This window comes from Streptomyces sp. NPDC006393, assembly GCF_040628575.1.
Lineage (GTDB): Bacteria > Actinomycetota > Actinomycetes > Streptomycetales > Streptomycetaceae > Streptomyces.
The window spans coordinates 1-53,749 of the sequence record NZ_JBEXZD010000035.1; the positions used below are offsets into that span (position 1 = coordinate 1).

54 protein-coding genes and 9 pseudogenes (1 of these 63 cut by a window edge) are annotated in these 53,749 nt (G+C 68.7%); 30 read left to right on the forward strand and 33 right to left on the reverse strand.

The window, feature by feature from the left end; translation table 11 throughout:
• Positions 1-112 precede the first annotated feature (112 nt).
• Positions 113-970, reverse strand: a complete 858-nt coding sequence (locus ABZ484_RS16805; protein ID WP_358866634.1) for an oxidoreductase — start codon at positions 968-970, stop codon at positions 113-115.
• Between the two features lie 94 nt (positions 971-1,064).
• On the opposite strand from ABZ484_RS16805, the pseudogene ABZ484_RS16810 reads away from it, so the two are divergent.
• A pseudogene (locus ABZ484_RS16810) lies at positions 1,065-1,591 on the forward strand (helix-turn-helix domain-containing protein); the annotation flags it as partial.
• Between the two features lie 63 nt (positions 1,592-1,654).
• Positions 1,655-1,894, forward strand: coding sequence for a hypothetical protein (locus tag ABZ484_RS16815; protein ID WP_358866635.1), 240 nt, complete (start codon positions 1,655-1,657; stop codon positions 1,892-1,894).
• Here ABZ484_RS16815 and ABZ484_RS16820 read toward each other — a convergent pair.
• The 3 genes and pseudogenes from ABZ484_RS16820 to ABZ484_RS16830 form a co-directional block, all read right to left on the reverse strand.
• A protein-coding gene (locus tag ABZ484_RS16820) for an IS5 family transposase (protein WP_358866636.1) occupies positions 1,837-2,762 on the reverse strand; the annotation gives its coding sequence in 2 pieces (ribosomal slippage) (positions 1,837-2,408 and positions 2,408-2,762; 927 coding nt in all). The genes ABZ484_RS16815 and ABZ484_RS16820 overlap by 58 nt on opposite strands.
• A 37-nt stretch (positions 2,763-2,799) precedes the next feature.
• A pseudogene (locus ABZ484_RS16825) lies at positions 2,800-3,614 on the reverse strand (integrase core domain-containing protein).
• Positions 3,611-4,789: a Cmx/CmrA family chloramphenicol efflux MFS transporter gene (locus tag ABZ484_RS16830; protein ID WP_358866637.1), complete on the reverse strand. Its 1,179-nt coding sequence runs from the start codon at positions 4,787-4,789 to the stop codon at positions 3,611-3,613. Before ABZ484_RS16830 ends, ABZ484_RS16825 begins: the two are co-directional and overlap by 4 nt.
• 832 nt (positions 4,790-5,621) lie before the next feature.
• On the opposite strand from ABZ484_RS16830, the gene ABZ484_RS16835 reads away from it, so the two are divergent.
• Positions 5,622-6,686, forward strand: a complete 1,065-nt coding sequence (locus tag ABZ484_RS16835; protein ID WP_358866638.1) for a hypothetical protein — start codon at positions 5,622-5,624, stop codon at positions 6,684-6,686.
• 1,173 nt (positions 6,687-7,859) lie between these two features.
• Complete coding sequence (locus ABZ484_RS16840; protein ID WP_358866639.1) at positions 7,860-9,992, forward strand: GAF domain-containing SpoIIE family protein phosphatase; 2,133 nt, start codon at positions 7,860-7,862, stop codon at positions 9,990-9,992.
• Between the two features lie 120 nt (positions 9,993-10,112).
• On the opposite strand, the gene ABZ484_RS16845 is transcribed toward ABZ484_RS16840, so the two are convergent.
• On the reverse strand, positions 10,113-10,256 hold the full coding sequence (locus tag ABZ484_RS16845; protein WP_358866640.1) for a hypothetical protein: 144 nt from the start codon (positions 10,254-10,256) through the stop codon (positions 10,113-10,115).
• A 411-nt stretch (positions 10,257-10,667) separates the two neighbouring features.
• Between ABZ484_RS16845 and ABZ484_RS16850 the strand changes: the two are divergent.
• A pseudogene (locus ABZ484_RS16850) lies at positions 10,668-10,919 on the forward strand (hypothetical protein); the annotation flags it as partial.
• 62 nt (positions 10,920-10,981) lie between these two features.
• Here the strand turns inward: ABZ484_RS16850 and ABZ484_RS16855 are convergent.
• Positions 10,982-11,107 (reverse strand): hypothetical protein, encoded by a 126-nt coding sequence (locus ABZ484_RS16855; protein WP_358866641.1) that lies wholly within the window; start codon positions 11,105-11,107, stop codon positions 10,982-10,984.
• Between the two features lie 702 nt (positions 11,108-11,809).
• On the opposite strand from ABZ484_RS16855, the gene ABZ484_RS16860 reads away from it, so the two are divergent.
• The 4 genes from ABZ484_RS16860 (at position 11,810) to ABZ484_RS16875 (ending at position 14,814) form a co-directional block, all read left to right on the forward strand.
• On the forward strand, positions 11,810-12,787 hold the full coding sequence (locus ABZ484_RS16860) for a magnesium transporter CorA family protein (protein WP_358866642.1): 978 nt from the start codon (positions 11,810-11,812) through the stop codon (positions 12,785-12,787).
• 195 nt (positions 12,788-12,982) lie between these two features.
• Positions 12,983-13,417, forward strand: coding sequence for a DUF5994 family protein (locus tag ABZ484_RS16865; protein WP_358866643.1), 435 nt, complete (start codon positions 12,983-12,985; stop codon positions 13,415-13,417).
• 359 nt (positions 13,418-13,776) lie between these two features.
• The gene (locus ABZ484_RS16870) at positions 13,777-14,079 is read left to right on the forward strand and encodes a hypothetical protein (protein WP_358866704.1); all 303 of its coding nucleotides are present in this window, start codon (positions 13,777-13,779) and stop codon (positions 14,077-14,079) included.
• Positions 14,080-14,328: 249 nt separating this feature from the next.
• Complete coding sequence (locus ABZ484_RS16875) at positions 14,329-14,814, forward strand: DUF5994 family protein (protein WP_358866644.1); 486 nt, start codon at positions 14,329-14,331, stop codon at positions 14,812-14,814.
• Between the two features lie 38 nt (positions 14,815-14,852).
• Here ABZ484_RS16875 and ABZ484_RS16880 read toward each other — a convergent pair whose 3' ends face one another.
• The 9 genes from ABZ484_RS16880 to ABZ484_RS16920 all read right to left on the reverse strand — a co-directional run bounded on the left by ABZ484_RS16880 (position 14,853) and on the right by ABZ484_RS16920 (position 19,617).
• Positions 14,853-16,121, reverse strand: a complete 1,269-nt coding sequence (locus ABZ484_RS16880) for a bifunctional GNAT family N-acetyltransferase/ATP-binding protein (protein WP_358866645.1) — start codon at positions 16,119-16,121, stop codon at positions 14,853-14,855.
• Between the two features lie 105 nt (positions 16,122-16,226).
• The gene (locus ABZ484_RS16885; RefSeq protein ID WP_358866646.1) at positions 16,227-16,433 is read right to left on the reverse strand and encodes a hypothetical protein; all 207 of its coding nucleotides are present in this window, start codon (positions 16,431-16,433) and stop codon (positions 16,227-16,229) included.
• Positions 16,434-16,499: 66 nt separating this feature from the next.
• Positions 16,500-16,814: an SPFH domain-containing protein gene (locus tag ABZ484_RS16890; protein WP_358866647.1), complete on the reverse strand. Its 315-nt coding sequence runs from the start codon at positions 16,812-16,814 to the stop codon at positions 16,500-16,502.
• 51 nt (positions 16,815-16,865) lie between these two features.
• A complete protein-coding gene (locus ABZ484_RS16895; RefSeq protein WP_165951485.1) occupies positions 16,866-17,021 on the reverse strand; it encodes a DUF6131 family protein in 156 nt (51 codons plus the stop codon).
• A gap of 88 nt (positions 17,022-17,109) precedes the next feature.
• Positions 17,110-17,718: an alkaline shock response membrane anchor protein AmaP gene (locus ABZ484_RS16900; RefSeq protein ID WP_358866648.1), complete on the reverse strand. Its 609-nt coding sequence runs from the start codon at positions 17,716-17,718 to the stop codon at positions 17,110-17,112.
• Between the two features lie 30 nt (positions 17,719-17,748).
• On the reverse strand, positions 17,749-18,333 hold the full coding sequence (locus ABZ484_RS16905) for a DUF6286 domain-containing protein (RefSeq protein WP_358866649.1): 585 nt from the start codon (positions 18,331-18,333) through the stop codon (positions 17,749-17,751).
• Positions 18,334-18,485: 152 nt separating this feature from the next.
• Positions 18,486-18,893, reverse strand: coding sequence for an Asp23/Gls24 family envelope stress response protein (locus tag ABZ484_RS16910; protein ID WP_358866650.1), 408 nt, complete (start codon positions 18,891-18,893; stop codon positions 18,486-18,488).
• Entirely contained in the window at positions 18,890-19,090 is a 201-nt protein-coding gene (locus ABZ484_RS16915; RefSeq protein ID WP_358866651.1) for a hypothetical protein, read from the reverse strand. Before ABZ484_RS16915 ends, ABZ484_RS16910 begins: the two co-directional genes overlap by 4 nt.
• A 41-nt stretch (positions 19,091-19,131) precedes the next feature.
• On the reverse strand, positions 19,132-19,617 hold the full coding sequence (locus ABZ484_RS16920) for an Asp23/Gls24 family envelope stress response protein (protein WP_358866705.1): 486 nt from the start codon (positions 19,615-19,617) through the stop codon (positions 19,132-19,134).
• A gap of 155 nt (positions 19,618-19,772) precedes the next feature.
• Here ABZ484_RS16920 and ABZ484_RS16925 point away from each other — a divergent pair, with 155 nt between their 5' ends.
• From ABZ484_RS16925 to ABZ484_RS16945, 5 genes are all read left to right on the forward strand, one after another.
• Positions 19,773-20,363, forward strand: a complete 591-nt coding sequence (locus tag ABZ484_RS16925) for a sigma-70 family RNA polymerase sigma factor (protein WP_358866652.1) — start codon at positions 19,773-19,775, stop codon at positions 20,361-20,363.
• A complete protein-coding gene (locus ABZ484_RS16930) occupies positions 20,354-20,995 on the forward strand; it encodes a hypothetical protein (protein ID WP_358866653.1) in 642 nt (213 codons plus the stop codon). Before ABZ484_RS16925 ends, ABZ484_RS16930 begins: the two co-directional genes overlap by 10 nt.
• Positions 20,995-21,372, forward strand: a complete 378-nt coding sequence (locus ABZ484_RS16935; protein WP_358866654.1) for a hypothetical protein — start codon at positions 20,995-20,997, stop codon at positions 21,370-21,372. The genes ABZ484_RS16930 and ABZ484_RS16935 overlap by 1 nt, the downstream gene beginning before the upstream one ends.
• A gap of 380 nt (positions 21,373-21,752) precedes the next feature.
• On the forward strand, positions 21,753-22,103 hold the full coding sequence (locus ABZ484_RS16940) for a DUF5994 family protein (RefSeq protein ID WP_358866655.1): 351 nt from the start codon (positions 21,753-21,755) through the stop codon (positions 22,101-22,103).
• Positions 22,104-22,992: 889 nt separating this feature from the next.
• The gene (locus ABZ484_RS16945) at positions 22,993-23,493 is read left to right on the forward strand and encodes a transposase (protein WP_358866656.1); all 501 of its coding nucleotides are present in this window, start codon (positions 22,993-22,995) and stop codon (positions 23,491-23,493) included.
• Positions 23,494-23,873: 380 nt separating this feature from the next.
• On the opposite strand, the gene ABZ484_RS16950 is transcribed toward ABZ484_RS16945, so the two are convergent.
• Positions 23,874-24,281, reverse strand: a complete 408-nt coding sequence (locus ABZ484_RS16950; RefSeq protein ID WP_358866657.1) for an ATP-binding protein — start codon at positions 24,279-24,281, stop codon at positions 23,874-23,876.
• Between the two features lie 515 nt (positions 24,282-24,796).
• Positions 24,797-25,282: a MarR family transcriptional regulator gene (locus ABZ484_RS16955; RefSeq protein ID WP_358866658.1), complete on the reverse strand. Its 486-nt coding sequence runs from the start codon at positions 25,280-25,282 to the stop codon at positions 24,797-24,799.
• Between the two features lie 149 nt (positions 25,283-25,431).
• Between ABZ484_RS16955 and ABZ484_RS16960 the strand changes: the two are divergent.
• Positions 25,432-26,599 (forward strand): annotated as a pseudogene (locus tag ABZ484_RS16960) (PP2C family protein-serine/threonine phosphatase).
• 875 nt (positions 26,600-27,474) lie between these two features.
• On the opposite strand, the gene ABZ484_RS16965 reads toward ABZ484_RS16960, so the two are convergent.
• Positions 27,475-27,771 carry a hypothetical protein gene (locus tag ABZ484_RS16965; protein WP_358866659.1) on the reverse strand — a complete coding sequence of 99 codons (297 nt, stop codon included), beginning with the start codon at positions 27,769-27,771 and terminating at the stop codon, positions 27,475-27,477.
• A 183-nt stretch (positions 27,772-27,954) separates the two neighbouring features.
• A complete protein-coding gene (locus tag ABZ484_RS16970) occupies positions 27,955-28,458 on the reverse strand; it encodes a VanZ family protein (protein ID WP_358866660.1) in 504 nt (167 codons plus the stop codon).
• A 581-nt stretch (positions 28,459-29,039) separates the two neighbouring features.
• On the opposite strand from ABZ484_RS16970, the gene ABZ484_RS16975 reads away from it, so the two are divergent.
• Positions 29,040-29,837 (forward strand): YihY/virulence factor BrkB family protein, encoded by a 798-nt coding sequence (locus ABZ484_RS16975; protein WP_358866661.1) that lies wholly within the window; start codon positions 29,040-29,042, stop codon positions 29,835-29,837.
• Positions 29,838-29,865: 28 nt separating this feature from the next.
• On the opposite strand, the gene ABZ484_RS16980 is transcribed toward ABZ484_RS16975, so the two are convergent.
• On the reverse strand, positions 29,866-30,345 hold the full coding sequence (locus ABZ484_RS16980; RefSeq protein ID WP_358866662.1) for an FhaA domain-containing protein: 480 nt from the start codon (positions 30,343-30,345) through the stop codon (positions 29,866-29,868).
• A 35-nt stretch (positions 30,346-30,380) separates the two neighbouring features.
• Between ABZ484_RS16980 and ABZ484_RS16985 the strand changes: the two genes are divergently transcribed.
• From ABZ484_RS16985 to ABZ484_RS16995, 3 genes are all read left to right on the forward strand, one after another.
• Positions 30,381-30,692, forward strand: a complete 312-nt coding sequence (locus ABZ484_RS16985) for a hypothetical protein (protein WP_358866663.1) — start codon at positions 30,381-30,383, stop codon at positions 30,690-30,692.
• Between the two features lie 184 nt (positions 30,693-30,876).
• Entirely contained in the window at positions 30,877-31,302 is a 426-nt protein-coding gene (locus ABZ484_RS16990) for a DUF6003 family protein (RefSeq protein ID WP_358866664.1), read from the forward strand.
• Between the two features lie 106 nt (positions 31,303-31,408).
• Positions 31,409-32,932 (forward strand): diacylglycerol kinase family protein, encoded by a 1,524-nt coding sequence (locus ABZ484_RS16995; protein ID WP_358866665.1) that lies wholly within the window; start codon positions 31,409-31,411, stop codon positions 32,930-32,932.
• A gap of 101 nt (positions 32,933-33,033) precedes the next feature.
• Here the strand turns inward: ABZ484_RS16995 and ABZ484_RS17000 are convergent, their stop codons facing one another.
• Complete coding sequence (locus ABZ484_RS17000; protein WP_358866666.1) at positions 33,034-33,435, reverse strand: DUF2267 domain-containing protein; 402 nt, start codon at positions 33,433-33,435, stop codon at positions 33,034-33,036.
• A 60-nt stretch (positions 33,436-33,495) separates the two neighbouring features.
• Entirely contained in the window at positions 33,496-33,993 is a 498-nt protein-coding gene (locus tag ABZ484_RS17005; RefSeq protein ID WP_358866667.1) for a hemerythrin domain-containing protein, read from the reverse strand.
• A gap of 288 nt (positions 33,994-34,281) precedes the next feature.
• On the opposite strand from ABZ484_RS17005, the gene ABZ484_RS17010 reads away from it, so the two are divergent.
• Positions 34,282-35,094 (forward strand): SigB/SigF/SigG family RNA polymerase sigma factor, encoded by an 813-nt coding sequence (locus tag ABZ484_RS17010; RefSeq protein WP_358866668.1) that lies wholly within the window; start codon positions 34,282-34,284, stop codon positions 35,092-35,094.
• Between the two features lie 64 nt (positions 35,095-35,158).
• On the opposite strand, the gene ABZ484_RS17015 is transcribed toward ABZ484_RS17010, so the two are convergent.
• The 3 genes from ABZ484_RS17015 to ABZ484_RS17025 are packed head-to-tail and all read right to left on the reverse strand — an operon-like array spanning position 35,159 to position 38,441.
• Positions 35,159-35,599 (reverse strand): response regulator, encoded by a 441-nt coding sequence (locus tag ABZ484_RS17015; RefSeq protein ID WP_358866669.1) that lies wholly within the window; start codon positions 35,597-35,599, stop codon positions 35,159-35,161.
• The gene (locus tag ABZ484_RS17020; protein ID WP_358866670.1) at positions 35,596-37,191 is read right to left on the reverse strand and encodes a CHASE3 domain-containing protein; all 1,596 of its coding nucleotides are present in this window, start codon (positions 37,189-37,191) and stop codon (positions 35,596-35,598) included. Before ABZ484_RS17020 ends, ABZ484_RS17015 begins: the two co-directional genes overlap by 4 nt.
• 38 nt (positions 37,192-37,229) lie before the next feature.
• Positions 37,230-38,441: a SpoIIE family protein phosphatase gene (locus ABZ484_RS17025; RefSeq protein WP_358866706.1), complete on the reverse strand. Its 1,212-nt coding sequence runs from the start codon at positions 38,439-38,441 to the stop codon at positions 37,230-37,232.
• A gap of 808 nt (positions 38,442-39,249) precedes the next feature.
• On the opposite strand from ABZ484_RS17025, the pseudogene ABZ484_RS17030 reads away from it, so the two are divergent.
• Both ABZ484_RS17030 and ABZ484_RS17035 read left to right on the forward strand, forming a co-directional pair.
• Positions 39,250-40,209 (forward strand): annotated as a pseudogene (locus ABZ484_RS17030) (IS630 family transposase).
• A gap of 143 nt (positions 40,210-40,352) precedes the next feature.
• Positions 40,353-41,381, forward strand: a complete 1,029-nt coding sequence (locus ABZ484_RS17035) for a DUF11 domain-containing protein (RefSeq protein ID WP_358866671.1) — start codon at positions 40,353-40,355, stop codon at positions 41,379-41,381.
• Positions 41,382-41,569: 188 nt separating this feature from the next.
• Here the strand turns inward: ABZ484_RS17035 and ABZ484_RS17040 are convergent.
• The 3 genes and pseudogenes from ABZ484_RS17040 to ABZ484_RS17050 all read right to left on the reverse strand — a co-directional run.
• Positions 41,570-41,924, reverse strand: a pseudogene (locus tag ABZ484_RS17040) (transposase family protein); the annotation flags it as partial.
• Between the two features lie 61 nt (positions 41,925-41,985).
• Positions 41,986-42,246: pseudogene (locus ABZ484_RS17045) on the reverse strand (ATP-binding protein); the annotation flags it as partial.
• Positions 42,247-42,832: 586 nt separating this feature from the next.
• A complete protein-coding gene (locus ABZ484_RS17050) occupies positions 42,833-43,297 on the reverse strand; it encodes an STAS domain-containing protein (protein ID WP_358866707.1) in 465 nt (154 codons plus the stop codon).
• Positions 43,298-43,714: 417 nt separating this feature from the next.
• Here ABZ484_RS17050 and ABZ484_RS17055 point away from each other — a divergent pair, with 417 nt between their 5' ends.
• Together ABZ484_RS17055 and ABZ484_RS17060 are read left to right on the forward strand one after the other, a co-directional pair.
• A complete protein-coding gene (locus ABZ484_RS17055; RefSeq protein WP_358866672.1) occupies positions 43,715-44,230 on the forward strand; it encodes a DUF2267 domain-containing protein in 516 nt (171 codons plus the stop codon).
• Positions 44,231-44,313: 83 nt separating this feature from the next.
• Positions 44,314-44,660, forward strand: a pseudogene (locus ABZ484_RS17060) (ATP-binding protein).
• A 178-nt stretch (positions 44,661-44,838) separates the two neighbouring features.
• Here the strand turns inward: ABZ484_RS17060 and ABZ484_RS17065 are convergent.
• Positions 44,839-45,144, reverse strand: coding sequence for an STAS domain-containing protein (locus ABZ484_RS17065; RefSeq protein ID WP_358866673.1), 306 nt, complete (start codon positions 45,142-45,144; stop codon positions 44,839-44,841).
• Between ABZ484_RS17065 and ABZ484_RS17070 the strand changes: the two are divergent.
• From ABZ484_RS17070 to ABZ484_RS17080, 3 genes and pseudogenes are all read left to right on the forward strand, one after another.
• A pseudogene (locus tag ABZ484_RS17070) lies at positions 45,108-45,440 on the forward strand (serine/threonine-protein phosphatase); the annotation flags it as partial. The gene ABZ484_RS17065 and the pseudogene ABZ484_RS17070 overlap by 37 nt on opposite strands.
• A gap of 263 nt (positions 45,441-45,703) precedes the next feature.
• Positions 45,704-45,910, forward strand: coding sequence for a hypothetical protein (locus ABZ484_RS17075; RefSeq protein ID WP_358866674.1), 207 nt, complete (start codon positions 45,704-45,706; stop codon positions 45,908-45,910).
• Complete coding sequence (locus ABZ484_RS17080) at positions 45,891-46,313, forward strand: DUF6233 domain-containing protein (RefSeq protein WP_358866675.1); 423 nt, start codon at positions 45,891-45,893, stop codon at positions 46,311-46,313. The genes ABZ484_RS17075 and ABZ484_RS17080 overlap by 20 nt, the downstream gene beginning before the upstream one ends.
• A gap of 1,186 nt (positions 46,314-47,499) precedes the next feature.
• On the opposite strand, the gene ABZ484_RS17085 is transcribed toward ABZ484_RS17080, so the two are convergent.
• The 3 genes from ABZ484_RS17085 to ABZ484_RS17095 form a co-directional block, all read right to left on the reverse strand.
• Complete coding sequence (locus ABZ484_RS17085) at positions 47,500-48,690, reverse strand: GAF domain-containing SpoIIE family protein phosphatase (protein WP_358866676.1); 1,191 nt, start codon at positions 48,688-48,690, stop codon at positions 47,500-47,502.
• A 135-nt stretch (positions 48,691-48,825) separates the two neighbouring features.
• On the reverse strand, positions 48,826-49,338 hold the full coding sequence (locus ABZ484_RS17090; protein WP_358866677.1) for a DUF5994 family protein: 513 nt from the start codon (positions 49,336-49,338) through the stop codon (positions 48,826-48,828).
• A gap of 239 nt (positions 49,339-49,577) precedes the next feature.
• Positions 49,578-50,543 (reverse strand): STAS domain-containing protein, encoded by a 966-nt coding sequence (locus ABZ484_RS17095; protein WP_358866678.1) that lies wholly within the window; start codon positions 50,541-50,543, stop codon positions 49,578-49,580.
• A gap of 302 nt (positions 50,544-50,845) precedes the next feature.
• Between ABZ484_RS17095 and ABZ484_RS17100 the strand changes: the two genes are divergently transcribed.
• Positions 50,846-51,241 (forward strand): hypothetical protein, encoded by a 396-nt coding sequence (locus ABZ484_RS17100; protein ID WP_358866679.1) that lies wholly within the window; start codon positions 50,846-50,848, stop codon positions 51,239-51,241.
• Positions 51,238-51,654 (forward strand): DUF5994 family protein, encoded by a 417-nt coding sequence (locus tag ABZ484_RS17105; protein WP_358866680.1) that lies wholly within the window; start codon positions 51,238-51,240, stop codon positions 51,652-51,654. The genes ABZ484_RS17100 and ABZ484_RS17105 overlap by 4 nt, the downstream gene beginning before the upstream one ends.
• Before the next feature lie 29 nt (positions 51,655-51,683).
• Here ABZ484_RS17105 and ABZ484_RS17110 read toward each other — a convergent pair whose 3' ends face one another.
• A complete protein-coding gene (locus ABZ484_RS17110) occupies positions 51,684-52,586 on the reverse strand; it encodes a helix-turn-helix transcriptional regulator (protein WP_358866681.1) in 903 nt (300 codons plus the stop codon).
• A 219-nt stretch (positions 52,587-52,805) separates the two neighbouring features.
• On the opposite strand from ABZ484_RS17110, the gene ABZ484_RS17115 reads away from it, so the two are divergent.
• Positions 52,806-53,749, forward strand: partial view of an aldo/keto reductase gene (locus tag ABZ484_RS17115; RefSeq protein ID WP_358866682.1) — the 5' portion only. The gene runs 34 nt beyond the window's last position; 944 of the gene's 978 nt are visible here — the first part of the coding sequence; the start codon lies at positions 52,806-52,808; the stop codon falls past the right edge of the window.

Here is a 53,749-nt window from a genome sequence, read left to right on the forward strand (position 1 = left end):
TCGCGGTACTTGCCCTGGGTGGGGATCCACGCCTCGCAGTCGAACTTGCGCGCGGCCGAGGAGCCCAGATCACCCGAGGCCACGTCGATGACGCGCCGCGTGCCGCCTGTCGTCAGCCGAGGGCCGCCAGGTCCTCGGTGTTCAACTGCAGGCCGCCGGCTGCGATGTTCTCTTCGAGGTGGGTCAGTGAACCGGTGCCGGGGATGAGGAGAATGTTGGCTGAACGGGCCAGCAGCCAGGCGAGCGCCACTTGAGGGACGGTGACGCCATGGCGGGCTGCGACGACTTCGAGTCGGCTGGCGGTCAGGGGCTGGAAACCGCCCACGGGGAAGAAGGGGACGTAGGCGATGTCCGCTGCGGCGCAGGCATCGACGAGGGCGTCGTCGTCGCGTCGCGCGATGTTGTAGGCGTTCTGAACGCAGGAAATCGGGGCGAGGGTGCGAGCCTGGGTGAACTGCTCGAACGTGACGTTGGAGATGCCGATGTGGCGGATCAGGCCCTCTTCGCGCATCGTCAGCAGAGTCTTCAAGGGGGGCTCGAGCGGGGCGTCTGCATGGCCGCGGTCGCCCATGCGCAGATTCACCACGTCGAGCTGGTCCAGGCCGAGCGACTTCAGGTTCGCCTCGACTCCGCGTCGCAGGCCATCAGGTGTGAGACCACGTTGCTCGGTCGCTGGTAGCGCGAGGTCTGGCCCTTCGACCAGCGCCCCGACCTTGGTCACGATCACCAGATCGTCCGGGTAGGGGTGCAGCGCGGTCCGGATCAGTTCGTTGGCGGACACGCCGTCGCGCGCGTAGTAGTTCGAAGTGTCGATGTGATTGACACCCAGCTCTACTGCCCGCCGCAAGATGGCAACTGCCGCGTCCCGGTCGGGCCGCTCACCTCGAGGCCATCCCGTCAGTTTCATCGCGCCGTAGCCGACTCTGGCGACCCCCAGGTCCCCGCCCAATGCCCATCGTCTGGAGTTCATGGTCACCAACCTAGATCACCGGACCCCGGACGGCCTGTGGGTTTCGCCCGGACGATCGGCCTGTGCCCGCTCAAGCTCTCGCCATCTCAGGGAGGTTCTGACCTCGGAAGGCTGCGCCTACGCAATCGACCTGTGCCTGCACATGATCCGGCGCGACCATGGAATGACCGTTGCCAATGACGTTGCCCGCCGCTCTGTCGTGTCTCCGCATCGCGAGGGTGGCCAGGCCCAATACATCCGCCGCCCCACGCCGGAAGAGTCGGTGGCCGCCTCCTCGGCCGCGAGGGAATGGGCGCTGCGCCACTTGAACGAACCCATCTCCCGGGAGCAGCTGGCAGCCCAGGAAGGGATGAGCGTCAGGAACTTCCAGCGACGTTTCCGCGACGAGGTCGGTATGACTCCGTTCGACTGGCTGGTTCAGCAGCGTCTGGAGAGCGTCTGGAGCGCGCCAGGCAGCTTTTGGAGGAGACGGACCTGCCCATCGATCAGGTCGCGGCGCAGACGGGCCTTGGGACACCAGGCAATCTTCGTCTGCGTATACACACAGCTTTGGGCATCTCGCCCAATATCTATCGCACCCACTTCCGCGGTCCGGAAGAGCTCTGTGAGGAATTGGCCTAGTGGGGAAGGGCGGAGGCGCCGTATCTGGGCTAGGGGGTGTCTCTTAGATCCACTCTGGGCATCGTGACGAACGCCGAGCGCGCAATGGTGCTGCTTCTCGATGGGGAGGGCGATCCCGGGGAGCACGCGGCTGTGGACCCAGGAGCCCACGGATCGAGTGAGGGCTTCATTCTGGCCAACGGGCAGTATGACGAGTACCCGAACGAGGACGCCGTGGCGATCGGTGAAGCGTTCAGGATCGTGGATCACATCGTCAGCGAGGGATCCTGGCCCGCAGACGCCCGCTGGGTGTCCGACCGCTGACCAGGGGGGTATCGCCGAGCCCAGATGAGGATCGCGGCGAGTTGGAGTGCTGCCTGGTATGCGAGGGCGAGCTTGTCCGTTCGCATGGCAAGACCGCGCCACTGCTTGAGCCGGCTGATGCATCGTTCGACCGAGTTGCGCTGCTTGTATGCCTCGGCATTGAAAGCGGGCGGCCGACCGCCGGCGCGGCCTCCCCGCAAGCGGTGCCCAGCTTGGTCGGCGGGCTCTGGAATGACAGCCCGAATGCCGCGCCGGCGTAGATGCCCACGGATCGCGCGGGAGGAATACGCGCGATCCGCCAGGACGGCCTCAGGTCGAGTTCTTGGTCTTCCGAGTCCGCCTTGCGGGACCCGGATCCTTGCCATGACCGCTTCGAAGGCCGGTGCGTCACCGGCCTGGCCAGTTGTGACGTAGAGGGCCAAGGGCCGCGCATGGCTGTCGCTGACGAGATGGACCTTCGTACTCAGGCCACCGCGGGATCGTCCAAGCGCGTGGTCACCTGGTTCGGACCTGCCAGGCGCCCCCTTTTACTGGCCCCAGTGGCATGCTGGTGGGCCCGGCAGACGGTGGAGTCCACCGATACGGTCCAGCCGATGTCGTCACCGGCATCAGCCGCTGCCAGGACTGCGGCGAGAATCCGTTCCCAGGTGCCGTCCACGGCCCACCTGATCAGCCGTTTGTGAGAGGTCGTGAACGAGCCGAGTTCCGCGGGAGGGTCCCGCCACGGCGAACAAGTGCGGTACTTCCATGCGATGGCCTCGAGAGTACGGCGGTGGCCGGCCCACCGCCTCCCGCGGACCGGATCAGCCGGCATCAGCGGCTCGATCCGGTCCCACATCGCATCAGTGATCACTAACCGGACACACACATCCGATCAACTGACCAAACCACCAAGGAGACACGCTCTAGTTGTTGCTGGCCATGACGTTGGTGACGCTCGCGTGGAGGCGTGAGGCTCGAGGACGGTCACGGCGGCGGTGTGAGGCCGGTGGTTGTAGCGGACGTTCCAGACCGCGATCGCCCGAGCTCGTTCTGCTTCCGAGGTCCACGGCCTGGCGTAGAGAAGTTCTTCGGCGAGGATGCGCTGGTAGCGCTCGACCTTGCCGTTGTGCCGGGGCGTGTAGGGCTTGATCCGCTGGTGGCGGGAGGCCCAGTGCAGGTAGACGCACCCACCCTTGGCGCCGCGGTTCTTCGCGCGCTGTGCGGCCCTGGCCTGCTCGGAGCCGCGTCCGTGGACCCGCCACCCGCCGCCGTCGGGGATCCGTCCGACCTTCTTGACGTCCAGGTGGACCATGTGGCCCGAGTAGCGGGCCACGATCCGTTTCGACGGGCGCCTGTTGGCCGAGCCGTCGGGGTCGAGGAACCGGCGGTGGTTGATGCCCACGCGCGCCAGCCACCGGCTTACGGTGCGCTCGCTGATCCGCACTCCCAGGCCTACGAGTTCGAGGGTGATCCGGCGGGCGGACCACTTGTTGTCCCGCCGCAACCGCTCGATCCGTTCGACGACATCGGGCGGGGTCTGGATCGGTGAGGATCGCGGGACGTTTGGGCGGTCCTGCAGTTCGAATTCGCCGTGCGTGTCGTACCCGTTCTTCTACTTGGACAGGCAGGCGCGGGAGACACCGGCCTCGGTGGCGACGTGCGCGATCGGACGGGTGCGGCAGCGCTCCACGAGTCTTCGGCGTCCCTCGACGCTCAAGGGGGCGTTCGCACGTGTCACCGGAGCACCTCGGGGCTCCGGCCGGCCGTGATGGCGGTAAGGAGGGGGAACGCGATGAGCAGCGCTACCGCGACGAGGAGTCCGCTTGCCCAGAGCGGCCCGAGGTCTCCGGCTTCGGTGCTGAGGGTGGCCGCAGCGATGACGGGGCCAACGGCGGCGCCCACGTTGAGCGCCGCGGTCGCATACGAGCCGGCCATGGTGGGGGCTTCCGCGGCCTCGTAGAGGACCCGCGTGATCAGCGTGCTGCCCAGCGCGAACGACAATGCGCCCTGCACGAACACGAGGATGAACAGGGCGACCGGCTCGTTGGCCAGCATCGCCAGGGCCGGCCAGCCGATGAGCAGCAACGGACCGCCGACTGCGATGACCGGACCGGGACGCCGGTCGGACAGTTGGCCGGCGACGGTGACGCCCACGAAGGAACCGGCACCGAAGAGCACCAGAGCGACAGAGATCCACAACTCGCCCAACCCGGCGCTGTCGATTACCACGGGGGCGAGGAAGGTGAGGCTTCCGAAGGTTGCCGCGTTCACCAGCGCGCCGAGCAGCATCACCAGGATCAACCGCGGCCGTGTGAGCTGAGCGAGCTCCGCTCGCAACGCTGGCCTGCCCGTCGCCTCATCCTCATCACGTCCTGCGGGGATTCCCTTCAGGATGCCGAGAGCTGCTGGCAGGCATAGAGCGGCGACAGCCCAGAATGTGGCCCGCCAGCCGAGCACCGTGCCGAGCACCGACCCACCAGGGACACCGGCGATCGTGGCCACCGTCGTGCCTGACAGCAGCACGGCCAGCGCGCGTCCCTTCCTGTCGGGCGAGACCAGCGTGGCGGCAGCCGTCAGAGCAATGGCAAGGAACCCTGCGTTCGCGAGCGCGGCGACAACTCGGGTAGCGAACAGGACGGGGAAGCTCGTGGTGATGGCGCCCACGGCGTGAGCTGCCGCGAAAGCGAGGATGAACCCGAGAAGGCTGGAGCGCCTGGGCCAGTTACGGGCAAGCGCTGCCACAAGGGGGGCACCGACCATCATGCCGATCGCGAAGGCCGAGGTGAGGACGCCTGCTGTCCCGACTGTGACGTCAAGATCTGAGGCGATGTCCGGCAAGAGGCCGGCAAGCATGAACTCTGAGGTGCCCATGGCGAAGACCGCCACGGCAAGCAGGTACAGCGGGAGAGGCATCGAGTGGCTCCGAGGTGAGGAGAGGTACGAGAAGGTCATCTCGTCACCGCGGCCAGCCCCAAGCGCCCACTCGTCCCACCGCAGAAACCGGCGCGACGACAGGGCTACGAGCTCAGTGGTTCAGGGGGCTGACGGCGTGACCGAAAGCCCCCACCTTGTCTGACTCAGGACTCGACATGGCCCGCACGCTACCCGACCGTTGCCCGTCGAAGCATCTTGGTTTCACTGGCATTGGCCTGCGTCACCAACGTCATGTCCTGCAACACGTAGCGGGTAGGCCGACGAGCCCGACAGCAATGCCGCCTTGGAGTTGCCTTCCCGATCCGCCATCGTGTGGCCGGAGCCTCCGTACTGCATGGCGGTTCTCGCCGCGCGCGTGTCGGGTGAGGATCCGGAAGGCTACGCCGAGACAGAAAGATGCATGCCCGAACTTACCGAAGCGGCAGCCCGGCTACCTCGGTCGGGAATCGGCCCGGACCCACGACGGCCGCGACCTGACCCTCGTCTTCTACGCGGACGAGGCGTCCATGATGGCCTGGCGGGACCACCCGGACCACCAGCGGGCGAGGCGCCTTTTCCCCGGCTTCGAAGCGGACGACAGCTCGCAACCGGATCCGCTCCCGCGCGGCCCTCGCGGTGTCGGTCAGGTCAGCCCAGCACCCTGCGCATCTCTCACTCCCCAGGACGTACCGGCGCCAGCAGCCGCTGTCAGGAGAACCCTCCCGACATCACTCGATCAAGTTCAGTGGCAAGGCGCCGGCTCATCCTCGCGCACGCCGATCCATAGTGTGACAGGGTCGCGCCGCAGCCGTTCCGGCTGTAAAAATGCCTCATGCTCTTCCGCTCGCAGGTGACGCAGAACAAGGTTGTCGCGCGGCGTATGCGCCGCTTCTTTCAGCAGCTGGAACCTGATCTCGACGCTCCGAGCGTGGTCGCGGCAGAGTACGGGCGGCACCTGTGGGATTCGGGGACGCACACTCTTGTCGATGAAAAGAAGCTCTCTCGGTCCCGATTCTATGTCGGGCTGTCCATCGAAAACGCGGGATTAGCGGAATTCACGAAACGTGCTGCGCTCATTTCCGACACGTTACTTCTGTCGCATGACCGAAACTCGACGTTTCATGTACTGGGCAGCTATGCTTCCACCCCCGTTGTCGGAGACCTGACTGACGCCTTCTCCTCCACCGTGACCGATCCATTCACGTTACGTTACGGAATGCGTTGCCCTAGCCTCCATGCGCTGGGTCGATGGATACTGGATGCCGAGCCACTCCTCAAAGCGGGTCTTGCCTGGTACCTGCCAAGCTACTCGACCATTGTGCGAGACGAACCCGGGCCGCCCCGGCCAGTTGGGGTGATCGATTACCTGATCCGTGACGGAAGGGCGATAGAGGCTTCCGGAGGCGAGCCGATAAAGAGCCAGATAGTGCGGCCGATCTGTCAAATGGACTTGCCATTCATTGATGGAGTTGACCTCGCAGATTTCAGTCGGATAACCATCGAGGAATTTAATTCTTATTCGGCATTTCGTGACTTTCTGCGCCTCAGTTTCTTGAATATTGACGATGCTCTGAACGATACTCAATCGGACCGCGAACTGACAAAGCTTGGCCTGGAGATAAAGGACCAACTGCGATCTGTTCGGTCCGAAATGAGAATTGTCAAGGGGCGGAGGGCTGTTGCCGCCAGTGGGGCTGTTGTCGCAGGCGTGTCAGCAACGCTTGTGGCGGTATATGGTCCGGCGCTCCAATGGATAGTCGGGGTAGCCGGTGGTGCAACTCCGGGACTATGGGGAATACTTCAAGCCAGGGCAGAAAACAACACCCGGCCACTGCGGGAGAACAAGTGGCACTACGTCTGGGCCCTTTCCAAGAAGTGTGATAGCAACGTTTTCTGATCCTGTGACCGTTGAGGCATGGATGGTGCCGGTCGGGGTCGACGGCCGCTCTAACCCAGGACGCGGGGAGCGGACTCCTCTCGGTTCTGTCGGCGGCCGGGCCCGTTGCCGCCTCGCCGTCTCGCCGCCTGCCGTAAGGGACGCTCGCTGTCCGAGCGGGTATCCGTCCTCGTCGCTACACCGCAGAGCTGTATGGGGTGCACGCACCTTGAACGTGTCCCCCCACGATCGCCGTCTGTGGGGCCGGGAAGCGACCCCGTCCCGCCGGAACGGACGGTCGGCCTTCACTGTCGTCGACAAGGAACCCTGTGCCAGGATGCACCGCTGACGCTCGGGCCCTGCCGCGTTGACCGCCCACCCGGCTCCGGGCCGCCGTGCCCCGCTCACTGTCACGGTGCGGTGGTTCGCGCCGCTGTATGACGGGTTCTGCACCGATACTGAAGCTCCACTGGCCCGGCGGTTCTCCGAATGAACCACCGGGCCTCCGCAGCACTCTCCGGCCGGGCCAATCGGTGCCGCGGCGCAGGTGCGGGGGCCAGGCGTGGCCATGGCCACCAGTGTCCCTGCTGCGACGACCCTGTCGTCTCCGGCGAGCACCCAGGCGCTGCGAATGTCGCGCAGAGGTTCCGCGGTAGATCGTCATCACTGGACGACGATGGGGCGGAGGGCTGACCGGCTGCTGGGCGGTGGCCCGTCAGTCATGTTGGGGGAGGTCGTCTCGGCGGAACGGGCGTATTGTCCGTATATGGGTGACGTGTGGTGTGGCTGGTGCGGGGCCCGGGTCCAGGGGTCGGCGGTGGGTGGGCGCCGGTACTGCCGGCCGGCGCACCGGCAGGCGGCCTGGCGTGCCCGCCGCCGCTGGAGTCGGGCGGCCGCGGCCCGGGAAGGGATGGCCGCGGCCGGTGAGGACCTGATCTGTCAGGTGCAGGCTCTCGCCCAGAGGGTTCATGAGCTGCCGTCACCGGGGCCGTGCCCGCAGTGGCACAGCGCGGCTGTGGCGCGCGTGCCGGACCTGGCCGGGCAGTTGGTCAGGGCGGCGGTGCGCGCGGACCGGCAGGCGGGGGCCAGCTGGGCGCAGATCGGTGCCGGTCTGGGCATCAGCGCCGAGGCGGCCCGCGGTCGCTTCGGGCGCACCCGTGGGACTGCGCCGGCCGCCAGGACCGGGTGAACGCCATGCGGCAGTCTGCCGGCCCTGGTCTCGAACCCGGTGTCGCTGCGGAGCGCCTGGACTCCGTCGTGGCGGACGTGGTGCGGGAGACCGGTGCGTCGGTTGCCCAGCTGTTTCTGCTGCAGCCCGGAGAGCGGGTACTGCGGCTGGCGCTGCTGTCCGGCGTCTCCCGGCAGATCACCGCCCCGTGGGCCCGTATCCCCGTGGACGCCCCGGTCCCCGTCCTGGATGCGATGAGGCAGCGGCGCCTGGTGTGGCTGGGCAGCCAGGAGGAGCTGGCGCGCCGCTACCCCCGGCTCGGGATCGTGCTGCCGTACGACTTCATGCTCGCCGCAGCCCCTCTCACCAGCGGCGCCATGGTGTGGGGCGGCATCGTGCTGCTGTGGCCCATCTGGCACCCGCCGCAGCTGAGCGAACACGAACGCCAGGCGGTCACCACTTGCTGCCGACGCGCGGCGGACCTCTGCGAGCTGGCCGCGCAGCGCGGCCGTCCGCTGAGAGCTCCCGAGGAGCCTCGGGTCCTTGCCCCGCAGCTTGCGGAGGCCGACCCCGCCGAGGCCAGGTCCGCGCTCCGCTTCACCGAGCGCCTTCCCGTGGGCTGCTGCGCCCTCGACCTCGAGGGCCGGCTCACCTTCATCAACGCCGCCGCGGCCAACCTGCTGGATGCCGGCGCCGCCTGCCTGGTGGGCAAACGCCCGTGGGAGGTCCTGCTGTGGCTGCACCACCCGGTCTTCGAGGAGGGCTACCGGGCAGCGGTGATCTCCCGCCAGCCCACGTCCTTCACCGCCGTGCGCCCCCCGGACACGCCGCTGCTCTTCCAGCTCTACCCCGACGGCAGCGGCATCAGCATCCTCATCACCCCCGCCGCGCAGCCGGCCGCCACCGGCCCGGGACAGCAGTTGCGCTCTCCGGACGAACCGGTGAGCGCGACGGGCCTGTACCTCCTGACACACCTGGCGGCCGCTCTCACACAAGCCGCGGGCGTCCGCGACGTGGCCGAACGGGTCGCCGACCAGATCGTGCCAGCCTTCGGCCCGCAGGGCCTGGTCCTGATGACCACTGAGGAAGGCCGACTGCACATCATCGGCCACCGCGGCTACAGCACCGACTTCGTCCACCGCTTCGACGGCACCCCCCTGACCTCCACCACCCCCACCGCTCACGCCCTGTCCACCAGCACCCCTGTCTTCTTCCCCACGTTCGCCGACTTCCAGCGCGCCTACCCCGCCGCACCCCGCTACGAGGAGAGGAACGCCTGGGCCTTCCTGCCCCTGACCGTCTCCGGCCGCCCCATCGGCTCCCTCGTCCTCTCCTACGACCAGCCCCGCCCCTTCTCCCCGGCAGAACGCGCCATCCTCACCTCCCTGGCCGGGCTGATCGCGCAGGCCTTGGACCGCGCCCGCCTCTACGACGCCAAACACGCCCTCGCCCACACCTTGCAGACCGGCCTTCTGCCGCACACCCTGCCCCGCATCCATGGACTGGACGTCGCCGCCCGCTATCTCCCCGCCGGCCGCGGCATGGACATCGGCGGCGACTTCTACGACCTCATCCGCTGCGACGCCACCAGCGCCGCCGCGGCGATCGGCGATGTCCAGGGCCACGACCCCACCGCCGCCGCCCTCATGGGGCAGGTACGCACCGCCGTCCACGCCCACGCCACCACCGGGACATCCCCCGGCGACGTCCTCGCCCGCACCAACCGCCTCCTCACCGACCTCGACCCAGGGCTGTTCACCAGCTGCCTCATCGCCCACCTCGATGTGGCCCACCACCGCGCCCGACTGGCCAACGCCGGACACCCCCCACCCCTGCTCGCCCATCCCGACGGCCACGCCGAAGTCCTCCGCCTGCCACCCGGGCTGCTGCTCGGCATCGACCCCGACGCCGACTACACCACCACCGAGATCCCCCTCCCACCGGGCACCGTCCTCGCCCTGTACACCGACGGACTCGTGGAAACCCCCGGCACCGACATCGACGACACCACCCACGACCTTGCTCAGTACCTCGCCCAAACCCGCACCCAGGACCTCGACCACCTCGCCGACACCCTCATCCACCACGCCACACAAGGCGCCCCCCGCCACGACGACATCGCCCTCCTGCTCATCCGCCCGAACCCCCACAACGCCTGACTGGCATCACCGCGGGCACAACGTCCGTCACACCCTCCCCACCCCCCACCCGAGCACGCGCTGAGAAACCCGCCAAGGCTGGTTGACACCTGCCCCTCCCACGCCGAGGGATGGAGCCACCTACTCAGCGGCGCGGGCCACGAGCAGCGGCTGGAAGACGCCCGTCTCCTGCGGCATCCGCCACCGGGCGTCGACAAGCCCGGCCTCGGCTGCGAGGCCCGCCGGCCGGTCCCGGCCGAGCGCCCAGTAGGTGGTCCGCCGCATCTGGACGCGCCCTGCTCCGCCTGCCGGAAGGAACCGCGCCTGCGCGGCAGGTTGGCCACTTGGCAGGCGGCCGCATCCAGGTCCGCGTAGGTCACCTGCTGGTTGCCAAGGATGACGGTGGTGCGGTCCGGCACGGCGCGTGCGCTGTCTTCCAGCACGGCAACGAGATTGAGCATGAAATCTGCGAAGGGGAATGGGGTCGGTGGCAGAGATGGGGTGCTGCAGGGCCTGGCGGTGCAGGTCCTGGGCGCAGTGGGCGGGCAGGCCGTTCGCGTCCGGGGCCGGCCGCTCGCTGCGCAGGCCGTGGCCCGCTGGGACGCCCACCTGGTGGCGTTCAGGCCGTGCGGTCGAGGCGGGCCTGAGCCAGGGCGGCCAGCAGGGCGGCTCCGACGGGGAGGACGGAGTCGTCGAATGGAACGCGTGCGGACCTACCTGAAGGCAGCTGTCGAGCAGGTGGAGAAGCTGCGCGTCCAACTGGCCCGTGCCGAGGATTTCGCCGTCACCCTGGGCGCCCGCCTGGAGCAGAATGCTCCGGCCACCGCGTCTAGAACCGCGGCATCACCTCCCCGGTGCCGCCTCCCGCTGGACAGCTGGCGCTGTTGCTGGGAGGCCCAGGAGGCCGGCGCCTCGATGGCGAGCTCGGCGGCCCCGGCGCCTGAATGACGGGGGCCTTGTCCTGCTCGGCATATCGGCGCAGCGGGGCTGCGCCCGTTCCAGGGACTCGTTCAGCGTCGTCGGCGCAGGCCCGCGTACGTCCGCAGGTGGAGGAGGTTGATCTGCAGCCGTGTGTACTGGACGCCGGTGATGACGATCAGAGCGATGAGTTCGGGGTTCAGCAGGAGGGACCACATGGCACAGGTTGTAGAGACCGTCCGGGGGCGTCTACGCCAGTCCAGCCCGGGCATGAAGTCGCAGGTCAGGGCCTTCTGGTCCAGGAGGGTCCGCCTAGTTGGTGATGGCTGTGTGATAGGCGGGTGATACGGCGAGGCCCCGCCGAGGACCATCCTGGTGGGGCCTGTGCGGGGAGTCGCGAGACGACGAAGCCGCACCAGAGGGCTCCGGTGCGGCTTCGTCATGAGATCGGCTGCGCGTGAGGGCACGCAGCCCGTGAGGGCACGCAGCCCCGGCGGGAAGCCGACGGGGCTGTTCCAGCAGTTGAGTTTCACCGGATCACTGCAGCCGGGCCACCGGGACAAGACGCTGGAGTACGGCAAGGACATCTGGATGCGTCACAGCTGCCGACTCATGCAAGCGGTTCGACGGGATTGCCTCCTGATTCAGACAGGGCGGCGAGATCATCTGTCGGCGTGTCCTTCCCGGCTGACAGGCCGCATCCGGTCGGGCGGTGTACGCCGGATGCGATGCGGCAGCCGGGTACCCACATCCCTGCCTTCGGACCAGCACCCCGGTGCTCGTCGGTCGGAGCCTGCGCATGCCGTCGGGCTTTGACGTCGTGAGGTCCTCCCCGGAGGGTGGCCGCTGTCGATGAACCTGCCACGCTGGCAATCGGCGCGAAGCGGCATGACAGGGGTGTAAGACACTAGCCTCGGGCCATGGTGACGCGTACCCGGCTGTATCACGACGGCACTCTGGTCCTGGAGGACTTTTCCGTCAGTGACGTCTCTGGGCATCTCGCCGATCCGGCGTCGGTGGTGTGGCTGGACCTGTACCGGCCCGGAGCCGTCGAATTCACCATGCTGGGCGAAGACTTTGGTATCCATGAACTGGCTCTGGAGGATGCCGCGCAGCGCGGGCAGCGGCCGAAACTCGACCGCTATCGCACCCACGAGTTCCTCAGCGCCTATGCCGTGACCGTCAGCCCGGACGGTGCGGAACTGACATACAGCGAGATCGCCGTATTGCTCACCGGCCAGGCCATGATCACCGTGCGCAAGGACGACGGTTTCGACATCGAGGGCGTCGTCGCCCGCTGGGACGAGAGCCCGGACCTGGCCGGCCACGGCGTCGGATTCCTGCTGCACGGTCTGCTCGACCATCTCGTGGACGGGCACTTCGCCGCGGTCCAGCAACTGGACGACAGCATCGAGGAACTGGAGGGTCTGCTCTTCGCGGCTGGGCGCCGTGAGATCGAAGCCGTGCAGCGCCGGGTTTTCGCACTGCGTAAATCGCTCGTCCAGTTGCGCCGCGTCGTGCTCCCGATGCGTGAGGTGGTCAACGGGCTCATGCGCCCCGGCCTGCACCTGATCACCGACCCTCTCGTCCCGTACTACCAGGACGTCTACGACCACGTGCTGCGTGCCACCGAATGGACGGAATCACTGCGGGACCTGGTGGCCTCGGTCATGGAGACGAACCTCTCGGTCCAGGCCAATCGCATGAATCTGATCATGAAGAAGGTGACGAGCTGGGCCGCGATCATCGCCGTTCCCACCGCGATCACCGGCTACTACGGCCAGAACCTCCCCTACCCCGGGTTCGGCCGCCAGTCTGGATTCATCACCTCCTCCGCCGTCATCGTGGTCCTGTCCGCCGTGCTGTATCTGACGTTCAAGCGCAAGGACTGGCTCTGACCGGCATCGGGCACCGGCGACCAGGTCTCGAAGGTAGGAAAATACCTGGTCATCCCCGACTTTCGGGCCGGTGAGCGGAGTAGCGTGAAGACACCGGGAGTTCTTCGCGCACCTGCTCCGCCGCGGGTGTCGTTTCCGGTGATCGGCAGCGCCGGGCCGCACCCACGAGCCCGGGGACAGGTCCGCGCCAGGCCCGTGACCATCGACCGTACGACATCGAGCAGGCGCGCGCCGTCGCCGCCGGCCCGGCTGTCCCTGACGCCCGCGCCTGGCGGGCTGGACGGCATGTGGTGGCCTCGCTCCCGTGCCCTCACCCGTGAGCTGCCGTCCTTGACGGCCGCATTGGGCGGTCTCTGCGGTCGTATCACGGGTGTCACCGTGAACCCGGCCTACTGGCCCGTCCTCCCGCATTGGGTATCCGACGCCGGGCGCACCGGGCAGGTGGGCTGGTCCACCGAGGAGCAGGATCCGCACAGACTCACCCCCTTCTCCGCCGATGGTCGTTGGGACGTGCTGGTGATTCCGCCGGAAACCGGTGCGGATGCCGCCGCACAACTGATGGCCGGCGACGGCATCGATGCCCCCGGCCCGGGAGGAAGCAGCAGAAGGGATCGATGCCCGGAGCAGTGAAGAAGCGTGGGAGACCGACGGCGGAGCAGGCCAGCCGTCGCGCCTGCCCCGGCCCATCGGCTCGACTGGGTCTTCGCCCGCCGGTCGACGGAGGTGAGAGGACCATGACTGTCATTGCCGTGGCCGTGCTGCTCCTTCTGATCGCCGTCGGAGTCGTTCTGATACACCGGCTCAACGATCAGCACGACGAACGGATCGCTGCCTTCCACTACAGCGACGTTCTGCCGGGGATCGGTCGTCGGACCCGTAGGCACCGTCGGCCGGCGGTGCACGCGACCGTTCCGACGGGCTCCACCACGACAGCGGCCGCGGATGACATCGACTTCGGCCCGCCCGTGGGCGGTAGGGGAAGGCGCGTCATGGCGATACTGCTCGACCGGAAGACGTACCGCGAGAGGATCATGCGGGCGCTGTACCAGGCCGCCGAAGGCAATCGCCTCCTGGGCGTCGAGGGGGCGAAGCTCTGCAACGACCTCGGTATCCCTGAGCAGGACATGGCCGCTGCCTGTATGTATCTGGCGGGCGAAGGCTGGGTCGTCGTGGACTGGGCGAGGGGCAACACGCCCGCGATGGTCACGCTGACGCACCAGGGGATTCGGCGGATGGAGGCAGATGAGGAAGGGCGCGGCGGAGCCGCCGACGTCGGCTTCTCGGCGAAGTGAACCTTCGCAATGATTGCTTATGTTGGGGTGACCCCTTTCGCGTAGTCTGGGAGACGGGTCGGCGCACGCTCACGTGCAATGACCCGGAAGGGCGGCTCCGGCGGGTCTACGCCGGAGCCGTTGCCTGTTTCCGCAACCGTCCGGCGACGCGCTCGCGCGAACGTCGTGGCGGAGTAGCGTGATGTAGCAGGGCCTTATCGCGGACGCACGCGCTGTGGTCGCACTGCTCTCTACGGAGGGGCGGACACCATGACCGACTCCAGCACCCCCGACCTCCCCAGGCTCCTGCCGGACGCCGTCCACCGGTCGGTGAAACCGGGGACGGCCCTGCTGAGGCTGGAGACGACACATGCCCGCGAGGGAATCCTGGACGGCGCATGGTGGCCGCGGACCCGGGACATCGGTGCCGAGCTCCCTTCGCTGATCATCGCGTTGACCGAGTATCTCGGGCCGGTCACCCGAGTCGGTCTGGACAGCAGCGCCTGGGACGAACTGCCGACCCGGGTGATGGTCGACGGCCGAGTCGTGCACATCGACTCCTTCCCGGTCGGTGACGACACCGTCCTCATCACCCGAGGCGACCGGGACCATTTCTCCCTGTTGCTGGTCCCTCCGGACACGTCGCCCGACGCGGCACGCGCCGCGATGGCCAGGGCCGTGCGGGCCGACAACGTCACCGAGGCCCATCAAATCCTCATCGATACGGGCAGCGACACGCCACCTACGCCGTCCTGACACCTCCGTCGCAGATCGGCTCCCCGTCGGCCAGAACGCTAGATCCGGGCGAACTTCTGCGTATGCTGGGCGAATTCCTGGGCCATGGCGGCGCTGACCGTGGGCCTGGTGTTGCGGATCGTGTCCAGGTAGTCGTCAGTGGTGGGGGCGGTCCGGGTTCCGGTGTCGACGGTGCGCTCGAACTGGGCCTGGGAGACGGTGCGCGCCGCATGGGCGATGTCGGCGGGGGTGAAGCCCTCGCTGGCGGACGCGAGTACCGCGCTGTCCGCCCGCGCGCCCGCTCGGGCCAGGTAGCTCTCCCACAGCGCGGTCCTGGCGGTGTGGTCTGGAGGGCCGATCGGCAGCACGTAGTCGAAGCGGCCGTGCCGCAGGAACGCGGAGTCGAGCGTGGTCACGTTGTTCGTGGCACAGACGAGGACCCGCCCGTCCTGCCTACGGAACCGGACGATCGCCTTGAGCAGCTCGTTGACGACGCCGACCGCGGTCGCGTCCGCGCCGCCACGTTCGCCGGCGACCTCCTCGACCTCGTCGATGAAGACGAGGACGTGGTCGAGCCGGGCGATCTCGTCGAAGCGCCGGTTCAGCCCGGTCGCCAGGCCGTACTCGGCGGCCAGACGGGCGGGGAACAGTTCGAGGAAGGGCCATCCGAGGCGGCTGGCGACCGCGTGCGCGAACGTGCTCTTGCCGGTCCCGGGCGGGCCGAACAGCATCACCGCCCGTGGCAGTTCCACTCCGTGCTGGGCGGCCAGTTCGGGATGGGCCAGCGGCAGGACCAGGCGCCGCTCGATGAGCCGCTTCTCGTTCTGCATGCCGGCGACCTTCTGCCACAAGCCCCTGGGTGGCAGCTCGGCCCCGAGCGAGGACAGCATGCCGACGGACTGCGGGGTCACCGGCCCCCGTTTCTCGAAGAACACCAGTCCGGAGCGGGCGCCGAAGTCGCAGTTGCGCAGAGCGGTGGCACCGGTCTCGCCCTCGGGCAGTACCGCGTGCACCGCCCGGACGCCGTCGGCGAAGAGCCGTTGCTCAAGGGCGGTGATCAGGGCACTGCCCAGCCCTCGCTGCCGCCAGCCGGACGCCATGCAGATGCGCAGAATCCATGCCCGGTCACCCTCCACCCTGCTCACCGCGGCGCCGATCAATATGTCGTCGGCCGTGACCACCACGGCCGGGTGGCGGGCCTGCAGGGCCGTCACGGCGTCCGAGAGCGGGAAGAGCGGCGGCTCCTCGGTCGTGCCGCTCTCCGCGTCGACGCGGATCACCGCTTCGAGATCGTCCGGGGTGTAGTCCCTGACACGCCAACCCGTCATGATCAGCTCCGCGTGCTCGGCCGTACTCCCATCATGAGCCGTTGCACGCAGGACGCGCACGACAGGCGTCGTCCATGAGTCCGCCCTGGTGCGGGCCGTTGTCGGTCACGCCGTGGTGCCGGGCGCGTTGCCGGCCGGTGGCGCTGCCGCGGCGGGTGCAGCGGCCGCAGCTTCCCGGGCGAGGAAGGAGCCGAGCTCGCCGATGGTGCTCATGAGGGGGGCGGGGAAGACGACGGTGGTGTTCTGGTCGACACCGATCTCCACCAGGCTCTGCAGATTGCGCAGTTGAAGGGCCAGCGGGTGGGCCGTCATCGTGTCCGAGGCGTCGCCGAGCGCGGCTGCGGCCGGCGATTCGCCCTCCGCGTTGACGATCTTCGCTCACTTCTCCCGCTCGGCCTCGGCCTGGCGGGCCATGGCGCGCTTCATGGTGTCGGGCAGCTGGATGTCCTTGAGCTCGACCAGCGTGACCTGCACACCCCACTCGACGGTGGTGACGTCGAGGATCTGGCGGATGTCCAGGTTGATACGGTCCGTCTCCGACAGCGTCTCGTCGAGCGTGTGTCGGCCGACGACCTTCCGCAGGGTGGTCTGGGCGATCTGTGACTCGTGTCGGCACCCGCCGACACCGCTCCGGCTCTGATCGCCGATGCCTGGTGGCCCGGCTCCCGGACCTGAAGGCGAAGCTTCCGGCACTCGAGGGGTGCCGCCTGCGGCCTGACCCGTCGCCTGTCAGACTGACCCCGGTCACCAGTAATGGCGTCGACCCGCGACGGCATGTCCCATCGCGCCGAGGATCCACAGGATGGCTCCGACGACCGCCAGGATGATTCCGATGGTCCACAGGATGGATATCCCGGTGAGGAAGCCGATGACGAGCAGGATGATGCCCAAGACGATCATGGTATCTCCCTTGGGGAGTAGGGCCGGTCACCTGCGGACTGCGAAAGACCGCAGGGGCGTTGAGCATGGGAACGGTCGGTCTCTTCCTTTACTCCGCACGGTGGGGCTTGTGGCGGGCGACGTGCAGGCGGACCTCGGTGGGCATGTCAGGCAGGCCGGTGGACCGGCGTGCGGTGCGGAGCGGACCTTCGCAGAGGGCACCGAGAGTGGCGCCGGGCGCGCCCTCGGGGGTGAGGGTGAGTCCGACGCGGGTGTGGTGGTGGGCAGGTCGGCCGGTGATGCGTACGGTGGCGTCGTCGACCCCCGGCAGGGCACCGGCTTCGGTCGCGATCGCGTCGGCGAGAGCGCGGTCGCGAAGTTCGACGCCCCCCTGCGGGGATGTGCCGCCAACGGGCAGTGAGCCGGGGCGGCGTCGGCTCAGCTGGACGAGCAGCCACCACAGGGCGAGCAGGGCGGCGAGGACGAGGGCGGCGATGACCGCGGGCCACCACCACCAGCCCTGACTGCTCCAGCGGGCCCGGTCGGCGGAACCGAGCAGGACGTCGGCCGGGGTGATCAGGGGCCAGCCCGCGGGCGGGACCAGATCGTGTCGCCGGTAGAGGTCGAGCCCGGCGAAGAGGATCAGCAGCCCGCCGCCGAGCAGAACCAGTCCGGCGAGGGCCAGCAGACTGCGGTTGAGTGCGGATCGCGGTGTCATGGTGCGGGCTCCGGTGCTGCGGGTTTTCGGTCAGCCGGTGCGTCGCCGCACGCGTACGACGATGCGGGGAGGACGGGCGAGGGCCAGCCGGTCGCGTTCCTCGTCGAGGACGGCGGTGAGGTCGTCCTTCACCTGTCGGGGGTCACGGAAGCGGACGTGCGCGCGCGCCTTGATGCGGTGGCGGCGCACCCGGATGTGCGCCGAGCCGACTCCGGGGACTCGCATGGCGGCGTCACGCAGCAGGTCGGCGGCGCCGTCGCGGTCCAGGGAGGCCCGCACTCTGGGGCAGTCGGCGGGGGAGCGCAGGGGCAGCCAGCGGCGCTGACCGGGGGTGAGGGCCAGGACGATCAGCCAGACGCCGACGGCGGCGGCCACGGCGGCTCCCGTGAGCATCCACACGTCGTCCACGGGGCGGGTGGCCAGTTCGCCGGCCAGATGCCGTCGCCAGGCCGCCGCCGGACGTCCCGCTCGTACGGCGATCACGTCGGCCAGTGCCGCGACCGCCGCTACGAGGATCACCGAGGCGACCAGCGCGGCCGGGATGCGGCGCGCGGACCACGGCCGGTGGGTCCGGTGCCCGTCGCGCTCACCGGCCGCGAGGTCACGTCCTGACACGTCGCGACCGGGTGGATCGGGCTCCTTCGTCAGCGGCACCGCGGCACGGTGCGCGGACGGCGCGGAGCCGCGCCCGGGAGGACCGGGATCGGGTGTCATGGCGATCCCCCTTCCCGCGCGGCGCACCCGGCGCCCCGTGCCGCGTGGCCCCCTCACCGGACCCGCCCCCGGCTCGCTTCGGCGGCGGTCACCAGCCGCCGGACGGTGAGGGTGACCTCCCCCACCCGCAAGCCGGTCAGCTGGGCCACCCGTTCGGCGACATCCCGCTGGATCCGCTCACAGACCCGGGGAATGTCGGTGGGATAGGGCAGATCCATGGCCAGATGCAGGCGCACCGATCCGATACGGACGGCGGCGGACGCGCTCGGCGCCGCCGGCCCGCCCCGGTCCGGCGGTACGGCGGCGCGCCGTGACTGGGCCGCGCGGGCCGCCTGCGTGGCGATACGGGCGACCACCCTGTCCGGGATGATGGTGGCACCCCGCTCGGCCGGGGGCGGCAGCCCGGCGGCCGGCGCCGGTGGGCCCGACGCCTCACCGGGGGAACCGGGCCGGGTCTTCACCGCCGCCTCCGCGCCCGGACGTCGAGGTCGCCCTGCACGACGAGGCCGACGATCAGCCCCGCCGTACCCAGGACCAGCACCAGCAGAAAGGCCCAGAAGCCGCCGAAATAACCGGCGAAGCCCAGGGCCATGCCCGCCGCGATGCCCGTCGTTGCTGCGTTCATCATGCACTCACCCGTCTCGCGCACGTACGTCATCGTGCGCGCGATCCACCGAGCCCTGGGGGCCCGGCGGTGGATCACCTCACGCGGCCTTCGTCCGGCGCGGCCTCTTCCTCCTCGTCGGGCAGGTGGACGTCGTCGACGGCGATGTTCACCTCGACGACCTCCAGGCCCGTCATCCGCTCCACGGCACTGATGACATTGGTGCGCACAGCGCCGGCGACGTCGACGATGGGGACGCCGTACTCGACGACGACGTCCAGGTCGACAGCGGCCTGGCGCTCGCCGACCTCGACCTTCACTCCTCGCGTGACGCCTCCGCCCCCTCCACCGGGAACGCGTTCCCGCATGGCACCGAAGGCTCGGGCCATCCCCCCGCCCAGGCTGTAGATGCCCGGTACCTCGCGGGCGGCCATGCCCGCGATCTTGGCTACGACGCCGTCGGCGATGGTGGTCTTGCCCCGTGTCTCGGCCGGAGCTCCGGCTCCGGTACGGCCCTTCAGTGCGCTCACGCCCGCATCGGGCCTGCCGCCCCCGCCGACGCTGGTGATGTTCTCCGTCATGGCGGTCGCCTCGATCGGTCGGTCGGACACCGGTGTGGCGCCCGTCGAAAGTTTGGACATGTCGGACGCCACATTCCTCACGCGTGCGGCATGTGATGTGAGTCACAGAAGCCGGGGGGGTACATGGGTGGTCCGAAGCCTTGTGCGGGGGCGTCATGATCGAACACGCTGTCCCATCATCGCCGGAAAGCGACCTGCTGGGGCGCGACCTGCCGGACGCGCTGCTGGCCGTACAGGCTGCCGAGGGGGACGAGGACTCTTTCGCCGTCCTCGTCCGGCGGCACGGCTCGTCCCTCCTCACCCTGGCCCGCTGCATGCTCGTCAATCCGCAGGATGCCGAGGAGGCCGTTCAGGACGCCTTCGTCAGCGCCTGGCGGCGACTGCCGGAATACCGCCACAGCGCGGAGTTCGGCACCTGGATGTACCGGATCACCGTCAACCGCTGCCTGACCCTGCGCCGACGCCGACCGCCGCCCCTCTCGCTGGACGCCGTCGCCGAGCCCGCGGCGGGAGACGCCTGGAGCCAGCCCGCCCGGTGCGCCGAACAGGACGCGGCCACCGACGCCCTGTCCCGTGCGCTCCGCGATCTGGACGCCGGGCAGCGGCTCTGCTGGGTCCTGCGGGAGGTGCAGGGCCTGTCGTACAAGGAGATCGCCCACGTGACGCGGGCCACTGAGCCGACCGTGCGCGGCAGGCTGTTCAGGGCACGCCGATCCCTGCAGGAGGCGATGGGCCCATGGCGCTAGACGACCCGCACCCGCGGCCCTCAGACCCGCCCGAAGCCGACGGGCCCCCGTTCGAGGGCGATGAGGTACTCCCTTGCGGCCGCCTGCTCAGCCGGGTCTGGGAACAGGAGTATGACGCGCTGTCGGCCACGGACCCGCACACCGTCTCCTGTCCTTACTGCCGCGAGGCAGTCGAGGCACTGGCCACGGTGAACGCGGCCACCCGCGCGCTGCGCGCCGAGCACGCACCCCGCCTGCACGCCCTCACCGACCGCGTCATGAACATCGTCCGCGCAGAGGTACGGCTCGGGCGGCTACTGCCTCTGGCAGACCCGGACCGGGACCTGCGGATCGCCGAGAGCACCGCGGCGAAGGTCCTGCGGCGGGCCACGGACACGGTCCCCGGTGCCAGGGCGGCGGGCTGCCGTCTCGCACCCGAGGGGGAGGGCACCGACGTACGGGTGACCATGACCCTGGCCGCCGCTCTCGACCGTCCGCTGCCCGACCGGGTCCACCAGGTACGCCGGGCAGTCCTCCACTCGGCCGGACAGGACCTGGGTCTCGCCGTGTCGGCTGTCGACATCACCGTGGTCGACGTACTGGAGCCGTGGCCGCCCCTCGGCCCCGGTCTCGCGACCGGCGGGGGCACGTGATGACCGCCACCGGCACCACCGCGCTCCTCGGCGTCGCGGCCGAGGCGGCCCTCGCGGTCCCTGGCGTGGCCGGCCTGCAACCCCGTCTCGCCCACCGCCTCGCGGCAGCCGCCGCGCCTGCTCGGGCGAACACTGCGCCCCACCGCACGCCGCCCGAGGCCGGCGTTCGCGCCGACCGGGCGCCGGGCGGTTCGGGATGGCACATCGAGGTGCGCTGCGTGTTGACCGAGGGACGGCGGGCGCTGGACATCGCTCGGAACGTCCATGCCCGGGTGGCTGCCGCCGTCATCGCCCACCTCGCCACCCACGATGTCGCGGAGCCGGTCACCGTCGCGGTCACGGTGACCGGTATCGCCGCTTGGCGCGACGCGGCATGAGCACAACGGGCACGGGCCCCGCGAACCGTCGCTCCGTCGCCTCCCGCGCTGACTGCGGCGGCGGGCGGCCGGCGCCTGGTGCTCCGTTCAACCCGTAGCCGCAACGGTCCGACCGCCCCCAGCGATGAGTAGCCTGGTGATTACCGAGAGCATTCCACCGGCTTCCACGACGACGTCGTTCTCGGCGATCCACGACAACCGGGTTGGCCACGACGGGAGCGGGGTTGGGTCTGTGTCATGACCGCGACCATTCCGTCGACGCCCGCGGACGAGGACCGGACTCCTTCTTCGTCGTCCCTCCGGCTCGTCCTGGCACCCCTCGGAACCGCTCCGGCACTGTGACGGTGAATCCCACGTTCTGGCCCGTCATCCCGCGAAAGGTGCCCGTTCACGGGCACGTGGTGCACGTCGGCTGGTTCGGGGCCGAGCAAGACCCGCACAAGCTGCTGCTGCTCTCCTACACCGTCGGCCGCTGGGACCTGCTGGTCATCCCGCCGGACACAGAACCGGACACCGCGGCTCGGCTCATGGCCACGGCCACCGACCCGTCGCGGACCCTCTCGGCGACCGGCCTGATCCATGAGGGCGAGCGCTTCCGGACCGTGGCAGAGGAAGCGGCGGACCGGGACTCGCTCCGGGAGGCGGTCTGGGACTCCGAAGGCGGACATGCCGCACGTACCCCTGCCGCAGAGGTCATCGAGCACGTGCCCACCCCGGCAGCAGGAATGTGACAGGCAGGGAGAACGTCACCACGGTGGGCGTGCTCCGGATGCGGCTGCTCACCACGCACAGACATCCGCCCTAGTGGACTCCGTCCGATTGCCGGCGCATCCCCTGAGGTGACCAGCCGACCCGCCCCTGGAACAGCCGACCCTGCGCCTGGAACACAGGCTTCTGAACCGGCCGTTCGCCCCTCCGCACGCGAGTACGACCGTGTACCGAGCGCAGGATGAGCCGTCTTCTGAACCGAGGTGCAGAACGGCATTGCTGACCAGTTCGCTCAGCAGCAGAACCGCCGACTCCGCACTGTCCCCGGACACCGCCGACGCCCACAAGACGGCCCGCAGCCGGCAGCGGGTGCCACGGACGTTCTCCGGGTGGCCGGCGAGCAGCATGCGAGCCTGTTGAGTGCTCCAAGGGCGGGGCCGTCGGCGGGCTTCCTGCCCGGTGCGGCGCCGGCCGCGTCGACGGATGCCGGTCACGAGTGGGCGAGAAGCCGACTCCGCGTCAGCCCCGTCCAGTCCAGGTTGAGCGCCGGTTCGGACGAAATCACCCAGCTGTGGTCCGGCCATGCCGGTGTGCCGAGATCAGTGGGACGGTCGAGCAATGCCGTCCCGGACGGGGGTCTGACTCATGAGATCTATGACCGAAGTGTCCAGTCACGAGCTTGTCGACTGTCGTTGCGTGATGGTGCCCGCTGTCACCGAGCCACAGGGCGTGTCCCCATAGGGGCCTTGCCGAGTTTCGGGCGCCATCACGGTTCAGACCGCCCAAGCGGGCCGGTGCCATGGCACCCAGCACGTCACGCGCGGGAAAGGCGAACCACCATGACGACCAGACGGCGCAGCACCTCCTGCACCAGCACGGATCCACCTGTTCCCGGCGAAGTCGTCCTGGCGCGTGGACACGCACGGCGAGGATCACGTCGCCGCCGTGATCTCCCCGCTGGGAAAGGTCCTGGGCACCGAGTCCTTTCCGGCGACGGCGGCCGGCTACCGCCGGCTGCTCGTCTGGGCCCGCAAGCGGGGGACGGTGCGCCGGGCCGGTGTGGAGGGCACGGGCACCTTCGGTGCGGGTCTGTCGCGCTACCTGCTGGCGCAGCAGGTTCAGGTGTACGAGGTGAATCGGCCCGATCGCTCGGCCCGCCGACTGCTCGGTAAGTCGGACCCGATCGACGCACAGGCCGCCGCGCGGGCCGTGCTCAGCGGCCTCGCCCGGGCCCGGGCCAAAACCGGCGACGGTCCGGTTCACAGCGCCCGGATGTTCAAGCTCGCCAAGGACTCCGCGGTCAAGGCCCGCACTCAGGCGATCAACCAGCTCAAGGTCGTCTTGGTCATCGCCGACCCCCTGCGGGAACGGCTGTCCCGCCTGGGCAACCGCGGAAGGGGCGGTAGCGAGTAGCCCGCACCTTCGGCTCCGTACCGGCTACGTCCCCGACCCCAACAGGCGGGCGGGCATGCAGTGGGTCACCCCGCACTCCGCGACCCGTTCACCCGGCGGCCTGGCAGCGGGTCGTTGAGGTTGTCGTAGAGGTACGTCAAGTGCGGTACGTCGCGAGTGGACAACGTTCGGTGATCAGGTTGCGGCGCACTGGGCGAGGGAAAGGGGCGAACAACGGATGTGTCGCTCTTGCCACCACGCCGACACCCCACCCCGGGGTGGGGGGCCGAGACCGAAGTCGACGTCGATTTTACCGAGCTGGCCAGGCATCGGAACGAGAAGTGAGTACGAGTTGGCCGCTGGGCGCGCAAGTCAACGGGAGGAGGGCCGAGTCCGGGTCATCAGTGCACCATGGGAAGGTCCGCTCGCACCGTCTTCCCGTCAGACCGTGTGTCCACCTGTACGGCCTTCGACAGATTCAGCACCATCGGCCACCCGAACCCTCCGGGCTCCGATGGCAGTGACTGGCGCCTGCGGGGTGGTGTGCGACTCGCATCGTCCACACAAATCGTCACCGTCTCCGCGTCCGCTCGCAAGTGAAAACCCGTGACGCCACCCGCATGCTGAATGGCGTTGGTCACCAGTTCCGACACCACGATCAATGCGGCGTCCACCTCGGCGGAATCCTGAGGGGCGAAGGTGGAGAGGAAGTCTCGTGTCACCCGTCGAGCATGGTCTGCTGTCGTCGGACAGTCCCCGAGCAGGGTGTGTTCTACCTCGAAGGGGCACACAGTTGTCACCTCCCGCACTGATCGACAACTCCTATTTTCTCCGCTTGCCCCACTTCTTCTGAATCAGCCGTCACCGCGCGCAGCGGACAGAAGGGCGGCTGGCCGATTGAGCGGACCCGTCAATGACGCAAACGGCTACGGGCTGGGTCGGAAGTATTCATCCCCGGGCCGGTACTCCGGTGACGCTGACGTGCAGGGCTTACACGCCCTCGTCTCGACGCCAGCCGCATTCCCCGCGCCGGCTCCGGGGCCGTCGCTTGGCACCCTCACCCCGCAGTGAGCGCGTACCGAAGGCAACCCCTCCGAGACATTGCCCACAGCCGACGCACAGGCCGGCAGCGGTGGGGTATCCGGACTCGAAGAAGGAATCCATGCAGACTATTGCCGTTTGACAACTATAGCCGAGAGGTAACAAAGTGGCCCTGTCGCATGCGCGCCGGAAGGACTGGGAATACTCCGTGGGCGGAGACTGCTCCGTTTGCTGATCACTGGTACTGCATGGCGGCGGTGTGCCCGGTGCCGCGGCGGGCCGCTCAGGCGGTCTGGCTGCCGGGATCTTGGCTGTCCTCGTGTATCTGTGCCGCCGCTGCGCCGCAGAAAGCCTCCAGCCCGCGCAGCAGCGCCGCCCTTTCGGCGGCGGGCATCTGGTCGAGGACTGCACTCAACGCCTGTTCCCTGCGCACGCGCAGGTCGGCGAGGAAGGCATGGCCCCGCCTGCTGAGTCGCAGGCGCACTTCGCGTCGGTCCGTCCGGCTCACCTCACGCTCGACGAAGCCGACGGCCTGCAAACGGTCGCACAGTCGGCTGGTCGACGGTGGTGTGGAAGCGAGGCAGTCGGCGAGGGTCCGAAGGTTGATGCCCGCCTGGTGTTCGAGGATGAACAACACGCGCAGCTGTGACGCCGAAACGGGAGCGGTCGACGCCTGGCCCCACAGGACTTCCAGCAACTCCGCGGCCGTGGAGGTCACGCGGGCGACCTCGGCTGGCTCAGGGCGGGGACGGAAGGAAGTCACAGTCACACTCTCGCAGGCACCGGGATGGTCGCCAGCGTACTAGGCGCGCGGCCTGGCCAGAGATGGACGGGACAACCGGCGCGACCGGACTCAACGGCTCAGTCGTACTGGCACAGGTCTGCGAATGTCCGACGAAAGATTGGCGAATTTACATCATGAACAGATTTGTGGCCGCCGAGCGCGCTCTGCGTACGGCGGCACCCCACCAGCTGCTCGACGCTGTCCGTCGCGTGCTCAAGGAACAGTACGCGGCGGACTCCGTCGAGCTGTTCATGGCCGACTACGGCCTGACGGTACTGCAAACCGGTGTCCGTGCTGCCGCACACCATGGAACCGGTCTCGGTGAACAACGGCCCGTCCGGCCGCGCCTTCGGTGCCCAGGAGCCGTTCATCGAAGGCCTCTCGGGTGGCCTGGCGCGCGTGCACCTGCCGGTCACCGTGCGGGGAGACCGGCTCGGCGTTCTGTCCGTGACCCTGCCGGGCGGGGAGCACGCGCGCGGGTACCTGAAGGAGCTGGCGGAGATCGCCGAGGTTCTGGGGCACGAGATCGTGGTGGCCGAGCGGGACACGGACCTGTATATGCAAGCCCGGCGCAAGGACCGGCTCACCCTGGCCGCCGAGATGCAGTGGCAGCTCCTTCCGGGCCGCTCCTGCGCGCGCCCGGAGTACGAGCTGGGAGCACAGCTGGAGCCCGCGTACGCGATCCACGGCGACAACTTCGACTGGTCGGCGACCGCCGAGCGGCTGATGCTGTATGTCTCCAACGGCATGGGAGAGGGAATAGAGGCCTCCCTGCTGACCAACCTGGCCATCAACGCCCTGCGCAACGCACGGCGGGCCGGCATTTCCATCGCCGACCAAGCAGCCCTGGCGGACCAGGCGGTCTACGCCCACTACCAGGGCCGCTGCTACCTGTCGGTACTCATGTTCGACTTCCAACTGGCCACCGGGCGGGTCCGGGTGGTGGATGCCGGTTCCCCTCAGATACTGCGACTGCGCAACGGCGCGGTCGAGCGGGTCACCTTCGAGGCACAGCTACCGCTTGGCATGTTCGAGGAGACCGACTACGTGGCGCAGGAGTTCCACGTAGAGCCCGGAGATCGGCTCGTCTTCGTCAGCGACGGGGTCTATGCGGTCGCCTCGCCAGGGGGAGAAGCCTACGGGGATGCCGCCCTGGCCCGGGCGATCATGTCCACCCAGCTGCTTCCCGCCGCCGATGTCCCCCGGGCCATCCTCCGCGAGCTGACCGGCCACCGCGGCCAGCCCGTTCCGGACGACGACGCCCTGGTGGTGTGCCTGGACTGGCGCGGACGGGGACTGTGAGGCCCGACTCACGGGCTCCTGCAGGTCCTGGCGATCACTTGTTGTTTGCGCCTGGGCTACGCCGTCCAAGGCGACCGGCCGGGCCAAATCCCCACCCGACTGCACGGGTGGTCCGCCACAGCAACCCGAGCTGTACTCGACCGCCGTCATCGCCCGTTGCCGGGCGGGCGAGCCCGCGGTCACCTGGGCAGCCGCCGGACACCCGCCCCCGTCGTGCGGCGCCCGACGGCACAGGCGCGTGTCCTGGACGCCAAACCGGTTTCGCGAGCGGGATCCGGTACGAGGCGGGCGAGCGGTTTGCTCGCGCCGAGGGAACCGCGGTGATCGCGTGGGATCTGCGGGTGAGTGAACGGTCGGCGGAGTGCCGGCGCTGGGGGCGGCCGTGCATGGCTCGGAGGAGCAGCGCTGGACCCTGGCCCGTATCAGGGAGTTGATCAACCGGAAGTTCCGGCTGGACTGCTCGTCGGCGGCGGTGGCGGCTGATGCATCGGAACGGACGGTCCTGGCAGTCTCCTGCCCGCGGGCCCCGGAGCGCGACGAGGGTGTGTGGGCTTGTGGAAGAGGGATGTGCGGCCGCCGGCGATATGACTGCGGCGGCGCTGGGGGCGTTCATTCTCTTCGAGGATGAGGTCGGGTCCTCCATGACGCCGCCACGCCCGCACTTGGGGCCGGCGTGGACACACACCCGTGGTGCGGGTGCGGGGCCGTTCCTGGCGCCGCTGGTCGATTCCCGCCATGTGCTGTTACATGCCGGGCGAGACCTCGCGGCTGATCTACCGGCCGCGCCGCCACCGCGAGCACCAGGGCAAGGGACGCGACACCTTCGCGTTGACGACTACCGAGTCCTGGTCGTCCGCGCCCACATCCAGGACAACTCAGTAGTGGGCTCGGCGGAGACGATTGGCGACGGCGTGGCCGACGGCGAGGTACACGAGGACGGGCAGGCCGTAGTTGAGCACCACCCGGAGCCACTCGGTGTCCATGGTGAAGAGGTCGTGAGGCCAGCCGGCCAGCCAGCGGGCCGCGTCCTCCACGAAGCTCACCAAGTCGTTCGACCGATTCGCATGGAGGAGAAACATCACGATCCACAGGCCGAGGATCGCGGCGGTGATGTCCGCGACGACGGCGACGACAGTAGCTGCGGTGTTGGTTCTCGCTCTGTGATTGGACATGTACAACGCCTTGCCGTTAGGGAGAGAAAGAAGCTCGCTACGCACCTACCGTGGCCTCTCGACAATTACGCGCATTCGCCCTCAACGCCGGTGGCTGATCTGAGCCCCGTTGCAGCGTGCAGCTCACAATGGAGCAGTAGTGCGGCCGTGGCGCGCCAAGTGCGGCGCGGCTGAACGCTCCCGTCACCGAGTACGTGATGAGAGCCGCGAGTTGGCTGATCGCCGCGACCTGGCTCTGTCCGAGCTACGGCTCAGGCGGTGCCACCAGTGGTGTCTGCGTGGATGTACGGCGCGGCCGAAGCGACGGCCGGCCAGTAGATAACCGATGAGGGCGCCGGAGGTGTTGAGAATGACGTCATCCACGTCGAACGCGCGCCCTTCCACGATGGCGCCCTGCACGAGCTCCACCATCGTCATCACCACGGCCGTGAGGAGCGCCATGCGGATCAGCCCCCTGGCCCGGGGAACCAGTACGGGCAGGAGCACGCCGAACGGGATCCCGAGCGCGATGTTGCCGCCGATCTGCTTTACGGCGTCACGCAGGGCGGGTTGGGCCAGGTAATTGCGGATTGAGTCCCCGGGGTGCAGGTTGCTGTGCACCAGTGACTTCGAGGCTGGGGACGGCGTGAGTGTCAACCGCGCGAGTACGACCGCGAAGGCGACCATGCCGACGAAGGCCAGCAGCATGATGGCTGCTCTCAGCAGAATGGCCGATGGAGTCCGCGACGAGGACGGAGGTTCTCTTCCGGCCTTGTTGGACGGTGCAACGCCCCTTCTCGGCACGCCTGTTGGCGGCATGAGGACACCTCAAAATGTTGGGCGATCGCCTGCCGATCGCTTTCGAGGGCGTATGCCCCGAGTATGCGACGGCATGTCCGGGCGGACTCCGGTGGGTGGACCCTCGGCCGCGGGCCGGTCTGGGTGAGAGCAGCGGTGGCGGGTATCCGAACCTGCATGATGAGTAGGCTCCGCCACCTGAGATCGATCACCCTCAACGCGTCGCTCTGTGAGGGGTTCCCGGTTCCTGTGCCACACGGTGCCATCGCGCTGCCGGCCAAGCTGACTCGCGTGGTGAGGGGCGAGCGGCCCCTCGACTATGGCGACGGGGTCGTCCACGCCGCCGACAGGCGCCTGGTGCTGGGCAGGACGCCCCAGCATTTGGCCGTGTGCGGCGGACCCGACCACAGGCGGCAGCACGGCCAGCGCGGCGACGGATGACCGCCTGCGCCCGATACCGGCGCTACCTGACCGCCCTGCGGCGGACTCCTGTGTCCATCTGGAACGACGATGTGGCCGACTGGGCCGCCTCGCTCACGTACTACTCGGTCCTCTCGATCTTCCCGACGCTTCTGGTCACCGTCTCCCTCGTGGGCCTCGCCGGCCCCGGGACGGTGCGGGACCTCATCGGTAACGTGAACGCCGTCGTACCGGCCGAGTCGCGCGCCGTCATTGAAGGTACCCTGAAGGATATGGCCCACCGGCACGCCGCAACATGGCTGGTGGTCGTCCTCGGGACCATGGGAGCCCTGTGGTCCGCATCGAGCTACCTCGCGGTGTTCCGACGCGCGCTGCATGCCATGTATGACGTCGAGGACCATCGGCCGGTTTGGAGGACGGTTCCCCGCAACGTAATCACCGCTCTTGTGCTGCTGGGTCTGTTCGTCTCCAGCGCCGGGGCCCTGATGCTCACCGGGGAACTGGCGCGCACCGCCGGTCGGCTCATGGGCATGGGTGATGCCGCTGAGACCACTTGGACCATCGTAAAATGGCCACTGCTCTTGCTCCTGGCCGCCGTCCTGGTCCTGGTGTTGTTCCACACGGGTCCGGCACCGGCACGCGGTCTGGCCATGAGGGCGCTCGGCGGTGCCCTAGCAGTCGTCCTGTGGCTGATCGCATCCGTCGGCTTCGCCTTCTACGCCTCACTCGTTGGCACCTACAACCGTCTCTACGGTTCGCTGACCGGAATCATCGTCTTCTTCGTGTGGCTGTGGGTCTCCAACCTCGCCCTGCTCACCGGCGCCCAGTTCAACGCCGAGCTTGTGAAGCTCCAGAACGCGGAACGTTGATGGATCCGATCGACGCCGCGTACCACACCTATTGGGGACCCGGCTCTCCTTTTTCGGGTTTTTGGGCGGGTACGATGCGGCTGCGGACACGGAATCGGCCGATCTTGCTCCCCTCCACCGGAGCAAGGAAGACGGCGACTGGTCCGGCGAACGTGTAGCCCTGGTCTGCGGCGTGCCTGCGTACCTGGTTCGACAGGTGCCTTCCCAACTGTTCTTTGCTGCCCACAAGTCGGTTATGAGAGGCCAGCGGCAGCTCGATGACGAAAGCATTGGGTACCAGGGTCCGGTGCCAGTCCAAAATCAGGGCGCGATCGTCGCACTCCTGGCGGAGTATCCACCGCTCCATGGCGTCTTCCAGAGATGAAAGAGATCTCATCTTCCCCCGCTGCCCACCGTAATGCGGGGCATACGCACCCATAAGAGTGCCGTTCCAGTACGGTTCCGGTACACCGGCGCGCCGCAGGCGTCCGGTCGGTTCGGAAGTGGGCGCCGACGGCCGGTTGATCATCACGGTCCTCTGCACGGCGGCCGGATGGAGGTGCCATGTCCATGCAGACCAACTGCCTGGTCATTACCGAGGTCGCCTGCTGTGAGGACTGCGCGGTACTGCGGGTCAGCGGTGAACTCGACCAGAGCTGTGAGAGGCTGCTGGGCCGGCGGAGCGGGAGGCTTCTTCTGGCAGGAGCGGGTCGCCGGCTGACGGAGTTGCTGGCTCAGACAGGCAGCACTCGTCTTCTGCCCACCTATCAGACGGTCGGCCATGCACTGGCCGAGTTGCCTCCACGGGAGCGTCCTGTCTGGCCTCCGGCATCGTCCGGGCCCAATGCACAGAACATCGAACCCGAGCAGCCGTAGGGTGGCCATGCCCGCGTCGGAAGGCAGTGAGCACGCTCCGCGACGCTCGCACATGTACGGGCGCCCTGCGAACGACAACGTGCCGCATGGCGCGGCGCGTTGCCAAGGCGGACAGGGCCGGAGAACCCCCCGAGGGCGCTAGCATCGGGCCAGCTTCGCCTACCGAGAGAGTGGTCACATCACGATGGCCGACGACGCTCTGCTGTTCGTACTGCCCTTCGATCACCCACGCCTAGGGGCCGCCTTGACCGCGGTGGGTGAGCTGGAGTGCGTGGAGACGCCCGCGGTCCGCGGCTGGCTGCACGCCCATGGGACTCCCGCTTTCTCCGAGCGGGTCAGGATTGTCCCGGCGGGAGCTGAGGTGTTGGTTCCCGCCGATGCGGAGCGCCTGCCGGTTCCTCTGAGCGAGGAGGAGACGGTGCGGGTGGAGCAGGCGTGTGCGCCCAGGTCGGTCACGGACATGGAGACGGAGCTGATCGGCTTCCGGGACACGACCCAGGACTGGGAAGCCCTGGTACAGCGCGCGCTCGCCGCAGGGATTCCCGCGCCCCGCATCGTGCAGCTCACCGGCCTGGATCCGCAGGACGTCGCGCAGGCTCTGGCCGATTGAGCCACCGCCTGCCTACGGCTGTGGCGAGCGGCACGGTGTTGCAGGTTCCGCTGCCACGGCCCCACGGCGGTGCGGTCAGCAGCGCCTGGCAGGGTAAGCGGACTCCATGAACGCTTTCGCGAGGCGCCGCATCCGCCAACTCCTCGGATCCACCGACCTGTCCGTGTTCCACCAGGTGGCGTCCCGCTCCTGGCCGGCTGCGGAACCCGTGCTCCCGCGGTTGAGCCGCAGTGCGAACCACGGACTGCTGTGGTGCGCCGCCGCGGCCGGTATCTGGGCCCTGGGCGGCGCGCGCGGCAGGCGCGCCGCGGTACGCGGTATGGCTTCGCTCGCATTGGCGTCTGCCACGGTCAACACGCTGGGCAAGGGCGCCGTACGGCGTTCCCGGCCCCTGCTCGATTCGGTACCGGTGGTCCGGCACCTCGCGCGCCAGCCGGTCACGAGTTCCTTTCCGTCGGGGCATGCCGCCTCGGCGGCGGCGTTCGCCACCGGCGTCGCTCTGGAATCGCAGGGCTGGGGCGCGCTGCTGGCGCCGGTCGCGGCCTCGGTGGTGTTCTCCCGTGTCTACACCGGCGTGCACTATCCCAGCGACGTGCTGGTCGGTGCGGCGCTGGGCGTGGGCGCGGCCTACGCGGTGCGCGGCCTGGTGCCGTCCCGCGCTCAGATGCCGCCGCCGACCCGGTCCTGCGCCGAGGTGCCCGCACTGCCGGACGGCGATGGTCTGATCCTGGTCGTCAACCCCTCCTCGGGTGCGCAGCCCCAATTGGTGGATCCCGTCCGTCAGGTGAAGACTGCGCTGCCGCGCGCCGAGGTGGTGTTGTACGAGGAGGAGGACGGCCCGTTTCCCAAGGTCCTGGCCAAAGCGGCCCAGGAAGCCGCCCAGCGCGGTGGAGTCCTGGGGGTGTGCGGAGGCGACGGCACTGTGAACGCCGCCGTGAAGCCCGCCCTTCTGCACCGCGTGCCCCTGATGGTGCTGCCGGGCGGGACGTTCAACCACTTCGCGGCCGACCTCGGCATCGACACGGTCGCCGACGCGGTGGCCGCCGTGGCGGAAGGCAGCGCGATCAGGGCGGACGTCGGCCGCATCCAGCCGCTGGTCGGCATCGGCGAGGACGGTACGACCCGGACCGAACCGGCATACTTCCTCAACACCTTCAGCCTCGGCGCCTACCCCGACCTGGTCCGCATTCGTGAAGAGTGGTCCCCACGGATCGGCGGCCCGCCCGCCATGCTGCTCGGCGTGGCGCGAATTCTGCGCACCGGCCGTCCGCTGCGGGCGACGGTGAACGGACACGACCGTTCGATGTGGCTGCTGTTCGCGGGCAACGGCGCCTATCGCAGCATCGGCATCGCCCCGGCCCGCCGCCACGACCTGGCCGACGGCCTCCTGGACGTCCGCATCGCGCGCGCCGGCCGTCTCGCGCGGACCCGCCTGCTGGCCGCGGCCCTCGCCGGGCAACTCGCCAGGACCCGGCTGTACGCCGCTGCCCGGCCACGCCGGATGCTGATCTCCGACCTTCCCCAGGGCACGCAGATGGCCTATGACGGTGAGATCGCTCCCGCCCCCACCGCGTTCCTCGTCGACAAGCTCCCCGAGGCTCTCACCGTGTACCGGCCGATTGCCGACTGACCAACACCCAGTACAGGGCCTCTCGGCGCACGCTTGGACACCCGATACGGTGCCGAGCCTCGGGGCGCCCGTACCGTGCGATGCCCGCGCCAGGACGTCGGTCAGGCCGGATCGGTACGTCCGAACAGGCCCGCATGTCCCGGAGGCAGCTGGGTGAGGATACGGCGCAGCAGCGCGTCGTCAGCCAGCTCGGCCAGTACCGGAAGCACCGCAGTGACCGCACGTCTGGCCTCGGTGAGGCCCTCGTTGCCACGCTCGGCCACGGCTTCGATGAAACCCTCCGGCGTCAGCGGCTCACTGGCCGGCTCGGTGACGCTCAGCAGCGGGCCGCAGTGCCGAGGCAGCAGGCGGGCCAGGTCAGTGCGGTCGTCGCCCACCAGGTGGGCGCCCAGGACCTCCAGCACGTGCTGGGTAGCCCGGGCCGCCTGCTGGGCGCAGGCGTAGCCCCCGCAGTCGGTGACCCGGGAAAGGAAGCTGTCCAGGGTTTCCAAAGTGCTTTCCATGGCGACTCCTGTCGTCTGCGGCCTCATCCTCACGCCGGAATTCACACGCGGTCCGAGGTCTCACACCGGTGCGCCGGCCTGAACCATGCGGCGCACGTTGTCGACGGCGCCGCATCCGGCCCGCAACAGCTCGCCGCGCGCCGTGACGTAGCCGGCTGTGAGTTCCTCCCGGCAATGATGGGTGAGAGTTTCGCAAGCCGTGTTGAGGAGGCTCCGCTCCTCCTCGTCGAAGTGGCGAGCGGTGACTGCGGCCAGTTGCTTCAGCCTCCAGTCCCACTCGGCCGAACCGACTTCGGGTACCTCCAGGAGAGCGAGAAGGACCCTGGCGGCCTCCCGGTGCTCCGCCTCGATATGTTCGACGGTGTCGGTGTCCTCGTACTGCGCGAGCAACGGATAGACCGTGCTCTCCTCCGCTTCACCGTGCGCGATCATCAGGTGGGCGAACTCCTGCAACGCGGCCTGACGGTCGGCCTCGACACTGCGCATCAGACGGAGAAGGTCTTCCATCGTGCGGTGATCACCGAGGATCAGCTCGACGACATCCTGGGGCGGTGTCATGAGAAACGCCTCCTGCCTGCACTAGGTTGGATCGCTGTTACCCATGCGTCGCGCACCAACGCCCGCGCCCCCCGTATGGCTCAAGCCGACCGAATCACCGGTATGTCACACCGGTCAGCGGGTACGAGCCAGTCCACGACGCGCTCCCGGCATGGGGGCGCCCTTATCGTTTCGGGAGCGACGATGGCAACCGCGACCTCGGTGACGAGCGTGACCAGCAGCAATCCGGGTCACACAGCCCCGTACGCCCACCGACATATCACCGGCTCGGGCGTGGACGGTACGGTCGTGCCTGGCCTCGAGGACCTGACACCGCTGCCCGATCCCAGGCGCGTGGACACCGTTGATGCCAGAGCACTGTCCAAGGAACTGTTCGCGCGGCTCGACACGCTGGAAGAGGGCACGCCGGAATACTCCTACGTGCGCAACTCCCTGGTCGAGTTCAACCTCGCCCTGGTCCGCTACGCGGTCAGCCGCATGGGTGTGCGAGAGGAGTCCTACGACGACGTCGTACAGGTCGGCACCATCGGGCTGATCAAGGCGATCAACCGGTTCGACCTGCATCGTGGAGTGGAGTTCCCCACCTTCGCGATGCCCACCATTGTCGGCGAGATCAAGCGGTACTTCCGCGACACCAGTTGGGCCGTACGCGTCCCGCGCCGCCTGCAGGAGCTTCACCTCGATCTGACGAAGGCCACCGCCCGGCTCGAGCAGACGCAGGGCCGCCCGCCGACCGTGGCCGACCTCGCCGAGGAGCTGGACCGCGACCACGACGAGATCATCGAAGGACTGGTCGCCGCCAACGGTTTCGCCGCCGCGTCCCTCGACTTCCCCAACGACGGCGAGAGCGCCGACGACACCCTCGCCGACCACATCGGCTACGCAGACCCGCGCCTGGAAAAGGTTGAGGATCTTCAGGCCCTCAAACCCCTCCTCGCCGCCCTCCCGGAGCGCGAGCGCAAGATCCTCACCCTCCGCTATGCCGCCGAGATGACGCAGAGTGCCATCGGCGAGGAACTCGGGATCTCGCAGATGCAGGTCTGCCGCATCCTGCACCGGATCCTGAACCGGTTGCGGAGGCAACTTGCCGCGCCACGGTAGACCCGGTCGACACCCGAATGAGCCGTGAACGGACAGATGCCTCGGACCGTGCGTACGTGCTCGGTCAGCGGGTGGGCAGACGAACGACGCTCACGAAGAACTCGTCGATCTGGCGGACGGCGGCCATGAACTGGTCGAGGTCGACCGGCTTGGTGACGTAGGCGTTGGCGTGCAGCTTGTAGCTGCGCAGGATGTCCTCCTCGGCCGAGGAGGTCGTCAGGACGACCACAGGAATGTGGGACAGGTCGGGATCCGACTTGATGCGTTCCAGAACCTGGCGTCCGTCGTACTTGGGCAGGTTGAGGTCGAGGAGAATGAGGTCGGGGCGGGGTGCTGAAGCGTGGGTGCCGCGCCGGTAGAGGAAGTCGAGGGCTTCTTCGCCGTCGCGGACGACGTGCAGAGTGTTGCCGATCTTGTTGTCGGCGAAGGCCTCACGGGTCATCAGTTCGTCGCCGGGGTCGTCCTCGACAAGCAGGACCTCGATGGGTTGGACGGGGGCGTTCATGCAGGGCTTCCTTCCAGGGCGGTGCCAGCAGACGTCTCGTCGCCGTCCGTGGCGTGGGCGGCAGGCAGGGTGAAGCAGAAGCGGGCGCCGCCTTCGTAGGCGGTGTCGATCCAGATCCGGCCGCCGTGGAACTCGACGATCTTCTTGCAGAGGGCAAGGCCGATGCCGGTACCGGAGTAGGCGTCGCGGCCGTGCAGGCGCTGGAAGATGACGAACACCTTCTCGGCGAACTCCTCCGGGACACCGATGCCGTTGTCCGTCACCGACAGGCACCACGCCGGGCCGTCGACGCCGTCCGGGACCGGTTTGCAGTTGACGGTGACGGTGGGATGGCGATCCGGGTGGCGGAACTTGAGGGCGTTGCCGATGAGGTTCTGCCACAGCATGACCAACAGCGTCGGATCTCCGACGATCTCCGGCAGTTCGTCAGCACGCTCGATACGCGCGCTCGAATCCTCGGTGGCCGCAGACAGGTTGGCCAGCGCCTTGTCAAGCGCCTGGTCGAGCGGGACGAGTACGTGGGCGTCGTTGAGGCGGCCCACACGCGAGAAGGTGAGCAGGTCGTTGATGAGGATCTGCATGCGTTTGGCGCCGTCCACGGCGAAAGCGATGTACTGCTTGCCGCGCTCGTCGAGTTCGTCCCTGTACCGCTTCTCCAGCAGCTGGCAGAACGAGGCCACCTTGCGCAGCGGCTCCTGCAGGTCGTGGGAGGCGACGTAGGCGAACTGCTCCAGCTCGGCGTTGGACCGGCGCAGTTCCACGGCCTGGGCGTCCAGGTCCGCCGCCTGACTGGTCAGGTCCTCCTGTTGAGTGCGGGAGGCCGCCAACTCGGCCACCAGGCGTCGGCGCATCGCTTCGACGTCAAGGGCCATGGCCTGGATGTCGGCCGGTCCCTCCGCGGCGATGCGGTGCTCGAAGTCCCCGCCGGCGATCCGCCGGGAGCTGGCGCGCAAACCGTTCAGGGGACGGGCGACCAGGGTGTGCGCCAGGACCGCCAGGACGGTACCGGTCAGCAGGAACACCACCACCATCCCGCCGAGCACCCAGTTCCGTACGGCCCGTACGTGCGCCAGTTCGGCTTCGCTGTGGGCGCGGGCCTGGGCCAGATGGGCGTTCTGCTCGGCGAACAGGCCTCGGAGTTGGTCGAAGGACTTCTTGCCGCGTTCGGCGGTGGCTTTGCCGACCGGCTGCGGAGCCCCGGGGGTGACACTGGCGACGAGCGGTTCGGCGTAGGTGCGGCGCCAGTCGGCCGCCACACGCTCGATGGACTCCACGTCGGAGCGCAGGGTCGGGCGGTTGCCGATCAGCCGGAGGAGGCGGGCCGCGGTGTCATGCTCGGCCTGCTTGCCTTCGGTGTACGGCGTGAGGAACTGGCGGTCGGCGGAGATGGCGTAGCCGCGAGCGCCCGACTCCTGGTTGAGCAGGGCGGCCTGGAGCCGGTACGCCTCGGCGCGAGCGGGCTGTATCCCCTGGATCAGTTCGTCGGAGACCACTGCGGTCCGGTTCAGCATCTGGGCCCCGACCACCGTTCCGACCACGACGAAGGCCACCATCACGGCCAGCGCGAGGTGGAACCAGCCCTGCACTGTCATCCTGGCGCTTCGTTCCGGAGCGGGTATGGCATTCGCCGTCATGATGCGGGAACCGCCTTGTCTTCCTTTTCCCACCGCAGATGGAGCACGGCCACGTCATCATCCAGGCCGTCGTGCTCCTCGGCCAGCGCCTCGGCCCGGCCGATGATCTCGTCCACGAACGGCTCCGGCTCCAGGCCCGCGGCCTCTCGGGCCAGGCCCAGCAGACCCTCTTCCCCCAGCCGCTCCTCACCCGGTCCGGTATGCCCCTCGAACAGCCCGTCGGTGAACAGTACGATCCCCGCCCGGACCGGCAGCACCAGCTCCTCGACCGGCCAGTCAGCCTGACCCGGCAGCAGGCCGAGCGCCGGCCCGCCAGGCACCTCCACCCAGTCCACGGCCTTCCCCGACCGCAGCAGCATGCCCGGATGGCCGGCACGCATCACCCGCACGCGGCGCCCGTCGGGCAACAACGCCAGGCTGGTCAGCGTGGCGAAGATCTGCTCCCCGGTGCGCTCCGCGACCAGCACCTCCTCCAGCATGCGCAGTTGCCGCGGTCCGGTCGCACCGCTGACCACGAGGGTCCGCCAGGCGATGCGCAGTCCTACCCCCAGGGCCGCCTCGTCGGGACCATGCCCGGACACGTCCCCGATCAGCGCGTGCACCACGCCGTCCTCGGTCTGCACCACGTCGTAGAAGTCCCCGCCCAGCAGCGCCTGCGCGCGACCGGGACGGTAGCGGGCCACCACCCCGAGTTCTCCCGTCCCCCGCAGTAGCGGTGTGGGCAGCAGCCCGCGCTCCAGCCGGGCGTTCTCCTGGGCCCGTAGCTGGCTCGCCTGCAAGGCGACCGTCGCCTGTTCGGCCTGCTTGCGCTGGATCGCGTACCGCACCGCGCGGCCGAACAGCTCCGCCTCGATGCGTCCCTTGACGAGATAGTCCTGTGCTCCGGCAGCGACGGCCGCCAACCCGGTCTCCTCCTCCGCCAGCCCGGTCAGCACGACGACCGCGACCCCGCTCGCGTGCTCCTGTATCCGGGCCAGAGCCTCCAAGCCCTGGGCGTCCGGCAGATGCAGGTCCAACAGCACGCAATCGGGCACCCTCGCTGTCAGCCACTGGCGCGCGTCGGCCAGAGACCTGACCCAGGTCAGCCGCATGCTCGGAGTCACATCGGCGACGAGCTCCTCCACCAGAACGGCGTCCGCCTCATCGTCCTCGATGAGCAGCACAGACGGCTCGCGCCGGCCCAACACCGGGTCGCCCTTGGCCATCATGCCCCGGGCGGTTCCGATCCCCGTGGCCACGGTGTCGTCGGCATGATCCCTGGCCGGTCCAGGTACCAGTCGGCCGGTTCTCCCCACCACCATGGACAGCCCTTCCCAGGGCACAGGTCAGCGACCGGCCCGCGCTACGCCAGGGGGCTGGGCCCCTCCGCCATCATTCGTTGCCGGACGGCAACAGCCGAAGGATACCGGTGACGTGCCGTTCCGTCTCGGCGACAGGAAGGCACAGAGCAACGTGTTCGACACGGTCTGACTCGTTGTCCTGCGGCTGTTGAGAGGGGAGACCGGACGGTGGCCAGTCGTCCAATCGGGTGGCTTCCCGTCCATGGCGACAAGACGAAAGGCCAGGTCACCTCGTGTCGAACCGCTGTCGAAAACGGACCTATGGGTGACGCACGGCAATGCGGGCAGAGCGTGGCTCTGACGCCGAGGAAGGAGCAGAGCACGCCCATCATGAGGAGCAAGTCGCCCTGGCGCGCATGTGGTTGTCCATTCGCGCGGAGCTGGTCTCCGGGCGTGGCGGTGACGTCTGGCCGCACCCCGGCCGCATCATCGCCGCCGCACGCTCCCACTCCTTCACCCAACTCGCCGAAGTCATCGACCTCGCCTTGGGCTGCTGGGACCTGGCTCACCGCACAGGTTCGACCAGGCCGACGGAACGGGCGTCAGCCCTCTGGAGTGGTAGGAAGGCGAAGCCCCGAACAACACCGTGGGCGGTCATGCCACCGAGCTCAGCAGACTGGTGTCACGAGTCAGGAATTCGCTGCGTAAATCTGGGTGGTTTCGGCATGATGGCCGGGTGGCGAGCACGGGACGGCCGAAGGCCGAGCTGGTGCTGACCGACGACGAGCGTGAGACGTTGACCCGCTGGGCCAGGCGTCGGACCCCTTCGCAGGCCTGGCCCTGCGGTGCCGGATCGCACTGGAGTGCGCAACCGGTGCTTCGAGCAAGGAGGTTGCCGCCGTACTGGGCGTTGAGGCACGCACGGTTAGCCGGTGGCGGGCCCGGTTCGTTCAGCACCGGCTGGAGGGCCTGACCGACGAGCCGCGGCCGGGTGACCCTAGGAAGATCACCGATGCCCAGGTGGAAGAAGTGGTGGTCAAGACGCTGGGGAGCACGCCAAAGGACGCCAAGCACTGGTCGAAGCGGTCGATGGCCGGGGAGGTGGGGCTGTCTCAGTCGGCCATCGCGCGGATCTGGCGGACTTTCGGCCTCAAGCCGCATCTGGTGGACACCTTCAAGCTGTCGAAGGATCCGCAGTTCATCGAGAAGGTCCGCGACGTGGTCGGCCTGTATCTCGCACCGCCCGAGCATGCGCTGGTGCTGTGCGTGGACGAGAAGACGCGTGATCGGCAAGATCCAACGCCGGCACCGGGCCGTGGAGTTCAAGAAGTTCCTGCTCCTGATCGACAAGGAGGTGCCCGACGGGCTGGATGTGCACCTGATCTGCGATAACGCCTCGACGCACAAGACCCCCGCCGTCCAGCGATGGCTAACCGCACATCCCCGCTGCCATGTGCACTTCACCCCCACCAGCTTCTCCTGGCTCAACCAGGTCGAGAGGTGGTTCGCGCTGCTGACGACCAAGCAGATTCGGCAAGGCGTCCACAGGAACGTCCAGGCCCTGGAGAAGGACATCCGCAACTGGATCAATACCTGGAATGAGGACCCAAAACCCTTCGTCTGGATGAAGACCGCGGACGAGATCCTTGAACAGCTCGCCGGATATCTGAACCGAATTGCTGACTCAGGACACTAGTGCCGAACGGATGAAGTTGAGTAAGACACTGCGGTGTCGGAGCACACGTTGTCTGATCGCCGTGATGCCATCCGTTCGACGCCATGCGCATCCCTCTCGCCTTGGGGTGGATCGGCGTGCCAGTCCCAGGACAGGAAAGACATATGTTCCTTCGACGAGCAGTGCGCTCCATCAGCGCAATGGCGGTGGCGACCGGAGTCACCGTCTCGCTGCCGGTCTATGCCGACGCAGCGACCAGCGCCCTCCAAATCCCTCAGCTGACTATCAGTAAAAATCACGGGGCGCCCTTCTTTCGTGGGCAGACCGGTCAGTACTCCATCTTCGTCCACAACCAGGGTGACGCGCCGACGCTGGGGCCGGTAGATGTAGAAGAGGTTCCGCCAACCGGCCTCACGGTTACCGCAATGGCTGGGGACGGCTGGACCTGTACCTTGGCCGATCTGACCTGCACTCGCAGCGATTCACTGCCAGGTGGAAGTACCTACCCGACCATCACCGTCACGGTGGCGGTAGCCGAAGACGCCCCGGACACTGTCGTGAACGTGGCCCGTGTCTCCGGCGGGGGCAGCGCCTCGGCCGAGGATGAGGACCCGACGAACGTGGTCACGCCAGCCACCCCGGCGGACTTGTCGATCAGCAAGTCTCACTCCGGTTCGTTCCCCCAGGGTGGCACCGGCACCTACACCCTCACCGTCTCCAATGCCTCAGCAGCAGGAACGACCGGTGGTCCGGTAACCGTGACGGACACCCTGCCCGCGGGCGTCACCTACAACAGCGCTTCCTCCGGCGGCCCCGGCTGGACGTGCAGCGAGTCCGCGGGTACCGTCACCTGCACCCGCAGTGACCCCCTGGCACCCGGCGACAGTTACCCGCCCCTCGCTCTCAGCGTCAACGTCACATCCGCTGCCGGCTGCACCTTCACCAACAGCGCAACCGTCTCGGGCGGAGGCAGCGAGCCGGCGAATGCCAACGACTCCACCACTGTCACCGGTGGCACGTGTGGCGGCGGGAACGGCGGAGGCGGCAACGGGAACGGAGGCGGCACTTCGATCCTGCCGATCAACCTCAGCGGCCTGCTGCCGGCCTACAACAACATCAGCATCAACAACCCGATCCACAGCCCCGGTGCGACCAGCAACACGAACCAGAACTTCGCTCTGAACGGCTCCTGAAGCCCCTCGCGCCGCAGCCCTGGGGCCGGGAAGACTCTTCCCGGCCCCAGGGCTGTCTGTAGTCGGCCCTCGCCGCCTGGCTCGGGGATATCTCCCAGGGCCCGCCTGAAGGGCCTCGTAAGCGGCCTGTTCCGACGCCTCGGCATCCCGCTTGGCCTCCGCCAGGGCAGTCGACCTCTCGAACGCCTTGAGGACCGGTAGTTGCGGGAGGAGACGCCCACACGGAGGTCGCGGACCGGGACGAGGGTGCCGTCCGCGATCCACATCCGGTCCAAGGCATCAGCCGGGTGGCAGACCGGTCGAGTGCCAGCAGCGGTTCCAGCCGCTGGAGCAGGCGGCAGACCGTGGAGGAGGAGACACCGAACAGCGGACCCAGTTGTCGCATGGTCAAGTTCGTGCGGTATTAGACCGTGACCATCAGGACCCGCTCGGCCAGGGGCAAGGACCACGGCCGGCCCCGCAAAGTGCCGTTGCCGCCCCGCTCCCGCACCACTTTCAACAGGCCCGAAACTGCGTCACCCGCAGCCCAGTGAGCGTCTCCACCCACCGACTTCCCTCCTGGCCTGGTGCTGACCTCTACGTCCTCGGACAGCTCCCGCACCAACCGCCATCCGAACCCGCTCGGCTCGCCGGAGTTGCTCCGCTGTGGCTGCGAAGCAGCGGCACTGGCGACCTCCACCCTCACCGTCACCGTTCCCGGACCGGCCACCAGGCGGAAGCGGCTCACGCCGCCGGCATGCCGGACCGCATTGGTGACCAGCTCCGATGCCACCAGCAACACGGCGTCTGTATCAGGCCCACTCGCTGGCCGCACTGCGGAGAGGAACCTGCGTGTCACAACCCTTGCTTGCTTGGCGGCTTGCACGCTTGCCTCTTGCAGAGGATCCTGCTCTTCTTCCTCGGTGAAAGCATCATCACAGGCCTTCGGTGGGCTGAATGCTTCGACATTCTTCCCCTTCCCCGAGAAACTCCGGCCATCCCGGAACGTCTGAGCGACGGCAGGCCCCGTCAACGTCGAGCCATCCAACAGCTACCGTCTCCGCCCACGGAGCCGACCGGCCCCAGGACGATGCAGCAGACCGACCATTGACGGCGACCGTTCAGCCCGGGACGACCTCACTGTGCTCGCCAGTGATGCGCATGCCGCCGCACAGCTCGCCGAGGCTGGCATCCACTCCTGCCTCGCCGTATATCTGATCGCCCGCGGAGACATCCTGGGCCCTCTACGGCAACGAGCCCGCGACCCGGCCCCTTTCAACGACGCGGACGTCCTCTGGGACAACGAGCTGGCGGGACGCCCCCGCCTGCATAGACAACGCTCCCTGGTACGGCAGCCCGACATCGCCCTGCCCCGAGACGAGACGGCCTGCCGAGTGGCACCACCCGAGGCAGCCCGTTCTGGCTACGAACCTCACTCCTCGAGAGTGAGCGGTCATATCCGCAGCACGATGTCAGCCGCCGAGAGCGGCCTCAGCGTCGACGACGGTCGAGAAGATCCACAGGACTTGATCCACACCGGTCATCTCCAAGAGCCGGCGTATACGGGGAGGGACGCATGCCAGAACCGGCACCGTGCCGCTCGCTTCCGCCGCACGACGAGCGCCCAGCAGCACGTTCAGCCACGCCGAGTCACAAAACGACACCCTCGTCAGCTCCAGGACGATGAATCGGTCACCTGGAGAAATCACCTTCTTCAGCTGTTCATGGAGCATCGGCTCCGACGCATAGTCCATCGCCCCGCTGACCCTGACCACCAGGCACTGCCCCGACACCAGTGTCCCGACGGAGGGAAGATCACTCACAACGCCTGCCCAACCGACTTCACGGATCTTGCAGAGAATCAACGAGCTTGTCCGGCCTCGTCGCCGCAACTGTCCACGGCAGCCTGACGCACCGGACTGGCACGTCATCTTCATCACGGACCCTGCTTCTCCGAAGACACTGGACTAGGAACCTTGTGGCCCTTCGGGACGTGTACGCCACGTAGCGCCGGGCGCGTGCTGGCGACATGGGAGCCTTGCCAGCAGTCGCCCTGCCAGCCGCGACACGCGGAGCTACCCCCCGGCGGGCGATCAGACGACGGAGCAGGCCTGCCATTTGTCAGGGCAGTACTACTCAATGCTTCTTACAAGTAGGGCGCGCAGAGCGGTTCCACGCGAGTACAGGTGGCCATGCCGGAAGCGGCACCTTGAACGAAGACCTGTCGCCAGAACCCGGAGCAGGAGGAGTCTTCACCCGTCCGGGGCTCTCTGGGCGTCCCAGGATGGCGAGCGGGTACGAGGCAGTCTCGGCGGAAACCCCGTCGGACGAGGGAGAGGCGAAGGAGTCGCCAGATGATCTTGCCGTGGGACCTGTTCCTGGGACGCGTACGTGAACGCGGCGAGTATGCAACCGACAAACAGGCAGAAGGTGCTGTTCGCGTGGTTCTCACCGCGCTGGCTGCTCTTTTGCCGGATGAGGACCGCAGCGAGATTGTGGCACAGCTCCCGCAGGAGTGTGCACCGCTGCTTCTCGACGCGCTGCCCGCCACCAAGCAGCTCACGCCAGAAGAGTTCGTCCAGGCGGTGGCACTGCTGATCGACGGCGCCACCGAACAGACAGCCCACTGGGACACCGGCGCCGTGTTGAGCACGGTGGCGGACTCTGTCGGTGATGGCCTCGTTCAGAGGATCCTCGACCAACTCCCGCCAGGCTACGAAACCTTGTTCGGTACCGTCGCCCTCACCTCACTGGCCTCGGGTTCCCGCCCGATGGCCGCGGGAGAGAGCCGACAGGAATTCGCCGGTGGCTCGTCCAGTGCATCGACACAGTCGCGGGAGGACAGGCGGTGGGGTGGGGTGCAGTGGTGACCACGGGAGGCGTCAGCTCAGACGTCGCCGAAGAGGTGACGGCTCGCTTCGACGGCACCCTGAGCAGCGTCACGGACGCATGCCTGACCGCAGCGCTGTTCCTGGACTGTCTCTCCGTCGTCACCGAGCACCGATGCGCCGGACAGCCGGGATGACATCGTCCTGGTGATCACCGAGCTGGCCGCCAACGCTGTCCAGTACGCGCCCGGTCCCTTCGTGCTGCGGATGCGCCGGACCTTCGACGGCGTCCATGTAAGCGTCCACGACGATAATCCAGCAGCGCCTGTGCCACGTTCGTACGACTCGACCCGACCCGACCCGAGGCCCGGGCAGGCTTGGGTGGCCCCTGATCCAGGCCCCCCTGGCTCACCAGGTGAGCGTCCTGCCTCACCCGCGAGGCAAAGAGATCCATGTCTTCATGCCCCGTTGACGGTGACCAACCGACGGGAGGCTGCGGTCACCAGGGGGATGAAGTGTGCCCCGGCTGGTGGAACCGTGGTTGGTGCTGAGATGGATCATGGTTGCCTGGCACAGGGGCGGCCGTGCCGCGTCATGTTTCTCGGGAAGATCGTCGGCCGTGGGCCGGGTCGGACTCGTGCAAGATGCTGTCAGCTACCCAGGGCGGTTTCGGCGTCGGCGATGGCGCAGAAGACCCGCAGGAACTGATCGGCTCCGGTCATCTCCAGGATCCGGTGCAACTTGTGCGGCACGCAGGCGAGGACCAGCACTACCTCAGCCTTCTCTGCCTCACGACGGGCTCCCAGGAGCACGTTCAGCCCCGCCGAGTCGCAGAACGACACATCCGTCAGGTCCAGCACGACGGCCCGCTCCGCGCGATCGATTACCTGCGTCAGTAGCCCCGCGTGACCGGCTCGGACTGGCTGCGGTTCTGGCTGCGGCGGAGGACGCCGCACCGGTGGCCTCGCTTGATGTGGTGGCGCGCAATCTGCGCGACCGCTTCGGCGCGAGGTACGTGTCGTTCCTGTTCGTCGACGTCCTCGGTCAGCGGGTGGTGCGTGTCAGAGAGGAGGCCACCTCGCGGCAGGGGCGTCGTGCGAGTCAGATGTCCCTGGCCGGCAGCGTCTACGACGAGGTCCTGCGCACCCAGAAGCTGGTCCAGGCACTGGGCGGCGAGCACGGACAGCGGGTGGTCGCCCCGGTCACCAACCGGGGTGACACCATCGGCATGCGGGAGCTCTTCCTGGCAGAAGTCATCACCACAGCCACACTCACCCACCAGGCGAACATCCCGCACCACGATGGCCAGCTCGCGTTCCCCCTCCTCCTCAAGGAGGGTGGCCAGTTCAGCGACGAGGTCCGGGAAGACGTCGCGAACGCGGGGATGGTCCTGCTCCATGCGGCGAGGGTAGCCGGTGCGGCCAACTATCACTGCGAACGGCCATCTACCCCGGCGGGTCACAGGCTGATGGGCGCGAGATGCGCAAGAAATCGAACAAGTGATTGAATCTGGTCATGAGTCCCATCCCTAGCGACCTCGCTCATGCGCAAGAGGAGTGGCGCGCCACCTACCGCCGGCTTGCCGCGCGACCGCAGACCGTGCAGCGACGCCGGCTCGTCCACCTGTCCATGCAGGTGCTGTTCCACCCGTACTGGCAGGACCGGAGGACGGGAGCCTGGGCAGCGCTGCACGGTGCTCGTCATGTCCCAGCTGCCTCCTGACCCGTCCCGCCTTCGAGCGATCCTGGCGCACCTTGACCGGCAGATCGCGGAGAACGACACGGTCGGCAGGTATCTGCGCCTTCAGTACGATGCCGTGCAGAAGGCTCTCGCCCGTGCCGAGAAGCCGGCGCTCCCGCCGCGGCGCCCGAGTCGCCCTGTGAAGGGTGGCGGCTCGCTGCCGGCCTTCGCTCCGGCGCAGGGGAGGACCGGCTACGTAGTGCAGCGGCAGCGCACCCCGACCGGTCCGGACCCGGCCCTCATTCACCTCGCAGACTGCTCCATGATTGAGGGCGCGCCGCACCGGATCAGGGCAGACGAGGCGCGCGCCGCGCTCACCGATCCCACGATCGAGCGCTGCACCTTTTGCAGGCCGGACACCGAGTTGGGTGTGGATCTAGCGTGAGCCTCCTCGCTGAGCGCGCGACCCCGTGTGGCCGGATATGTTCGCACTTATGGACGGGGTGCTTCAGCGCATCGACCCGGAAACGGACCGGACCGTCGCGGCACGCCTTCTGGGCTGTGCACCCGACGAGGTGGGGTACTGCCCACGCTGCCAAGGGCTGACCCACCGATACGGCCGTAATGCCCAGGTCATCTGCCCGGCCTGCCAGGCCGCCGAGCCCACGCCGGCGGCTGGTGTTCCGGAGTGACATGGTGCTTCGGCCGCCGGTGGGACCGATGCTGGCGCAGGACCGCAGCAGCCTGCCCCCCCAGCGCGCTCCCCGGCGGTGCGGACGCCGCACATCGAGCGCTGCGCCCGCCTGGAGAACAGTGTTTACCGAGCACTGCCTGCTGAGTGACCCGTGGAGACTGTGCCCGGGTACGACTGACATTGCCCTTGCGCAGGAGTGGTTTACTTCCTGGAGCTAGGTGCCCGGCAGCGAGGGCCTCGTGGTCGGAGGCAGCCAGCAGTGCTACCTCCCCGGCCGCTGCCGAGACACGACAGAGGCCATCGTCGGCGCGAACACCGGCACGCTGCGCCGCCCCAGACCCTCGTGCTCGGCCGCCTTGATCAGGGCGGGGCCCTGCGTTGCGTAGGACGGAGCACGCCGGTGCGGCCCGACGATGCCCGGCAACTGGCCGACAGCTGACGCTCACGGGGTCAGGCCACCCATGGGGAGGAGTACGGTTCACCACCTCGTGGGGCTCACGCACCCCACTTGATGTCGTACTGGTCAAGCCCGACTTGGTAGCCGAGATCGTGGTCGGCACCGCTCAGGACCGGGGAGCGTGGCGGCACCCAGTCCGTTTCGCCTCGCTGGGCTTCGACGTCGCCCTCAGGGACGTGCCTGCATTCGGTGTGCGGGTGCCATACCGTCCGCAGGATGAGCCCGGTCTTTCGGCCCGCAGGTGGCAGAGGTGGTGCGTTGTGAGGCATATCGACGGCAGTTGTCCTCTGACATCCAACTGAGGCGTTTGACAACGAACCCAGTCGCCCAAGGAAGGGAGTCGGGGCGCAAACTGCCTATGGCTTCTGACCGGTGGCTTTGGGGGGCGGGGGCAGGAAGTTCGGCGGCCTGGGGCGCGGTCAAGTCGAGCAGGAGCAGACCACGAGCTCCTTGCTCGCCCGTGTCTGCCCGGCGACGTCGTCAGCCGCGCCACTCCACGAGGAGCAGCGTCGCGTCGTCCGTGGTGTGTCCGCCGCGTGCCCGCTTGAGGGTGTGGGACAGGGAGCGCACCACCGGCCGGATTCCGCGGCCGGTTCTCTCCAAGTGGTTCACCCAGTCGACCAACTGTTCCTCTCCGAACGGCTCTTGTCCCGTCATGTGTTCCTCGATCAGTCCGTCGGTGAAGCAGAGGAGGCGATCTCCCGGCTCCAGCTTCGTCTCGCTCATCTGCGGGTCCGGACCGCCGAAGCCGACGGGCAGGGTCGTCGGGCCGGTCAGTCGGCGTGCGACGCGGTGATTTCGGACGAGCATCGGCGACGGGTGCCCGGCGTTGACCCATTGCAGATGGCCCATCGTGGTGTCGAGCTGCATCATCTGCGCGGTGACGAAGTGTTCGAGGCCGAACTGGTCCGCCACGGCGCGGTCCATGAAGGAGTAGATCTCCGGGAGCCCGATGCCGGCGCGGCGGGCATGGCGGTAGGCGCCGATGGTCACGGTGGCCATCGTGGCCGCGTTCAGGCCATGCCCCATTGCGTCGATCACGGCCACGTGGAGGACGTCCCCGTTGAGCGCGTAGTCGAAGCTGTCACCTGCCACGTCATAGGCGGGCTCCAGGATCCCGGCCACGGCGATGCGCGGCATGATCATCGCCAGCGGTGGCAGCAGGGTCCATTGGATCTCGGCGGCGACGCTCATCGGTTCGCCGCGTCGTACTCCGAAGAACAGGTCGGAGTAGCCGTGCTTGGTCACCAGCAGGTCGGCGACCAGTCCGGCGACCCTGTTCAGCAAGCGGCGGTCGTGGTCGTCGACGCTGTCCAACGTCACCGCCATGACCCCGACCTGGTCGCCGCCGTCCAGCAGTGGCAGGTGGACCCGCACGCCGTCAGCCTCGGCCAGCTCGACGGGTCGGGCGTCGAGAAAGCAGCGGCCGGCCTCGGAGTCGTCGATCCGGTGCGGTTCCCCTCCCGCGAGGCCGTCACCGGGCAGGGGGACCAGCAGCTGGCCGTAGTCCTGCAGCAGCACTTGTGGTCGGCGGCCCCCGAGCCGTTCCACCACGTCGGCGACCAGGGGGCCGATGAGGTGGGGCGGCAACTCGTGTGCACTATCCAGGATCTGCCCGAGGAGAGCTTCCCCGAAGCTCTCGGAGCGGTCCGCACGTCGTCCTGCCGTCATCTTTCACCCACCGTGGTTCGCCTTGCACGGGAGGTGGGCCGGGATGACAAAGGGTCCGTCGGTGCCATCGCTCCATCACGGGGTCGTCGACGCCCGATCCCGCCGGTCGAACAGGACCGGCCGGCTCCGGCTGCTTCACCTGGGTGCGGCTCCTTCCTCCGACTCCCATACGGCCTGTGCGTCGAGGCCACTTTCGGCGAGGGCCAGCAGATGCGGAGCCGACAAGGGGTTCCCGGGGTCGCAGGCCGCGGTCAGCAGCAGGGCGGCCGTTGCGGCCGGCTCGTCCGGGGGGACCACCAGCAGTTCCCAGCGCCCCAGGGTGCCGCAGTCCACGGTGATGGCATGCGCCTCGGCGGCTCCGTCTCTCAGGGCCACCTCGATCACGTGCCCGGGCGCCGTCACCCTGCGCGGGGCATCGGGCCAGGCTGCGGATTCCACGGTGACGCGGGTGACGGTGCCGGCGCTCGGATCCAGGGAGCCGACCAGCGCGGGCAGCTCCAGTTCCAGCGTGTCGCAGCGGGGCCACCACGCCCCGTCCAGCGGGCCGTGGCTGGCGACCGGCGTGAGGCGCAGGCGGGGCAAGGGCATCCGGTAGGTATGCGCGTCGCCTGGCGCCGTACCTTCGGCGGACTTGGTGATGGCGTCCATCGTGCGATCCCGTCCCGGGCGGTCCCCGGGTGCCCGTGTCTGTCATTCACCGGGAACGGCGCCGCTGTGGTCGCGGGCCCGAAAGCTCTCGGTACCTGCCAGGCTACTCCCGGCCCCTTACTACGGCTTACTACGGCGCGGTGCGCGGCTGGCGCGTGGAGACGCGGCCGTAGGGCAGACGAACGGGCAACGTGACCATCCGGCGGGTGCGACCACCCGCTCATCGTCCCTCTGAATGATCAGCGTCCTGCCGGGGCCGGCCCTCCGACAAGCAGGACAAGCACGCAGGGCGCGACGAGGCCGGGTAGCCCGACGACCTCACCCATGTTCTGCCAGCCCCAGGACGAGAAGAGCGCCTGTCCCGCAAGGTCGGCTGGATGGAGCAGGGCGACGCCGAGGCGGACGTGCCGGTCTGCCAGCAGGCGCTGTTGCAGGCAGCGGGCTATCTCACGATTCTGGGCGTGAGGATGGGCCACGACCTGGGTGAGGACGACGAACCGCGCGCGTGAGGTGAGCCGCTGGACGATCCCCTGGAGCGTCGCGTCGAACCCCCGGCGCCCGGCGCCGTCCGGACACACCGGGAAACCGAAGACACACCCGACCAGCACCGTCGTCTCGGCGACCAGCAGCGCGAAGCCGGGGCGGCGGGCGGTGACCGCGAGGCGGCGCAGGAAGTCCGCACGGTCGTGGTACGCCTCACCGGCCGTGCCCGCGACGGACGCCGCGGCCAGGTCCGCGATGTCCTCGCACATGTCCTCGGCCTGCCGTCGGGTCAGCCGGCGCACGCGGATCCCCTCCTTGAGGGGCGGTTGTTCCGTCCGGTGAACCGGTTCCCCGGGTGCCTGCGTCGCGGTGTCCGTGGGGTCGCCGGGCGGTACGGGACCCGCGGCGGCCGCCAGGAGCGGCGAAGCGGGGTCGGTGGCGGTGAGGAGCCGGACGATCTGGGCGCACGGATGGTGCAGCCGCAGGCTGGTGTGGACCCGGCCGGCGCGCCGTGAGGCAGACATGAGGACGTCCAGGCCCCTGGCGTCGCAGGAGCCGACCGTGGCCAGGTCGATGTCGATCAGCGTAACGCCGTCCAGCAGGCACTGCTCCAGCGCGGCCCGCAGCAGCGGCGTTGTGGCCGGTCCGATGTCCCCGGCGAGCGTGACAAGTGTGTGCTCCCCACGGTTTCGCCGGTGGATGTCCAGCCGGGAGAGAGCCATCGCAGGGGACATGGTGCCGACCCGTCTCCGCGCCGACCACTGGTGCGGCTCGGAAGTCCGTTCTTCGCCGAGGACGACCCGGCGTGGCGGCCGGAGTGCGTGATGCCCTCGGTATGTCCACCGTACGCCGCCCACATCCGGAAACGGCCGCGCCGAGGGATGCCAGGAGTACGGTGGGGAGGGTCGAGGGTCCTTCGTACTCCGGTGACAAGGCTGGTCTCGTCCTCGGCGCGCGGCACAGCAGGCAGGGGCCGCGTGACACCGACACGGGCCGTCCGTCGGTCCGGGACAGGTTCTGCCCGATGACCACCGAATTCGTACCGCCCCCGTACGCGCCTGCGACCCCGGAGACTTCGGACGATCCGTCCGCCGAGGGCAGGGTCGAAGTCCGCATCGTCTCCCTGGACGCCGAAGCGGCCCGGCAGGTCGCCGACGCCCTCCGGCTGCTATTCGCCGGTGGCGAGCAACGCAGCTACCCGGCGTTCCCGTCGGGCACGGGGACGCGTCTGCACCTCACTCTCGACCCCGCGCGAAGCGCCGGCCCGCTCAACTCCTGGCTGGAGGCCAGCAGACCACAGGCCGACCGAACCCACCCGGACGAGACCGCGCCCAGCGCAACGCCGGCGCTCCGGCCCGCGCCCGCCGGACCCCCGGCCGTGGCGAGCCCCCGGCTTCCCTCACCTCAGGAGTCCTCATGATCACCGCCCCCTCGCTCCATCCGCCCGCCGCCCGGCTGCGACTGGGAGCCCAGCCCGGCCAGGGCGACGCAGTCCGACGCATCGACGGAGCCTGGTGGCCGCGGTCGTACGACCTGACCGCCGAACTCCCCGGACTGCTCGCCGCGTTGCCGCTGCGCTGGGGACACATCACCAGCGTCCTCGTGAACGGGGCGATGTGGTCGCTGTCCGGTGACGGCGTGCCCGTCGAGGACCAGCAGGTGCACCTGCGCCGGACGGGCCCGTCGCGAGCCGAGGACACCGTGTGCCTGCTCACTCCCGGACAGGGCCGCTGGGACCTGCTCGTCGTGCCACCCGCCGCCACGGCGGAGGAGGCCGAACGGCTCATGGAGACGGCCACGGCGCACACTCCGCCCGCAGGGCGCCCTGCCTGACCCGGACGGGCCCGGCCCGCGGCGGTGGCTCACGGCTGCCGGCGGACCGCTCCCAGGGAGGAACCGTGCTCCGGCCGGGGCGCGGTCATGTCGAGCAGGAGCAGGGCGTCGTAGTCGGGGGTGCCGGGTTCGGCGGTGTAGACGCCGATGCGCTGACCCGGTGTGCCTTCGATATGCAGTGACTGCGAGGTGAGGGTGACCGATCCGACCTGCGGGTGCTGGAACGTCTTATGGGCGGGTTTGCGTCCGGTCACTTCGTAGCGTTCCCACAAGCCCGCGAAATCAGGGCTCTTGAGGAGAAGTTCGCCGACGAGGTTGGCGAGGTCGGGGGCGTCGGGGGCGGTGCCGGCGCTGGCGCGCAGCCGGGCGACGCACGCGGTGATCTGCCGGTCCCAGTCGGTGAAGAGATCGCGGGCCGCGGGGTGCAGGAAGAGATAGCGGGCCAGGTTGCGGTGCTTGACCGGCCAGTCCTCCAGGCCCGCGTACAGGGCGAGGCCGCCCGGGTTCCAGGCCAGCATGTCCATGCTGCGGCTGATCACGTAGGCCGGGTTCGGGCGCAGTGATTCGAGCAGCAGCTTGAGGTGGGGGCGCACGGTGCGGCTCGGCACCGGGGGCGGCTCCGGGGCGTAGCGGGCGGCGCGGGCGGCGAGCTCGCGCAGGTGCTGGTGTTCCTGGTCGTCCATGCGCAGGGCGCGGGCGAGGGAGTCGAGGACGGCCGGGCTGGGGCGGGTCTCCTTGCCGCGTTCCAGGCGCACGTAGTAGTCGATGCTGATGCCGGCGAGGGTGGCCAGTTCCTCGCGGCGCAGGCCGGGGGTGCGGCGGACGCCGGCGCCGACGGTGAGGCCGACGTGTTCGGGGCTGGTCTGGGTGCGGCGGGCGCGCAGGAAGCGGCCCAGCTCGGCACCCTCGCTGTGCGCGCTCTGGGATGCCATGCCTCCAGTCTCACCCGCCGGGCACCCGCCCCGCGGACGGGAGGGGGCCCTGTCATTACCCCCGAAGAGCTCGCCCTGCCACACCGGAGCAATCCGGGCGAAGGTGAATGAGGAAGACGCCCGTACCCCGGTCCCCGTCCAGTCACCACAGGCGCGCGACCCGCCGGGCGGGGCGACAGTGAGGGTGCCCGGGTACGCCATGGATCGGAAGAGGGCGAGATGCGGTACATCAAGCTGCGTGACCTGGAGGTTTCCCGGATCGGGCTGGGCGCCATGGGCATGTCCCACGGCTACACCGGCTCCGGCACCGACGACGCGGAGTCGATCAGGACCGTGCACCGGGCGCTGGAGCTGGGCGTCACGCTCATCGACACCGCCGAGATCTACGGCCCGTACACCAACGAGGAGCTGCTCGGTCGGGCGCTGAAGGGCCGCCGGGACCAGGTGGTGCTGGCCACGAAGTTCGGCCTGGTCTCGCACGGTGGCGAGGGTACCTGGAACCTGGATTCCAGCCCGGCCAACATCCGCACCGCGGTCGAGGGCTCCCTGAAGCGCCTTGGCACGGACCACATCGACCTGTACTACCAGCACCGGGTGGATCCGAACACGCCGATCGAGGAGACGGCCGGAGCCGTGAAGGAGCTGATCGGCGAAGGCAAGGTGCGCGCCTTCGGCCTCTCGGAGGCCGGTCCGGACACGATCCGCCGCGCGCACGCCGTGCAGCCGGTCACCGCGGTGCAGTCGGAGTACTCGCTGTGGACCCGCGGGATCGAGGAGCGTGTCCTGCCCGTCCTGCGGGAACTGAACATCGGCCTAGTGCCGTTCTCCCCGCTCGGACGGGGCTTCCTGACCGGCACCGTGCGCTCCACCGACCAGTTCGACGAGAACGATTTCCGCCGCGACAACCCCCGCTTCACCGGCGAGAACTTCCAGCGCAACCTGGCGCTCGCCGACGAGGTCAAGGCCCTGGTCGCCGAGGTCGGCGCCACCTCGGCGCAGGTCGCACTGGCCTGGCTGCTGGCCCAGGGCGACGACATCGCCCCGATCCCCGGCACCAAGCGCGTCAGCCGGGTCGAGGAGAACACCGCCGCCGACACGGTCACGCTGACCGCCGAGCAGCTGAACAAGCTCAGCAGCCTGCAGCCGGCCTCTGGCGACACCCA

What these genes read in the sequence shown, in the direction of transcription:
- ABZ484_RS16805 (WP_358866634.1), bottom strand. Translation starts at nt 970, where the DNA reads ATGAACTCCAGACGATGGGCATTGGGCGGGGACCTGGGGGTCGCCAGA.
- ABZ484_RS16830 (WP_358866637.1), bottom strand. Translation starts at nt 4,789, where the DNA reads ATGCCTCTCCCGCTGTACCTGCTTGCCGTGGCGGTCTTCGCCATGGGC.
- ABZ484_RS16835 (WP_358866638.1), top strand. Translation starts at nt 5,622, where the DNA reads ATGCTCTTCCGCTCGCAGGTGACGCAGAACAAGGTTGTCGCGCGGCGT.
- ABZ484_RS16840 (WP_358866639.1), top strand. Translation starts at nt 7,860, where the DNA reads ATGCGGCAGTCTGCCGGCCCTGGTCTCGAACCCGGTGTCGCTGCGGAG.
- ABZ484_RS16845 (WP_358866640.1), bottom strand. Translation starts at nt 10,256, where the DNA reads ATGCGGCGGACCACCTACTGGGCGCTCGGCCGGGACCGGCCGGCGGGC.
- ABZ484_RS16855 (WP_358866641.1), bottom strand. Translation starts at nt 11,107, where the DNA reads ATGTGGTCCCTCCTGCTGAACCCCGAACTCATCGCTCTGATCGTCATC.
- ABZ484_RS16860 (WP_358866642.1), top strand. Translation starts at nt 11,810, where the DNA reads ATGGTGACGCGTACCCGGCTGTATCACGACGGCACTCTGGTCCTGGAG.
- ABZ484_RS16870 (WP_358866704.1), top strand. Translation starts at nt 13,777, where the DNA reads ATGGCGATACTGCTCGACCGGAAGACGTACCGCGAGAGGATCATGCGG.
- ABZ484_RS16875 (WP_358866644.1), top strand. Translation starts at nt 14,329, where the DNA reads ATGACCGACTCCAGCACCCCCGACCTCCCCAGGCTCCTGCCGGACGCC.
- ABZ484_RS16880 (WP_358866645.1), bottom strand. Translation starts at nt 16,121, where the DNA reads ATGACGGGTTGGCGTGTCAGGGACTACACCCCGGACGATCTCGAAGCG.
- ABZ484_RS16885 (WP_358866646.1), bottom strand. Translation starts at nt 16,433, where the DNA reads ATGACGGCCCACCCGCTGGCCCTTCAACTGCGCAATCTGCAGAGCCTG.
- ABZ484_RS16895 (WP_165951485.1), bottom strand. Translation starts at nt 17,021, where the DNA reads ATGATCGTCTTGGGCATCATCCTGCTCGTCATCGGCTTCCTCACCGGG.
- ABZ484_RS16900 (WP_358866648.1), bottom strand. Translation starts at nt 17,718, where the DNA reads ATGACACCGCGATCCGCACTCAACCGCAGTCTGCTGGCCCTCGCCGGA.
- ABZ484_RS16915 (WP_358866651.1), bottom strand. Translation starts at nt 19,090, where the DNA reads ATGACGTACGTGCGCGAGACGGGTGAGTGCATGATGAACGCAGCAACG.
- ABZ484_RS16920 (WP_358866705.1), bottom strand. Translation starts at nt 19,617, where the DNA reads ATGACGGAGAACATCACCAGCGTCGGCGGGGGCGGCAGGCCCGATGCG.
- ABZ484_RS16925 (WP_358866652.1), top strand. Translation starts at nt 19,773, where the DNA reads ATGATCGAACACGCTGTCCCATCATCGCCGGAAAGCGACCTGCTGGGG.
- ABZ484_RS16930 (WP_358866653.1), top strand. Translation starts at nt 20,354, where the DNA reads ATGGCGCTAGACGACCCGCACCCGCGGCCCTCAGACCCGCCCGAAGCC.
- ABZ484_RS16935 (WP_358866654.1), top strand. Translation starts at nt 20,995, where the DNA reads ATGACCGCCACCGGCACCACCGCGCTCCTCGGCGTCGCGGCCGAGGCG.
- ABZ484_RS16965 (WP_358866659.1), bottom strand. Translation starts at nt 27,771, where the DNA reads ATGTCCAATCACAGAGCGAGAACCAACACCGCAGCTACTGTCGTCGCC.
- ABZ484_RS16970 (WP_358866660.1), bottom strand. Translation starts at nt 28,458, where the DNA reads ATGCTGCTGGCCTTCGTCGGCATGGTCGCCTTCGCGGTCGTACTCGCG.
- ABZ484_RS16980 (WP_358866662.1), bottom strand. Translation starts at nt 30,345, where the DNA reads ATGATCAACCGGCCGTCGGCGCCCACTTCCGAACCGACCGGACGCCTG.
- ABZ484_RS16985 (WP_358866663.1), top strand. Translation starts at nt 30,381, where the DNA reads ATGTCCATGCAGACCAACTGCCTGGTCATTACCGAGGTCGCCTGCTGT.
- ABZ484_RS16990 (WP_358866664.1), top strand. Translation starts at nt 30,877, where the DNA reads ATGGCCGACGACGCTCTGCTGTTCGTACTGCCCTTCGATCACCCACGC.
- ABZ484_RS16995 (WP_358866665.1), top strand. Translation starts at nt 31,409, where the DNA reads ATGAACGCTTTCGCGAGGCGCCGCATCCGCCAACTCCTCGGATCCACC.
- ABZ484_RS17000 (WP_358866666.1), bottom strand. Translation starts at nt 33,435, where the DNA reads ATGGAAAGCACTTTGGAAACCCTGGACAGCTTCCTTTCCCGGGTCACC.
- ABZ484_RS17005 (WP_358866667.1), bottom strand. Translation starts at nt 33,993, where the DNA reads ATGACACCGCCCCAGGATGTCGTCGAGCTGATCCTCGGTGATCACCGC.
- ABZ484_RS17015 (WP_358866669.1), bottom strand. Translation starts at nt 35,599, where the DNA reads ATGAACGCCCCCGTCCAACCCATCGAGGTCCTGCTTGTCGAGGACGAC.
- ABZ484_RS17020 (WP_358866670.1), bottom strand. Translation starts at nt 37,191, where the DNA reads ATGACAGTGCAGGGCTGGTTCCACCTCGCGCTGGCCGTGATGGTGGCC.
- ABZ484_RS17025 (WP_358866706.1), bottom strand. Translation starts at nt 38,441, where the DNA reads ATGATGGCCAAGGGCGACCCGGTGTTGGGCCGGCGCGAGCCGTCTGTG.
- ABZ484_RS17035 (WP_358866671.1), top strand. Translation starts at nt 40,353, where the DNA reads ATGTTCCTTCGACGAGCAGTGCGCTCCATCAGCGCAATGGCGGTGGCG.
- ABZ484_RS17050 (WP_358866707.1), bottom strand. Translation starts at nt 43,297, where the DNA reads ATGAAGATGACGTGCCAGTCCGGTGCGTCAGGCTGCCGTGGACAGTTG.
- ABZ484_RS17055 (WP_358866672.1), top strand. Translation starts at nt 43,715, where the DNA reads ATGATCTTGCCGTGGGACCTGTTCCTGGGACGCGTACGTGAACGCGGC.
- ABZ484_RS17075 (WP_358866674.1), top strand. Translation starts at nt 45,704, where the DNA reads ATGAGTCCCATCCCTAGCGACCTCGCTCATGCGCAAGAGGAGTGGCGC.
- ABZ484_RS17080 (WP_358866675.1), top strand. Translation starts at nt 45,891, where the DNA reads ATGTCCCAGCTGCCTCCTGACCCGTCCCGCCTTCGAGCGATCCTGGCG.
- ABZ484_RS17085 (WP_358866676.1), bottom strand. Translation starts at nt 48,690, where the DNA reads ATGACGGCAGGACGACGTGCGGACCGCTCCGAGAGCTTCGGGGAAGCT.
- ABZ484_RS17090 (WP_358866677.1), bottom strand. Translation starts at nt 49,338, where the DNA reads ATGGACGCCATCACCAAGTCCGCCGAAGGTACGGCGCCAGGCGACGCG.
- ABZ484_RS17095 (WP_358866678.1), bottom strand. Translation starts at nt 50,543, where the DNA reads ATGGCTCTCTCCCGGCTGGACATCCACCGGCGAAACCGTGGGGAGCAC.
- ABZ484_RS17100 (WP_358866679.1), top strand. Translation starts at nt 50,846, where the DNA reads ATGACCACCGAATTCGTACCGCCCCCGTACGCGCCTGCGACCCCGGAG.
- ABZ484_RS17105 (WP_358866680.1), top strand. Translation starts at nt 51,238, where the DNA reads ATGATCACCGCCCCCTCGCTCCATCCGCCCGCCGCCCGGCTGCGACTG.
- ABZ484_RS17110 (WP_358866681.1), bottom strand. Translation starts at nt 52,586, where the DNA reads ATGGCATCCCAGAGCGCGCACAGCGAGGGTGCCGAGCTGGGCCGCTTC.